We start from the raw sequence: 52,246 nt of genomic DNA on the forward strand, positions 1-52,246 counted from the left end.
ACGAACTCGGTATAGCCCGAATGCGGATCGGCCAGCGCCCGGCGGGCGAAAAGCTCGAACTCGTCCACGTAGAACTGGTAGTTCGTGAACATCACGAAATTCTGGAAATGCTCGGGCAGGGTCGCGGTGTAATGCGCCAGCCGCGCCAGCGAGTAGTCGACGCGCTGCGCGGTAAAGGGCGACAGCGGATGGCTGCCGTCCGGGTTCGGCCCGGCGGTGCCGTTGACGATGTCGTCGTTCATCGTGTTCAGGTCCGGCACGTCGAAGACGTCGCGCAGCGAATAGTCCAGCACGCCTTCCTGCGGCACGTTCAGGTCGCTTTGCGTGGCCACGGCGAAATGCACCGGCATCGGCGTGCCGCTTTCGCCGATCGCCACCGGCACGCCGTGGTTGCGCATCAAAAGCCCGATCTGCTCGGTCAGGTAGCCGCGGAACAGGTCCGGCCTGGTGATCGAGGTCGAATAGGTGCCCGGCAGCGCGACATGGCCGAAGGACAGCCGCGAATCCGTCTTGGAATGGATCGGCACCGTCATGCGCAGTTCCGGGTAGAAGGCGCGATAGCGCGCCGCCGGCCGGCCGCCCTTCAGCGTGGCAAGGAAATGGTCCAGCAGGAAATGCGAGGCGCGCTCGTAAAGCTCGACCAGCCGGGCGACGGCGGCGGCCGGGTCGTCGAAATAGACGCGCTCGGCGGGCTCGGGCGTCTCGATGGGAAGTCTCCGGCTGTCGGTCAACATGCGCGCTCTCCAGTTTCGGCGGAGAGTGCCAGCGCGGCGGCGGGCTGGCAAGCCGGCACCGGACGCCTTATCTGGGGAAGGCAAAGGAGTGATGCGCATGGAATTTTCCATTCTCGATCTGGCGGTGGTGGCCGAGGGCTCGGACGCGCGCCGGGCCATCGCCAATTCCGTGGCATTGGCGCAAGCCGCCGAGGGCTGGGGCTACAGCCGCTTCTGGCTGGCCGAACATCACAACATGCCGGGCATCGCCAGTGCCGCCACCTCGGTGCTGATCGGCCATGTGGCGGACCATACCCGGACGATCCGCGTCGGCGCCGGCGGCGTCATGCTGCCCAACCACGCGCCCCTGGCCATCGCCGAACAGTTCGGCACGCTGGCGACGATCCACGGGCCGCGCATCGACCTGGGCTTGGGCCGCGCGCCGGGCGGCGACGGGGCGGTGATGCATGCGCTGCGCCGGTCCCTGCAGGGCAACCAGGATTTTCCGAACGACGTGGTCGAGCTCATGCACTATCTCGGCCCGCCCCGCCCCGGCGTCCCGGTCGCGGCCCATCCGGGCCAGGGCACGAATGTCCCGGTCTGGATCCTCGGCTCGTCGCTTTACGGCGCGAGCCTCGCCTCGGCGCTTGGCCTGCCCTATGCCTTCGCCAGCCATTTCGCCCCCGGCGACCTCGAGGACGCGCTGCGGCTTTACCGCGAGCGGTTCCAGCCCACCGAGTTTGGCCAGGCGCCGCGCTTCATGCTGGCGGTGAACGTCATCGTCGCCGACAGCGACGCCGAGGCGCAGCGGCTGCGCAGCAGCCAGCAGATCAGCTTCGCCCGGCTGCGGCTGGGCATGCCGGGCCTGCTGCCGCCCCCGGTCGACGACGTGCTTGAGGCGATCCCGGTGCGCATCCTGCCCACGGTCAACGCCGCGCTGGCGGTCAGCGCCGTCGGCAGCCCCGATACCGTCGCCGCCGAACTGGACCGGCTGATCGCCCGCCACCAGCCCGACGAGCTGATCCTGGTCGGCAATATCTACGACCAGGGCGCGCGGCACCGCTCCTTCGCCATGGCGGCCGAGATCCTGCGGGCGCGCGCATGACGAGGATGCTGGTTTTCGGCCACGGCTATTCCGCCGGCTTCCTGACGCCCCTGCTGCTGGCCGAGGGCTGGCATGTCACCGGCACCACCCGCGCCGCCACCGATCGCGTGGCGCAGGCCGGCGCCCAGCCGCTGCGCTGGCCGGGGCAAGAGGATGACGTGCGCCGCGCCATCGCCCAGGCCGACGCGATCCTGGTCTCGGTCGGGCCGGAACAGGGCGCGGACCCGGTCATGGCCGCCTTCGGGGCCGAGATCGCGGCGGCGCGGCCGGGCTGGCTGGGCTATCTTTCCACCACCGGCGTCTATGGCGACCGGGAGGGCGGCTGGGTGGACGAGGACACGCCCTGCACCCCCTCGACCCGGCGCGGGCGCGAGCGGGTCGCGGCCGAGCAGGGCTGGCAGCGGCTCGCCGCCGAACACGGCCTGCCGCTGCACATCTTTCGCCTGGCCGGGATCTATGGGCCGGGGCGCGGCCCCTTTGCCAAGGTCAGGGCGGGCACGGCGCGGCGCATCGTCAAGCCCGGCCAGGTCTTCTCGCGTATCCATGCCGAGGACATCGCCCAGGTGCTGCTGGCCTCGATCCACGCGCCGCGGCCGGGCGCGATCTACAATGTCTGCGACGACGACCCGGCCCCGCCCGAGGCGGTGATCGGCCATGCCGCGGAGCTGTTGGGCCTGCCCCTGCCCCCTGCCGAGGATTACGCGAGCGCCGAGATGACCCCCATGGCGCGCAGCTTCTATGCCGAGAACAAGCGCGTCGCCAACGACCGCATCAAGCGCGAGCTGGGCGTGACCCTGCGCTATCCCGACTATCGCGCCGGGCTGGCCGCACTGGCCCGCGCCGAGGGGATCGAGGCCTAGCAGGCTGCTGAAAAAGTATTTTGAGAGGGCGACGCAGCGGAAATCGTTCTGGATCCAGCTGATATTGGCCCGAAAATAGGGTGTTTTCGGCAAATTTGAGGCGGATTTCCCAGTTCCCCGCCCGCGCTGTCCTGTCGCAAGGACTTTTTCAGCAGCCTGCTAGGGCGCGATCGAGCAGCAGCCCGTCAGCATGCGCGAGGGCTGCTCCTGCCCGTCCAGGATCACCGCGACGGCCAGGGCATAGCTGCGGTCCGACATGCCGTCCGAACATTGCTCGGGCCGCAGGAAGGCGGTCAGCCGGCCCTTGTCGTCGCCGGCGATGATGCCGCGCGTGGGCTCGCCCTCGATGCCGCGATCCATGACCTTGCGCAGCGAAAGCTGGCGCTCGGGCTGGTCGGGCTCGCTGAAGACCAGCCCCTTCTGCACGGTCTTGACCGACCAGAAGGGCTCGGTCCCGCTGCAATGCAGCGCCAGCGGCAGCTCGGCCGGTTTCCACACCGTCGCCTGCGGCTTGAGAAAGCGCAGCGCGACCCAGCCCGTGGTCTCGCCCACGTTCACCCGGCCCCATTTGCCGCTGGCGTCGCGGGAAAGCAGTTCCACGCCCTTGGCGGTCGAGGCGAGCCGGCCGATGACCTTGGCCTTGCCGTCCGGCGCCTCGCGCACGTTCAGCGTGTCCCAGGTCTCGACCACGGTGACGTCGAACAGGTTGGGCAGATGATCCTGCGCCTGCACCGCCAGGGGCGCGGCAAGGGCAAGGCCGGTCAGAAGGATACGCAGAATCTGCTTGCTCATGGTAAGCGTCGCCTCCGGTCAGTCCACATCAAAGAAGTTAGCGTCAATCGAGCGCAGCACATAGGTCTTGTCGATCCTGACGCCGACGCCATGGTCTATCATCAGCCGGGCCAGCCGGGCACCGTCGATCAGGACCACGCGCTGCTGCACGCGGCGCACATACTCCCGCGCCTCGCGCGAAAAGGACGAGGTGGTCACGAACACGCCCTTCGTGGCGCTTTCGCCGGTCATCGAGCCGATGAAGGCCTGTAATGCCGGGCGCCCGACGACATTGTCCAGGCCGTAGCGCTTGGCCTGGATATAGACGGCGTCAAGGCCCAGCTTGTCCTCGTTGACCACGCCGTCGATGCCACCGTCGCCGGATTTTCCGATGGCCTGCCCCATCTCGGTCCGACCGTCGCCATAGCCCATGGCCAGCAGAAGCTCGACGATCAGCCATTCGAAACGGGCAGGGGTCAGCGCCAGAACCTGTTCGAGCAGGTCGTCGGCCAGAGCGGTGTCGAGTTGAGAATAGGCAAACTCGATCAGTTCAGATGGAGTCTGTGCTTCCTCGGCAACCTCGACAGTTTGGGCAGCAGAAGAGGTTGCGGTCCGGCCCTTTCGTTTGGCCCGCCACGCGATATATGGAGGCAGCCCTTGAACATATTTCCTATCGAAGGATCTACCCGACGCAACCAGTTCACGACCGGTTGGGGTAATCACATTATGACCACGCTCGACTTTTTCTGTTAACCCGGCTTGTTGCAACCAGAGCATTGCCCAATCCGCCCGATCAAAGACGCGCGTGCGGCCTCCGCTGGGGATGAGTTCAGCCATCTGCTCATCGTTCAGGGAAAAATGCCGTTGCAGACCCGGCAAGCATTCACGCGCATTCCGCGCGCCATCGGCCAACAAGCGTAAACATACAGGCAGCATATCGCTGCTTGACGGAATTTCGCTCACGCCCGCTTTTCCCCGATCCGGGCCACGCCCAGGACGTCCAGCACCTTGGCCTCGATGTCGGGGGCGGACATGCGGGCGTCGCGATACATGGCCTCGGGGCTGGCGTGGTCGATGAACGTGTCGGGCAGCACCATCTGGCGGAAGCGCAGCCCGCCGTCGAAGACGCCCTCGTCCGCAAGCAACTGCGCGACCAGGCTGCCGAAGCCGCCGACCGCGCCCTCCTCGATGGTGATCAGCGCCTCATGCGTGCGGGCCAGGCGCAGGATCAACGCGCGGTCCAGCGGCTTGGCGAAGCGGGCATCGACCACCGTGGGCGAGATCCCGCGCGCAGAAAGCGCCTCGCGCGCGCGCATGACCTCGGCAAGCCGGGTGCCAAAGGACAGGATGGCGACGCGCTTGCCCTCGGCGACGACCCGGCCCTTGCCGATCTCCAGCACCTCGCCGCGCTCGGGCATCTCGACGCCGGTGCCCTCGCCGCGCGGATAGCGGAAGGCGATGGGGCCTTCGTCATGGGCAGCGGCGGTGGCGACCATATGCACCAGTTCCGCCTCGTCCGCGGCGGCCATCACCACCATGCCGGGCAGGTTCGCCAGGAAGGCGATGTCATAGGCGCCGGCATGGGTGGCGCCATCGGCCCCGACCAGACCGGCGCGGTCGATGGCAAAGCGCACCGGCAGGCGCTGGATCGCCACGTCATGCACCACCTGGTCGTAGCCGCGCTGCAGGAAGGTCGAATAAAGCGCGCAGAAGGGCTTCATCCCCCCCGCCGCCAGCCCGGCCGAGAAGGTCACGGCATGCTGTTCGGCAATGCCCACGTCGAAGCAGCGGCGCGGGAAACGCTCGGCCATCAGGTTCAGCCCGGTGCCGTCCGGCATGGCGGCGGTGACGGCGACGATTCGGGCGTCGCGGCTGGCCTGATCGACCAGCGCGCGGGCGAAGACCGAGGTATAGCTGGGCGCGTTCGACTTGGCCTTGGCCTGCGTCCCGGTCTCGACATCGAATTTCGCCGTGGCATGGCCCTTGTCGGCGGCGCGCTCGGCCGGGGCATAGCCCTTGCCCTTGCGGGTCACGACATGCAGCAGCACCGGCCCCGTCGCCCGCGCCTTGACCGTGCGCAGAAGCGGCAGAAGCTGGTCGAGGTCATGGCCGTCGACCGGGCCGATATAGGAAAAACCCAGTTCCTCGAACAGCGTGCCGCCGACGGCCATGCCCTTGAGCATCTCCTTGGCGCGGCGCGCGCCCTCTTGCAGGCTGGGCGGCAGGAAGCCCACGGCGCCCTTGGCCACGGCCTTCAAGTCCTGGAACGGCCCCTCGGCGTAAAGCCGGGTCAGATAGCGCGACAGCGCCCCGGTCGGGGGCGCGATGGACATCTCGTTGTCGTTCAGCACCACGAAGAGCCGCTTGCCCAGGTCGCCGGCGTTGTTCAGCGCCTCGAAGGCCATGCCCGCGCTCATCGCGCCGTCGCCGATCACCGCGATGGCATCGCCCGGATCGCCGCCCAGCTCGCGCGCCATGGCAAAGCCCAGCGCCGCGCTGATCGAGGTCGAGCTGTGCCCGGCCCCGAAAGGATCATAGGCGCTTTCCGACCGCTTGGTGAAACCGGAAAGCCCGCCCTCCATCCGCAGGGTGCGGATGCGGTCGCGCCGCCCGGTCAGGATCTTGTGCGGATAGCATTGATGCCCCACGTCCCAGATGATCTTGTCGCGCGGCGCGTCGAAGACCGCGTGCAGCGCCACGGTCAGTTCGACCACGCCCAGGCCCGCGCCCAGATGGCCGCCGGTCACGGAAACCGCGCTGACCGTCTCGGCCCGCAGCTCGTCGGCAAGCTGGCGCAGCTCGCGATCGGTCAGATCCTTGAGGTCGGACGGCAGATGCACCCGGTCCAGGATCGGCGTCGCGGGGCGGTCGGAAGTCTCATGGGTCATGGCTTGCCCCTCTCCGGGCGGGCTGTCAGGCGTCGCGTTCGATAACGAAACGCGCGAGCTGCCGCAAGTTTCCTGCGCCCTCGCCATAGGCATCCAGGGCGGTTTCGGCGTCGCGGACCAGCGCGCGCGCCTTGTCCCGCGCGCCCTCCAGCCCCAAGAGCGAGACGAAGGTCGCCTTGTTCGCGGCCCCGTCCTTGCCGGTGCGCTTGCCGGTCTCGGCCTCGCTGCCGGTCACGTCGAGGATGTCGTCCTGGATCTGGAAGGCCAGGCCCAGGTTGCGGGCATAGTCCGCCAGCGGGCCGGGATCCTTGCCGGCCATGACCGCGCCGGCGGTGGCGGCGAACTGGATCAGCGCCCCGGTCTTGGCCTGCTGCAGCCGCGTGATGGCGGCAAGGTCCAGCGGCGCGGCGGCGGTCTCGGCGGCGATGTCCAGCGCCTGGCCCCAGACCATGCCGCGCCCGCCCGCCGCCTCCGAAAGGCCCCGCACCAGCGCCAGCCGGGCCTCGGGCGGCCCGATCTGCGGCTCGGTCAGCAGGCCGAAGGCCAGGCTTTGCAGCGCATCGCCGGCCAGGATCGCGGTCGCCTCGGACCATTGCACATGCACGGTCGGCAGGCCGCGGCGCAGGTCGTCGTCGTCCATCGAGGGCAGGTCGTCATGGACCAGGCTATAGGCATGCAGCGCCTCGACCGCCGCCGCGACCGGCAGCGCAGCCGCGTCGCCCAGGCCGAACAGCCGCGCCGATTCCATGGCCAGGAAGGCGCGGATGCGCTTGCCGCCGGTGCAGGCATAGCGCATGGCATCGGCCAGCTCGCCCGCGGGCAGGCCGGCCATGGCCCCGTCCAGCGCGGCCTGGACCTGCGCCTTCACCTCGCCCAGGCGCTCCTGCATCACAGCCCCTCGGCCGGCGCGGTGCCCTGGGGCTGGCCGTTCGCGGCAAGCGTGATCCTTTCCACCCGCTCCTCGGCCTCGCGCAGGCGCTGGTCGCAATGCGCCCGCAGCAAGGCGCCGCGCTCGTAAAGCTTGATCGATTCCTCCAGCGTGGCCTCGCCATGCTCCAGCCGGCCGACGGTCGCCTCCAGCTCTTTCATCGCATCCTCGAAGGACATGTTCTCGATCTCGGTCACGCCGCAGTCTCCCTCAGCACATCGACATGGGCGCGCGCCGAGCGGCCCAGAGCGGCAAGATCATATCCGCCTTCCAGCGCCGATACCACCGGGGCCGAACAGGCGGCCGCCGTATCGCAGATCATCCGGGTGATGGCGGTGAAATCGGCCTCGTCCCACATCAGCGAGGCCAGCGGGTCCGCGGCATGGGCGTCGAACCCGGCCGAGACCAGCACCAGCTGCGGCCGCCATGCCGCGACCCGGCCGCAGATCGCCGCCCAGGCGGCACGCGCCTCGTCCCCGCCGCTGCCCGGCGCCAGCGCGACATTGACGACCTGGCCATGCGCGCCACGCTCGGCCGGCGCGCCGGTGCCGGGATAAAGCGGCACCTGGTGGGTCGAGGCGAACAGCGCCCGCTTCTCGTCCCACAGCACGTCCTGGGTGCCGTTGCCGTGATGCACGTCGAAATCCAGCACCGCCACCCGGTCCAGCCCATGATGCTCCAGCGCCCGCTTGGCCCCGATCGCGACCGAGGACAGGATGCAGAATCCCATCGCCTTCATGCGCTCGGCATGGTGGCCGGGGGGGCGCATGGCGACGAAGGCATTGGGCGCCTCGCCCGCCAGCACCGCATCCACGGCGGCGCAAACCCCGCCCACGGCATGGCGCGCAGCCTCCAGGCTGCCCGGCGCCAGGTAGGTGTCCGAATCGAGCATGCTCCAGCCCTCGGCCGGCACCTTCCGCCGCAACAGCGCCAGGTATTCGGCCGGATGGGCGCGCAGGATGTCCCGGTCTACCGCCTCGGGCGCCTCGCGCCGCTGCAGGTCGGCCCCCTCCAGCGCCGCCAGCACGGCATCCAGCCGGGCCACCTGCTCGGGATGGCTGGGCGGCGTCACATGCAAAAGCCCCGAGGGATGCGTATAAAGCAAGGTCATCGGCCCAAGGATTATGGACAGCCGCCCCGCCCGGCAAGGAAATGTTCCCGACCTGGCCGAAAATCCCGCCCCCCGGCAGGGCAAATGCCCATCAGGACCGCAATGGCGGCACCCCTCCCCGGCTTCTTCCGTGGACAAATATCCTCGGGGGGAGGCCATCGGCCCCAGGCCGATGGACGGGGGGCAGACAGCCCCCCGGCGACCGCGACGATGGACCGCCCTCAGGCCCTCAGCCGCTGCCCGTCATGGCCGGCGATGCGCACATCCATCAGCGTGCCCTCGGGCATGTCGCGATCAAAGGCAACCTCGGTGAAATGCTCCGTCCGGCCCAGGCGCGGCCCCTCGGTCAGCACCATGCGCGCCGCGCCGACCTCGGCCTCGAGATGCCGGGCCAGCGCCGCATCGCCCGCCGCCCGCAGCCGCGCCGCCCGCTCCCTGATCGCCGGGCCGGGCACGCGCGGCATCCGCGCCGCGGGCGTGCCCTTGCGCGCCGAATAGGGGAACACATGCAGGAATGTCAGCCCGCAATCCTCGACCAGCTTCAGGCTATTGTCGAACATCGCCTCGGTCTCGGTCGGGAAGCCGGCAATGATGTCGGCGCCAAAGACGATGCCGGGCCGCAGCCGCCGCGCCTCCTCGCAAAAGCGGATGGCGTCGTCGCGCAGGTGGCGGCGCTTCATCCGCTTCAGGATCATGTCGTCGCCCGCCTGCAAGGACAGGTGCAGATGCGGCATCAGCCGCGGCTCGGTGGCGATGGCCAGCATCAGGTTCTCGTCCGCCTCGATCGAATCGATCGAGCTGATCCGCAGCCGCGGCAGGTCCGGCACCAGCCGCAGGATGCGCATGACCAGGTCGCCCAGCCGCGGCTGCCCCGGCAGGTCCGCCCCCCAGGAGGTCAGGTCGACCCCGGTCAGCACCACCTCGTTGAAGCCGCGGTCGCGCAGCCGCCGGATCTGGTCCACCACCACCCCGGCCGGCACGGAACGCGAATTGCCGCGGCCATAGGGGATAATGCAGAAGGTGCAGCGATGGTCGCAGCCGTTCTGCACCTGCACATAGGCGCGGTGCCGGCCGAAGCCGTCGATCAGGTGGCCCGCCGTCTCGCGCACGGACATGATGTCGTCGACCTGCACCTTCTCGGTCTCGCCGATCAGATCGGGGGCCTGCATCGCGGCCCAGGTCGCGGGCTGCATCTTTTCATGGTTGCCGATGACCCGGCTGACCTCGGCCATGGCGGCAAAGGTCTCGGGCTCGGTCTGCGCCGCGCAGCCGGTGACGATGACCGGGGCGCCGGGATTTTCCCGCGCCAGCCGGCGGATCTCCTGCCGGGCCTTGCGCACCGCCTCGGCCGTCACCGCGCAGGTGTTCACGATCACCGCGCCCTGCAGCCCGGCGGCCTCGGCCATCTCGCGCATGGCCTCGGTCTCGTAGGCGTTCAGCCGGCAGCCGAGGGTCGCGAAAACCGGGGGCTTCATGTCCTTCATCCGCGCCAGACCCCGTCGAAGACATGCGCGGTCGGGCCGGTCATCCAGACCCCGTCCTCGCGCCAGTCGATCTCCAGCACGCCGCCCGGCACGTTGACCCTGACCCGCCGCCCGGTCAGCCCGCGCCTTGCGGCGGCGACGACGGCCGCGCAGGAACACGACCCCGAGGCCAGCGTGATGCCGGTGCCGCGCTCCCAGATGCGCAGGATGATCTCGCTGTCCGAGACGACCTGAACGATCTCGACATTCGTCCGCTGCGGATAAAGCGGATGATGCTCATGCGCCGGGCCGAAGCGGTCCAGGTCCACCGCCGCCGCATCGGGCACGAAGAAGGTCATGTGCGGGTTGCCCATGCCGGTCGCCACCGGATCGCCCTCGACGGGCAGGTGCAGCGTATCGACATCCCCGGCCAGCGGGATCCCGGCCCAGTCCAGCACCGGCGCACCCATGTTGACGCGGGTCAGGCGGTTCCCGGCATCCTCGGCCGCAAGCACGGCGTGGTCGGTGGCCAGCCGCAGCGCGGGGGCGCCGGTCTCGTCCATCAGGAAGCGCGCGACGCAGCGCGTGGCATTGCCGCAGGCCGCCGAGACCGAGCCATCGGCGTTGAAGAACACCAGCCGCGCATCGGCATTCTCGCCGGGCAGGATGACGGCAAGCTGGTCAAATCCGACGCCGCGATGGCGATCGGCGATGGCGGCCACGGTCGCGGCATCGGGCAGCGCGCCCGAGCGGCGGCTGTCCACGACGACGAAGTCGTTGCCGAGCCCGTGCATCTTCATGAAGGGCAGAGGGGTGCCCTGACCGAGGTTTTGCTGGTGTTCCATGGCGCTGACATACTCCTGCCGAAAAGATTCTGCCAGAGGCGCGATTTTTCCGCTTGACCCTGTCAGCCGCCGACCGTAGTTAGCCCCCCGTGCGATGGGCCCGTAGCTCAGTTGGTAGAGCAACTGACTTTTAATCAGTGGGTCACAGGTTCGAATCCTGTCGGGCTCACCACTGAACTTCCTTACATGACAAGCGGTTACGAGAAACTGTCTACGAGGCGGTTTGGGCGCTAACACCTCCCTGGGGGACACATGGGGGACAATTCGAAGCCGCTCAGGACGCTCCGAATCTAGCGCCAGCGCGCCGCGCACCACTTGGCCGCAATGGCCTCGGCCTCGTTGCAAAACCAGTGCTCGCCCCTGCTCTCATCGATCCGGGTCTTGGTATGGGCCGGCGACCAGGGCGTGTGATAGATCCGCTCGCCCTTGTTCGAGATGTTGCCCTTGATCGGACAGTCTGCTGGCGCCGCTGCGACAGCCCGCGCCCGGAGGTCGGCGCGATAGTCCCAGGCAGGCTGAGATTCGCTCTGTCAGACACCCCGGCCAGCGGAACGGGCCTGCCGGCGCTGTGCGAGCATTGTCGCACCCGAGCATTTCCATCTTTCTCGACCTGCGATTGTCGCTATTCCGCGATTCTGGGCAATCGGGTCGTCAGAAGGGTTGCCGTGGCTGGCTTTCGCGACGATCAGGAATCGCAACCTGCGGCTATTCGGTTGCCACTCTGCCGGGTGGGGGCAACCCTGAAGCCTTGCGTCCCAGCCGGAATACATGGATCAGTCGGAGCATGACGGACCCACAGGCCCCTGAAACGGCACATCCATCGCATGTGGCAAGGCTGTGGCTGGCCCTGCTGCTGGCCCTGCTGGTCGTTATGTTGCCCGGACCACAGGTCACCGAGGCGGCAGGCCAGTCCCAGAAACTGACCGCGCCGGCCCTGACCCTGGCGGCGATCCACGGGCGCGACCTGATCGCCCGCAAGGATGCGGTGCAGATCCGCCCGCTGGCCGCGACGGCGCTGCCGCCACCAGAGCCCCCGTCTCTTCCGCCGCGCATCGCGGCATCTCTCGCCTATGCCTATCAGCCACAAACCGGTGTCTGTGCCGGCAGGCTTGCCCCCTGCGCCCGTGCACCCCCGTCCCTTCCCATGACCGCCTGACAGCATTCTGCCCCCGGTTCCGGGCTGGCAGATCATGACCCTTGCGTTCACGAAGGACGACAGATGACTTCCCACGAAGATGAACCGGCCACGCGCCGGACACCTTTTGCCGAAAAACCAAAGACCGGCGATGCGCCTGAACCTGCCGAAACACCGCCCACACCCGAACAGCTCCAGTCCGGCAAGGCCGTGCTGCTGAACTGGTGCATCATGCTTGCCGGCTTTGGCGGGATTGCCCTGGCCGCCTATTGGCTGCTCGGCTGACCGGCGGCCGCCCCTGCGGAAACGGGTTCGCGGGGGCTGGCCTTGGCCGGCGCAGGGTCAGGCGCCCCTGTCCTGTTCATGCTTGGCCCACAGGTATCCCACGAACGCGCCCTTCACGAGACGGAGGATGACCAGGGTCAGCACGGTTGTCGCCAGCCCTACCGAGACCAGCAGCGTGACCGGATCCGGCCGATAAAGCCCCCAGGCAAGGCCGATCATCGGGATCAACAGCAGGAGCATGATGGTCATGGTGAAGAAGGCCGGGCCATCGGCCGCCCGATAGAGCCCCAGCGGCTCGCCGCAGGATTCGCACTCCTGCACGATGGTCAGGTATCCCCTGAACAGCCGACCCTTGCCGCAATGCGGGCACCTGCCCATCAGCCCTCTCACCGCCGCTGCCCGCTCGTTCCGTTCCTCTGCCATGGCTGTGCGCGCTCCGATTGCTCCTGTCGAAGGATAACACCATGGGGCGAGGATTGGATGTCGCGACATTCGCGACAAAGGGCGTGTGTGTCGCAGGCGTCGGGAGGAGCATGGCCCTTTGGAATCGCAAACCGCTCCTTCCACTACACAAGGGATGCAGCGGAGGGAGCGGCAAACACGAAGCAGGAGCCCCTATGCGCCAGGAAGCCGCTCAAGCTCGGGGAAGGGCTGCCACTGAATGTCCGAGCGGTCACAGAGGGGGTGATCCAGGCTGCCGCCGGCAATCTTGCCGTCCCGGATCGGGATGCCGATGCTGTGCACCCCCAGATAGCGGCCCGAGACATCCTTGCTGTCGGCACGGACGCAGACGCCTTGCAACCCATCCGGCAAGGTCGCCACGTTGGAAATCTCGGCATCGCGGATCGAGGCGGGGTCATAGATGAGTTCCTTGGCACCAGCCACAATCTCGGACTTCAAGGCGGCGCTGGGCGGCGTGGAGCGCGCGATGATTTCGCTGTAATTGTCCGATGCGGTGCAGGCGGCGAGCAGCAACGGCCCGACGATCAGAATGGCTTTTTTCTGCATGATCCACTTTCCCTTCAACGCTTGGGCCTAGGCTAGGAAGTCCTGAGGTCCCGGACAAGCGATAACACTGGCCGCTGTGCTTTGTGCTTGCCAGAATGGGAGGGTCGACCAGCCCATGGAACAGGGATCGGCCGAGGCATGGCAGATCCGCAGCCCCTGACACGGCGAAGCCCCGCACCATGCGGAGGCTGCCAATGCGCTCTTGTTCACCCCCTTCTGGGTTGGGCCGAGAAATCAGCGGTCAGTCATGCCAGGGCGACGGGCCGGCGCTGCGAGTCCCCGAGGTCGCCAGCACCAGCGGCGGCTCCTTGGGGAAGGAACGGATATCGAACCACTTGAAGCAGGTGCCGTCCGTGTTCACCCGGTCGCCCGAGGCGATGGGGTAGCCGTTCGAGGCATGGCGGATCCGCCCGGCCCGGAAGGCCCGCAGGTCCAGCAGCCACCACAGGTCAAAGCCCGTCCCGGCGGCGTTGGCGTGGCCATAGAACAGCCAGTCGCCCTCGCCGTTCACAATCTTGGCCAGTTCGGTCGGGTTGCCCGAAGGCAGGCGCGAGCGAATGGTGAAGTCATAGGGATAGCGGCCGGCATAGCCGTGGCGCCGCACTCTGGCGGCAATCCGCATGTCGCGCCCATCCAGCATCAGCAGATCGGTGGCATGGCGGGTATCGAGGTAATCCGGCGCGACCCGCAGCAGATGCGCGCCGACGATGCGGCGGATCTCGGGGATGAAACGATCCGACCAGTGCCGGTTGATCGAATAGGCCGTGTCCATGCAGATGCGCCCTCGCGCCGGTTGAAGATGGGATGAAAGAATGGAGGCGCCCGACTGGAGCTGGGGACTTCTGTTTCAACCGATCATTCTGCGGGCCTCGGCCCAGAACTGCGCTTTCTGGTCCCGACACTAGCCCCAAGAGCATCTGCCACGAGACCATTGAGCCTCTGCCGCTCATCCTCACCCTCCTGCGTGAGGGAAATCCCATCTCGCTCATTGGCGACGAAGCTGGATTCGCGCATCTTATTGATGATGGTTCGAGCCATCTTCCGGTCTCAATTGATCCGCCTTGCTATCTCGCTCAGGCTCAGCGGTTGGGGCGACTGGCTGAGAACGAGGTAGACGCGGATCTCCGTCATGCTGATCTGCGTCTCGTCCAGCGCGGTCAGCAGGTCGAGGATGAAGCGGTCGATCCTGTCGTCCGGTATCGTGATGTCTTGCACTATCATGCTGCACCTCCGACGAGCGCGCGGGCTTCGGACAAGATTTCTTCAAGCTTGGCTTCTGCGCGCAGGTCGTCAACGCCGATGCCGGCATATACCACCACCTTCGCTATGGCGTCTTGCGCGTTGGCTGCCGGCAGGTCGATTAGGGCCACTTCCATGGCATGGCGACGTGCGCACAGAGCGCTGAACTCAGCGTCGGTTGCTCATTGACTGGAAGGCTTCCGACCTTGCGGATGCTGCTGCCGTATCACATGACACGCTGCGCTCCTTCGAGAGTGGCCGCACAAAAGCCCTGGACCTGGAGAACGAGGAAGCTATCCGCAAGGCCCTTGAGGCCCGAGGCGTTCAGTTCCTCGAAGGCGGGCAGGTCGCGGTGGGGCCTGGGGTGGCGATGAGAGCTGATGGGTCCGATACGGCTTGAAACCGTGCGGCTCTGCATCGCGGCATTCTCTCGAAGATCAATGCGATTGCTTTGCGCTCCGCCTTTCATCCCGCTTGCATTCTGACGAACGCGACCATCCACTGTCCGCAGCATCAACCCAAAGATGAGGGACGGCAATGACTGGCAAGCTTTCGGCGCTACAGCCCTATGCAATCGGAGCCCTGCGCATCGTCGCCGGGCTGCTCTATTTCGAGCATGGAACCCAAAAGCTGTTCGGCATCCCCATCCCCGGCCCCGAAACCCTCGGCACGCTGCCGCTCGTCTCCGGGCTGCTGGAGGTCATCGGCGGCGCCCTGATCATCCTCGGTCTGTTCACTCGGCCGGTGGCGTTCGTCCTGTCCGGGCACATGGCCTTTGCCTATTGGATGGCGCATGCCCCCAAGAGCGTTTTCCCCGTGGCCAACGGCGGCGATGCAGCCATCCTGTTCTGCTTCGTCTTCCTGTTGCTCGTGACCACCGGCCCCGGAGCGCTGTCCATCGACCGGCTCAAGGGCCGCTGAGAGGCTCTGCTGGAACATCCCGCCTCCGGCACGGTTAGACGCGCCGGAGGACGCAACACCATGACCCAAGGCGGACACAGCCAGACCGCAGCAACCCCTGTCCGCGGGCGGCTCAGACTACGCCCGCGGTGATGACCGCCAGCGCGACGGGCGTCAGCGGCGGGAAGGCGAACACGGCGAGCAGGGTCAGCACAAGCACGCTCACGCCGCTGCCAGCGGCTGGATATCGGCCACGTCTGGATCTGGCGTGTTCGTAATCAGGTCGTAGTTCAGTTGAAGGTTCATCCAGAACTCCACCGAGGTTCCCAGGGCCTTGGCGAGCCGCTGCGCCGTGTCCACGGTCATGGCGGTTTCTTTCTTCACAAGGCGCTCGATGCGGGTGCGGGGCACATGGATATGCCGGGCCAGCTTGCCGGCGCTGATCCCCAAGTCGTCCAGGAATTCTTCCTTCAGGATTTCGCCGGGATGGACCGGCACTTGCAGCATGGTCATGGCGGTTCCTTTCAGTGGTAGTCCACGATTTCGACATTGGCAGGGCCGTTCTGGGTCCAGGTGAAACAGATGCGCCACGGGTCGTTGACCCGGATCGAATGCTGGCCCGCCCTATCGCCCTTGAGGGCTTCCAGCCGGTTCGCCTTGGGCGCCCGCAGGTCGTCCAGGAGGTGAGCCGCTTGCAGCATCGCCACCTTGCGGACGGCGATCTTGGACAGGTTGGCGGGAAAGCCCTTGCCCGGCTTGCCAGCCAGGACTTGCGCGGTCAACTCGCCCCTGATGCTCTGTATCATGCAACGATACGTATCGTGTGATGATACAGACATCAAGATATTCCCTGACACCGAAGCTTCGAAATTCCCCCGGATCCTTTGAAAATGTCTCGCCCTTCCGCTGCCTGCACATCACGCCAACCGTGGGGCAGGATCGGGCAGAGTTCGGAGAGGGATGAAACGATGGAAAGCAACGACAAACGTTGTCAACGGCGGAGTAAAACCCGGCCACGCGGCGGCGCAAAAGTCTGCCAGTTAGCGGCACAAGCACGGAACGTCGGGAGGGCGTAGCCCGACCAGAGTTCCGTGCTTGTGCCGTTGGTATTTTTTGAAAGGGGTCAGCCGGCCTTTCGGGCGCGGCTTTGGGCGAGACGATAGCTCTGGCCATTCATTTCGAGAATGCTGACGTGGTGGGTCAGCCTGTCGAGAAGCGCGCCGGTGAGGCGTTCGGAGCCGAATGTCTCGGTCCATTCGTCAAAAGGCAGATTGCTGGTGATCAGGGTCGATCCGCGCTCGTAGCGTTGCGAGATCAGTTCGAACAGCAGCTCGGCGCCGGTCTTCGACAGCGGCACGAAGCCGAGTTCATCGATGATGAGCAGCTTGTATCCTGCCATCTGCTTCTGGAAGCGCAGCAGGCGGCGCTCGTCGCGGGCCTCCATCATCTCGCTGACCAGGGCCGCGGCGGTGGTGAAGCCGACGGACAGGCCCTTCTGGCAGGCGGCCAGACCAAGGCCGAGCGAGATGTGCGTCTTGCCCGTGCCACTGGGGCCGAGAGCAATAATGTTCTCGCGCCGCTCGATCCATTCGCACCGGGCCAGTTCCAGCACCTGCATCTTGTTGAGCTTCGGGATGGCCGTGAAGTCGAAGCTGTCCAGGCTTTTGACGGCCGGGAACCTGGCGGCCTTGATGCGCCGCTCGACCATCCGCCGTTCCCGGTCGATCAGTTCCAGTTCGACGAGCCGGGCGAGATATCGGACATGGTCCACGCCTTCCGCCGCACATTGCCGGGCCAGTTTCTGGTGTTCTCGCAGGAAGGTCGGCAGTTTCAGCGCCTTGAGGTGATGGGCAAGCAGGATTTCCGGGGCGTCGCTCATGCCACGCCCTCCGCATTGACAGACAGCAGCCGCATGTAGGAGCGGGCCTCGGTCTTCTCGACCGTTGCCCTGGGCAGGTAGGGATAGCAGTCCAGATCCAGCCGGGGTGGCCGGCGCTCCACCCGGCACAACAAGAGATGCTTCACCGCATCGAAGCCGATCGCCCCCATCTGCAGCGCCTGCCTCACGGCCGCATGCAGATCGGCCAGATCGAAGGTTTCCAGAAGCCGCAGGACCTGGACATATTCGCGTCGGCCGTGCCGGTTCATCCGTGCCTCCATCAGCCGGCGCAGGGTGGCGAACTCCTCTGGCAGGTCCCAGTCCTGCAATGGTGCCGCCTGATCCAACGCATTGATCTTCTGCTCGATCAGCGGAAGGTAATGGAGCGGGTCGAAGACGATCTCGTCGCGATCCCAGCACCGGGGATGGCGGGCGATCACTTCGCCCCGGCAGCCGATCACCACCTCATGGATATAGCCCCGGATCCAGACATCCTGATGGCCGTAGGCGACGGGCACCGAGTAATCGTTGGTCTTGTAGCGCACCAGCGATTGCGACGACACGCGGCCGGTCGCCTGATCGCAGGCATCAAAGGGCGCCGCCGGGAGCGGGCGCATCGCGGCGAGATCGCGCTGCAGTCGCTCGCCGATCGTTTCGCTCTCGCCGCGAAGGACATCGTGCTGACGCCGCTTGCAGCGCTCCTCCAGCCAGAGGTTGAATTCTTCCCAACTGGCGAACTCAGGCATCGGCACCATGAAGTTGCGGCGGCAATAGCCCACCAGGCCTTCGACATTGCCTTTGTCGTTCCCCTTGCCAGGGCGGCCATAGCGATCCCGGATCAGGTAATGCGACAGAAACCCGCTGAACAGCGCCGCCCGCTTGCGGGTGCCATCCGGCAGGATCTTCGCCACCAGGCAGCGGTCATTGTCGTAGACGATCGACTGCGGAACCGCCCCAAAAAAGGCAAAGGCATGGACATGACCGTCCACCCAGGCCTCGGCAACCGCCGCCGGATAGGCACGGACGTAGCAGGCGTCGCTATGCGGCAAGTCCAGCACGAAGAAATGCGCCTTCTGTTCGACACCTCCGATCCGAACCATTGCCTCGCCGAAGTCGGCCTGCGCGTGTCCTGGGGGATGCGCCAGCGGCACGAACACCTCCTGGCCCCGCCGCTCACGTTCCCGGATATAATCCTTGATGATCGTGTAGCCGCCGGTGAAACCGCATTCTTCGCGCAGACGGTCAAACACACGCTTCGCCGTATGCCGCTGCTTGCGCGGCATGGTCCGGTCCGCCTCCAGCCAACCCTCGATGATCGGGATGAACGGATCGAGCTTCGGGCGCCTGACCTCGGCCGTCCGCCGGTAGCCCGGAGGAACCGAGAACGTCATCATCTTTGCGACCGTGTCGCGCGATATGTTGAATGTCGTCGCCGCCTGACGCTGGCTCATACCAGCAGCACAGGCCTGACGAACCTTGAGATAGAGTTCCACGCTGTAGATCCTCCCATCCTCCCTGCAGCCGCAGAAAGGGAAAAGGTGGACGACTTTTACGCCGCCCGCAGCAGCACCATGCCGCCGCTAACGTGGACTAATTTCGCACCGCCATTCTCACCACGACCTCGATCACGCCGGTCGCAGCCTCATAGGTCAGCGCCGCCTCGAAGACCGGCTTCACGATCCGACGCGACAGGGTGCTGTTGGCGTCGAATCCCAGCGTGTCCTCGGGACGCCCCTCGCGGTAGACCGCGACCTGGACCAGCTCGCATTCCTCGCCCTCGAGGATCACCCGGTGGCGGTCGAAGATGTCGACATGGACGTTGGGCGTTTCGAACCGTGCGCGGATCGCGGCCGTGAACGCCGCGAGCGAGACCGGGTCTTTCTTCACCGTGAGATCGGGATCGACGCCGAACCCGCTCCACGACCGCCCCCGGCGGCGCTCGTCATTGTAGCGCACCTCTTCGGCCAAGCGGAACCGGTCATTCTCGTTGAGGAAAACCCAGAGCGAGCGGTTGTTGGCCCCCTCGAGCGTATCGAAGACCGCGCGGTTCACGACGACGTTCTGCAACGCGTTCTGGCCGGGCTCATCGGCCAGCGCCGCCACGCGTGCCGCATCAAGGACGACGCGCTGCTTTTCGTCATCGGACATGGCATCGACGGCCTTGATCAGCGGCTCCACCACCTCGGGCTCGGGCTTCGTCCAGTCGATGGGCGCAAGCGAGGTGAACCCGCCAGCAGTGAAGTAATCCTGCAGACGGATCACGGGGGTCTTGCGGAGGAACGCGGCGATGGCGGTCATGAGAGCCCTTTCTTTGGCCGGGGAGGAGGACAGAATCGCGAAAATGCGATACGATGTTGTTCGATATATACCGAACAAATCGCCTCGTCTACTTGCGCGGCACAATTTTGTTCGGCATAGCGAACAAACGTCCTGCAACCACGGAAACCAAGGATGATACGATGACCACGTCCCTCGGCGCGAAGATCAAGCGCCACCGGCAGGAAAAGGGATATTCCCTCGACAAGCTCGCCGAGCTGACCGACTCCAGCAAGAGCTACCTCTGGGAACTCGAGAACCGCGATACGCGAAAACCGTCGGGCGAGAAGCTGACCCGCATCGCCCAAGCTCTGGAGGTCACGACCGATTACCTGCTCGATGACAGCGAGGAGCCCAGCGACGAGGTTCTGAAAGAGGCCTTCTTCCGCAAGTTCAGCAGGCTCGACCCCGAAGACCAACAGAAAATCAACCAGATGATCGACATGTGGGGGAAGAAGGATTGAGCCTGCCGACGACGCCGAAGGGGTGGGCTATCCGCCTGACGCAGATCCTGTCCGTGCATCAGGCGGTGCACGGGCTGCCGCGGTTCCCCATCGATGTGGCCGCGCTCGCGCAGGATTTCTCGCGTCAGGTCTTTCCAGACGCGCCGATCACGATGGTGCAAGGGCTGAAGCTCTCCAAAGGCGTCGAAGGCATGCTGATGCCGCATCCCAGCGGCTCCGGCGAGTGGGGCATTGTCTACAACGAGACCATCCGGTCGTCGGGGCGGCGCAACTTCACGCTGGCGCATGAGCTGGGGCACTACCTCCTGCATCGGCAGGCCAACCCGCGCGGCCTCCAGTGCACCAGCCGCAACATGGCCGATTGGGATGAGGCCCGGAACAGGATCGAGGCGGAGGCGAACACATTCGCCTCCTACCTGCTGATGCCCCTCGACGATTTCCGCTCTCAGATCAAAGGCCGGATCGTCGACATCGACGTGATGACCGAGCTCGCGGATCGCTATGCCGTGTCGCTGACCGCCGCGATCCTGAAATGGATGACCATCACCGACAAGCGCGCGATGATCGTGGTCGGCAAGGAAGGATTCATCGATTGGGCCTGGTCCAGCGAACCGCTGTTGAAGTCCGGGGTTTTCTACAGGGCACGGCAAGAGGTAATCGAATTGCCGCCAGCCTCGCTTGCCGCGCAAGAGGTGGACGGAGATGAAGGGCGCTATGGCTGCCACCATCCGGGCGGCATCTGGCTCGGCTCTGAACCGGTCCATGAGATGACCCTGTTCTCGCCCAGTAATGACCAGATGACGATCTCGCTGCTGCTATACCCCGACCGCGCCCCATCCCGATGGGAGATGGCCGATCTGGAGGAAGAGCCAGTCCTCGACAGCTTCGACAAGTTCATGGACGGCCGGACGGGTTGATTCGCCACAGCCACTCGAGTGAGAGAAGAGCGCAGGGACGTTTCCGCTACGCAGATTTTCGCCACGGCGCGCAGCGACCGCATACGACCGTAACAAACTGATTTACTTGATATTTTTCTGATTTCGCGACACATTTCGCCTATCACAACAGTCGCGAAAACCCGCCATGTCCATTCCCTCCGAAGACCCGGTTTCCGGGCCCAATCCTCTATGCCCTGAACGCATGTCCCCTGATGCTCGGCTTGCCGAGCTGGGGCGCATCCTCGCCGCAGGCGTCATTCGCCTGAATGCCGGGAAGTCCAGTTCTTTATCGCCCGCCGACGGAGACAGTTCCGTCGACTACTCGCCCCGAAAGAGCGGTGGTCGTCGCAGGAAACGCATCCGCATCGGAGGAATTGATGAAGCATCACAGTAAGATAACGCCGCCAAAGCCCGGGCAGGACGCGCGCCTGGACCAGAGCGTCCTGTCGCGCATCGCCGCGCTCAAGGCCATGTCGGTGAAAGAGCTGAAGACCGAATGGGAACGGCTCCTCGGCAGCGCCGCACCGAACAACAGCCGCGCATTTCTTGAGGCCCGCATCGCCTATCGCCTGCAGGAACTGACCTATGGCGGCCCCGACCACGAGACCCGCCGCATGCTGGACCTGCTCGCCGACGAGGTCGAGGGCGTCTCCCGCCGCAAGAACCAGATCGCAGATCCCCGCAATCCGGTGGCAGGCACCCGGCTGATCCGGGAATGGAACGGGGTCGAGCACACCATCACCGTGCTGAAGGACGGTTTTGAGTGGCAGGGCCGCAAGTACAAATCGCTCTCCGGCATCGCGCGGGAAATCACCGGCGTGCGCTGGAACGGCTATCGCTTCTTCGGGCTGCAGGTCCGACCGCGGGAGGTTTGACCATGGACATGAACACGCGCCCCGGCCGCCGTCTGCGCTGCGCCATCTACACCCGCAAGTCGAGCGAGGAAGGGCTCGACATGGAGTTCAACAGCCTCGACGCCCAGCGGGAGGCTTGCGAGGCCTATATCGCCAGCCAGAAATCCGAGGGCTGGGTCGCCACGCGCGACCGCTATGACGACGGCGGCTTTTCGGGCGGCAACCTGGACCGGCCTGGGTTGAAACAGCTGCTGGCGGACATCGACGACGGGCTGATTGACGTGGTGGTGGTCTACAAGATTGACCGCCTAAGCCGCGCTCTGATGGATTTCTCGAAGCTCGTCGAGGTTTTCGACCGCAACGGCGTCACCTTCGTCTCGGTCACGCAGTCCTTCAACACAACCACGTCCATGGGACGGCTGACGCTGAATATCCTGCTCAGCTTCGCCCAGTTCGAGCGCGAGGTCATCGGCGAACGCATCCGCGACAAGGTTGCCGCCTCGCGCAAGCGCGGGATCTGGATGGGGGGCTATGTGCCGCTCGGCTACGATGTGCAGGACCGCAAGCTGGTGATCAACGAGACTGAGGCCGCCTCTGTGCGCCGGATCTTCGACCGGTTCGTCGAACTCGGCTCGGCCACGATGCTGGCGAAGGAGCTGCGGCGGGAGGGGTTTCGCAGTAAGCAGGGCACGCTGATCGACAAGGGTTACCTTTATCGGGTGCTCCGCAATCGCGTCTATCGCGGCGACGCCGTCCACAAGGGCAAGGCCTATCCCGGCGAACACGACGCCATCGTCACCGACAAGGTTTGGGATCAGGTCGATGCGATCCTGCAGGGCAACCGCCACGCGCGGTCCAGCAACAGCCGCATGCAGACGCCCGCGCCGCTGAAGGGCCTGATCTTCACCGACACCGGCGCGGCCATGACCCCGACCGCGACCAAGAAACGCGGCAAGCTCTACCGCTATTACGTCTCGATGGACGTGATCAAGAACCGCACGACGGAGGATGACAGCGGCGGCGATCAAGCACCGACCCGCTTGCCTGCGGGCATGGTCGAGGACGCCATCGTCACCGAGGTCCGGCGCATCCTGCAGACACCCGAGGTGGTCACGCAGGTGCTGGCGGCGTTGAAGCGCGATCAGGTATCCGAGGCCGAGGCCATCGCGGCGCTGCATGATTTCAACACCCTCTGGGCGCAGCTGTTTCCGCTCGAGCAGGCGCGGATCATCCAGCTTCTGGTCCGGCGCGTCACTGTCACCGCCGCCGGGCTCGAGGTCGACATCCGGCGCGAAGGCGTCGCAGGCGTCATCCGCGAGATGATCGCCCCACGCGACATGGAGGCCGCCGAATGACCCGAAACAATGACACGATCCGCGTGCTGATCCCCCTGAAGCTGCGTAAGAAGAACGGGCGGCCGAAAATCATGCCGCCCGCCGATTACAGCCCGAGCGAGGATCAGACGCAGGACCCGCACATCCTGCGCGCCATCGGCCGGGCATGGGGCTGGCGGCGGCGCATGGAGGCAGGTGAGTTCGCCACGATCCAGGAACTGGCCGAGGCCGTCGGTCTGGCCGAGCGCCACGTCAGCCGCCAGCTGCGCCTCGCCTATCTGGCACCAGAGGTCCTCAAACGCCTGACCTGCGGACGCGAGGCGTCGGCGGTCAGCCTCTATGACCTGTGTTTTCTGAACGGGGAGACATGGCAGGAGCAGACTGAGCGGGCGTTTTGTCATGGTGCGTAGCACCCAGCCCATTCCTCTCAATGCAGTGAACACCCTCGTTCTGAGCTGGTGACTGCTGCCGGAGGACAAGTCGCAACTGGATTGCCTTGAGGACACAAATGATGAACAATCAAGGGAGCCGCGTGCGCGGCGTTTGCTTCCTGCGAAATCTTGACGTAAACGCGTGACAGGCTTCCAAACGGAAATCCGTCTGAGGGAGCCGTGATCTTCTATACTTTGGGTTGTCTGCTATGGACGATAGAAACATTCGCCTGCATTTTGAAGGCCCAAAGACAATAGGGCACACCGTACCAGCACAGGTTATGGTGCGCGCCTTGGAAAACATTCAGCAAATCGTTTATCTCTTGGCAAAGCAAGAACGTGGAAACGTTATGAAGCAGCGCGCAAGGGTTTCACGGGAGATTGAAAAGACTTTCGCGATAATCTGCCAAGTCCCCGAGAACGGTGGATATGCGCTGCCGCAGGAGATTGGCGATCCTTCCGACGATTTCTTCAACGAAGACGAAATAAAATCAGTCGCGCATAAATTCAGAGTTCTCAGCGAGGCGATTGAGGCAGAGGATTCCGCGAAGGTTAGCCAAATCGTCCCCGACCACATCTATCGATCTGCGATCCTGAAACGATACAAGGCTGCTCAGCCGCCTAAGAGATCGGGTCTTGTGCTTTCCATTGAGGACTACAGGCACAATCGGCTTTTCGGCGGGAAGAACGCGCTTGATAAGATCGAACGAATTGAATCATCGGGTAAGGTTCATGAGTTTGGAGAAACCCCCGGTTACCTGACCGGGACGCTCGTGAAGATGGATTTTGTCCAAAGGTCACTATCTCTCAAACTATTGAGTGGAAATACGGTCCAAGCCGTTTACCAGGATGATTTCGAGCCGACGCTACTGGAGAATGCCAGGGGCCTAATCCAGATTCATGGGAACATTCAGTATAATGAAAAGAATGATCCAACGCTGATTTCTGATGTTGACGACGTCACCGAACTCGACCTCTCTCCGATTGCGATCAAGCAGTTTGAGGTCGCTGGAAGCGTCATATCGGTCGTTCCTCCGCTAAACTTCGAGATCGAGCTCGATGAGGATAGCGGCATGCTTTCATCCTCGAGTGATTTCGAGATTTTGGTTTGTGCAGAAACAAGGCCTGCACTTGAAGACGAAATCGACGAAGCGCTTCGAATGCTTTGGCTTGAGTACGCCCAAGAGAATGACGATGCGCTGTCACCTAAGGCTATTGAGCTTGCAAATAATTTACGAGCGCGATTTTCAATGGACAGTGAGTAGTTGCCATGCAGAGAGATGACGTTGAATCGGCACTTCTGCGCAAGGGCTTCCAGAAGAACAATACCGATCACTCGTACTATCAATTCTTTGATAAGAACGGGAAGAAGACGATTGTAAATACGAAGACATCTTTTGGCTCAAGATATAAGACGTTAGGGTCGCCGCTTGTGGCTCAGATGGCGCGACAGTGCAAACTTACAAAGGCGCAGTTTCAGCAGCTGGTCGAATGCACGTTAAGTCACGAGAACTATGAGAAAATTCTAAACGACGGCGGTCACATTTAGAAGTTTGTGTCGATGCGCGGCTATCGATGCACTGGCCAATCCCTGATGTCCCGATCATCCGCTGTGTGCTTCAATGAAAACTCGCCTGAAAGGACGTCGCGGTCAGCGAGACATGCGCTTCCAGCGGCGGGTGCAGCTCGAACGCCTTCGGCTCGCGGGCGAAGTTCCAGAGCCGGAACAAAGACCATTCCGAGCGTCGCTCCTCGGCCACGGCCAGCTCGTTGCGGCTGATATGAAAAGGCGTGCGCTCCCAGCCATTCGTCGTCTTCACCTCGATCAGGCGCGGACGGCCGTCCGGCGCGAAACTGGCAATGTCGTAGCCGGCGCCATCGCCATCTTCCTCCGACACCCACCTGACCTTGCGCGCAAGATCGTCGCGGCCCGCTGATTTCAGGGCTGCCCGTTCGTGCGCCAGGACGCGTTCCTCACCGGCACGGCCGAGGGCGCGGTTTCGCTCGTCTCGCGCCGCGACATCGAATTTGCGGGCGATGTGCAGCATCTTTTCAAGCTCCTGCGGCGGCGGCTGGTTCGACAACGTGGGCGGCGGCCCGATCCAGATCGGCCGCACCTCCGCAAGGCCTGTCGTCGCTCTGATGCCCGAATAGCGGCCGAGCCATGCCGGGTTCAGCGCCAACCAGCGCGCCACGGCATCCACCAGCGTCATCTGGAAATTGAAGGCGGGCTTGTAGCCCGGGATCCAGTCCTCACCCAGCCCCTTCAGCACGGCGCTGATGTTCTGGTGCTTGAACTCGACCGATCCCTCGGACCGATCATTCAACAACGGCAGAAGCGCCCGTCGATGCTCGGCCTTGTTATAGGGGCGACCAGAGACGTCATCGGCCAGCATCGCGAAGTAATCCGCGACGATCAGGTCGTTCTCTTGATCTGTCCAGGCCCCGTTCGACATCGCGCCAGGCTAGGGGCGGAAACTGCGTTTGTCATCAGAGACTTCGCGCAAAACTCCCAAGACATACCAACGACCACGCCGCCCGTGTCGCGCCTCTGACTTCATCGAAACAAGCCGGATCCAGCGAAACACGGGCGCAACGCGATCCTGTCAGTTCACTGAAATATATGGGGATTTTTAACCCGTCTCGCCGAGAGCGCAGGGCGGGTGGAAAGAGACGGTGGGCGTTCGGAGACCGATATCGCGCGGCAGGCCAGTCTCCGAAGGGCGGATGGTCCCTGCAAACCCCTTTGGCACATAAAGAAAAAGGCCCCGCGAGGGACCTGTTTTCGGGTTTGCAATGTGCAAATGGCGGAGACGAAGGGATTCGAACCCTCGAGGCGGTTTCCCGCCTGCACCCTTAGCAGGGGTGTGCCTTCGACCACTCGGCCACGTCTCCGCCGCCCCGTATATGGGTCAAGCGCCAAGGAAACAAGGGGTTTTTAGATTGATCGTGCAGCACTGGCGGCAAGCTGCGTTTTCCCGGATTTTCGCGGAACTTCCCGAGAACTGCACGTGATTCTCGTGCAAAATCCGTGCAAGGCGTTCTGGGGTTGTTCACTGCGGCGGGCAGCCCGCTCAGCCGCTCGGCCGAGACCGCTGCCACGGGTCCAGCGGCTTGGGATACCGTGTCACATGCGGATGGTGGGCCGCGCAGCCCTTGCACACCGCTCTACCGCAGAACGCCCAGTAATCGATGCCCTCGGGCAAGTCCTGAGGATAGAACGTCTGATCGCGTTTGCACCGCCAGCATGTGACGACGACGTGTGTGGTGCCGGGCTCGAATAGCAGTTCTGTCATGGCGATTCCCTTCCGCCGCCACGAGAACATAAAGTGAACTATGGAGTCCAGATGCCCGGTGATCACGCTGCGGCCGGGATCCGTCCCGCCTCGTTCGAGCCGAGGCGAGACGGTGAACTGTTGTGCCGTATCCGTTAGCTTGCAGGCTTCAACAACCTAAGTCGCAAGGAAGAGCAACGGTTATTTCTTGGAGGGTTGCTTGGCCTCATTCACGGCGGTTACCGCAAGCGCAGTCAGTTTTGCGTTCGCAGCTTTTTCCTCGTCCAGGATGGATGTAAGCAACGTGTGCGCCTCGTCATGACCCAGAACCTTGGCCCATTCGCGCAACGTGCCGTAACGCGCGATCTCGTAGTGTTCGACCGCTTGGGCTGCTCCGATCAGCGCCACATCCAAAGCATGGCCCGAAGCCTCTTCAATCAGGCCATCGGTCTCCTTCAGCAAGCCGTCCATGGCGTCGCATTTTTCGCCTTTGGCTTCCTGCCCGATTGACTTGAAGACCGCCTCCAGGGTCTTAATGTGCCCTTTGGTTTCCTTGAGATGGCCGTCAATTGCCGTCTTTAGCTCAGCGTTGTTTACGGATTTAGAAACCTTCGGCAGGGACTTGGAAAGGGCGTTTTCTGCCCAGTAGATATCCTGCAAAGTATGCTCGAACGCGTCCTGCAGCGTTTTCATCAGACAGTTCCTCCACAAAACTCACCGCTTGGCGCGGTACGGCACGGTAACGTCCTAATGCATGGGCAGTTCCAGAAACGACGCACGGGCAAGGCATGGTGATGATGGACCGCTCCCGGCGCGGTTGGCAGCGCCGCCACCATGCAAAAAGGCCCCGCCCCGGCGAACCGAAGCGGAGCGCAGGTCAGCTGTGGCGCTGATCAGACCGCTCTTCAGCGTCGAGCTTCGCCACCATGGCATCAAATATGCTCTCAGCTTCGTCGTCCGTCAGCTTCTCGAACTTCTGTCCCTCAGTCTTCCGGTATTCCGGGTCATGTAGCTCTGGAACGAATTTTTGCCCCATCTCTTCACCCTCCACCTGACTGATGTGGGGAGGCTAGCATGGGGACAGATGGATGCCGAATCCTGACAGGCACACCGGCAGATTCCCGCCGATCTTCGTCACGACACGCGAACGTCGTGAGCTATCCGCGATTTACAAAGCATAGCGCGGCACCCCCATCGCCTGCGCCGTGATCACCGCCGCCGCCGCGAAGGCGGCGCCGACCGCTAGGCCGGTGACCAGGGACGCGGCCAGCGCGGCCTCATAAGGCCCGTGCACTACCTCACCCCCCATCTGGCGAAGATCGCGCCGGAGAGGCCTGCGGCCGCGACCGCGGCGGCGATCACCGCCTCGACGTTGATGGTCAGCATATGCGAGGCGGCGTCATAGCTGACGCCCCAGCCGCCCAGCAGGCCGGCCAGCATGGTGAGCAGCGGCGACAGGACATAGATCGCCATGCGGACGAATACGGAATTCATGGATCAGTTCTCCTTGAGAAGGGCGGGCCAGGTCTTGGGCCCGATGATGCCGTCCTGCTTGAGGCCGGCGGATTTCTGGAAAGCGATGGTGGAGGTGCGGGTGTTGGCGCCGAAGATCCCGTCCACCCCGCGAGGATCGAAGCCGAGCGTGGTCAGGCGCTGCTGGGCGTGGCGCACGGCATCGCCGCGGCTGCCCAGGCCGATCTTCGGATAGGCCGGCGCGAGCGTGTCGGGGATCCCCTGCCATTTCTTGAACGCTGCGGCGAGCTTGGTGTGATAGCCATGGGTCGCGTATCCTGGGCCGTTGTAGCCGCGGGCGAATGCCGACCAATCATGCCGGCGCAGTTCATCGTCCAGGCCCTCGGAGATGATGAAGCTGATCATCGCCTCTAGTTGGGCGACCTCGCTGTGGCAGAATGCCTCGACCATGTCGCCGGGCGTCGCAAAGCCCGCAGCCTTGTGATTGCCGCCGAGGATCTGGCCCAGGCCCCAGCTGGCCGAGCGCAGCGCCGCATTGGTGTCGACCTTCATGGCCAGCGCCAGGCGCGGGTAGCTGTCCTTGGGATAGGGCGCGCTGCCCCACCGCTGATAGGCCAGGCCCGAAGCCTCGGCCGTGGCGCGCTTCTGCCCCGGCCCCAGCTCGCGCCAGAACACATGCGGCTCGAAGAGCATCTTCGACCGGCCCTGGCCGTCGAAGCCGCCGCCGGAGGTCTCGACCTCGATCACGGCGCGGATTTCATCCTCGCCAGCGCCGATCAGCCGCGCCGTGCGCGCCACGTCGATATCGGTGAGCCGCGTGGCGCGGCCCTTGAACCCTGCTGGGATCATGCGTTTCTCCAATGAAAAAGCCCCGCGCGAGGCAAGGCGATGGGTGGGATGTTCCACGTTCATTCGCGAAATGGTCCCGGTTCTGAACTGACCGGTTCGGGAACGATCTGGGTCTGTTCCCGGATGTTCTCGCTGGCAGCTTTCCGCCAGCGCATGTTTTTGTGATGCAACTGCCGCTGGGGCCAAAGCTATATTGCTCTGTGAATTCTACGGAGCACGAACGATGAAACTGGCACCGATGCTGCTGACCGCCTTGACCGTTGCCACCTTTGGTTCGGCCCCGGCCGTCGCCGATCCTGGACGGGGGCATGGCAAAGGCGGGCCCGCGCGTCATCACGACGACCGCGGCCACAGGGACAGCCACCGCGCGCCGGTCCGCTATGTGACCGATTGCCCGCCCGGCCTCGCCAAGAAGAACCCGCCCTGCATTCCGCCCGGTCAGGTCGGCAAACGTTACGGCACCCGCGTCGGCGATACGCTACGCATCGGCGATTACCTGTTGATCCGCGATCTGGACCGGTACGGCCTGGAGCAGCGCCGAGGGTGGAAGTACTACCGGGACGATGGCCGGATTTACCGCGTCGACAGCAGCACCCGGAAGATCCTCGCAGTGCTGAACCTGATCGACGCCTTCGCGAACTGAGCGGGGTTCCCAAAGGACTCGATCCGGTGATCAGCCTGGAAGCGGCTCCGGTTCGGGCAACGGATCTCCGACCAGCGAGGAACTGTATTCGACCGCCCCGCCCATGCCGGCGCACTCATGGGCAAGAAGCGTGTCCCAAGCCATCTGGTCGACGGTCTCGTCGCCCGCACGCACGAACGGGCAACGCTCCTGGGTCAGGAAGCTGTAGACCAGATAGGACATTCCGCGCGGATAGGGGCTGTCCGGCCGCGCCAGGTGCAGCCCGTCCGAATAGATCGCGTCGCCGTATTCGGCACGCATCGCCGCCACAAACGGGAAGGCGGGGATGATCCATACCCGCTGCCCAGTGTGCAGCTCCAGCCATTGCCGCAAGCCCTGTGAGAAGCCCGTGGCATTGGCATGGAGATCATCGCGACCCTGCGGCGGCCAGATGTCCTGGATGATCAACTCGGCACCACGGGCGGAAGCGTCCAGCGCGTCCCAGTATGCCTGCTGGAGGGTGTTCCTGCCTTCTGTGCTGTCGAAGGCCGGAAAGCCGGGGCCGGTCGGATCGGTGAATTCGGAAACGATCACCGCGTCATAGGCCGAGTTGCGCAGGTGGCCGTTCAGCGCCCGGACATCCTGCAGCGAGCCATAGCTGACGTAGTCGGACAGCGCCGTGCCGGGCCAGTCGGTATCCAGCACACCGCCAAAGGGCCATGCTTCCTCCCCCGCAGGCGCACCATAGGCGGTCTGCACAAAGCTGTGCCCGGCGAACAGGATGGTGGCGCTGGGGCTGGTGGCGCGTCGAGGATGTCGTGGGCCACCCGCCGACGCGGCAACGCCTTGCGAGAACCCTATGCCGATGCCCAATCCGATCCGCATCAAACCCAACCCGTGATGTCGGCGGCCGTTGTCCCGGTGGCCAGAATGCGATCCGCGCCAAGCGCATAGGTTCCAGGCGGCAGCGTGGCGGTCACATAGCTCTCGCCATCAGTGCCGCGCCAAGCCAATGTGCCGGCCGTACCGAGGGTCACGGCGCGGATGGCCTCGGGGAGATCCGCGTCATCGCTGGGGGTCACGACATGGGAGCCGAGCGCTGGCGCATTGGCCCCGTGCAAGAAGGTGCTGAACCTGTTTGCCATTTTTTACCTCATGAGGATGTGCCGATCGACGGCAGAAAGGGAAACGGGACAAAAGTCCTGGAGCTTGGAAGGCCGCGATTGCCGTGCTGGAGAGACGCGCAGCCGAGCTGGGCGTTACGGTGCCTTCCGATTGACCCACCAGCGCTCCAGCGCCGCGCAGATACCTCGGGGGCCGAGGTAGGACAGCACCGCGATCAGCGCCACGGTCTGCGGGTCAGTCAGTTCCAGGTATTCGCCGGCGCCGTCACCGATCAGCGCCATCCCGATGGCCATCGGAAGCTCCCAGATCATGAACAGCCCGAAGGCCGGGCGGCGGCGGGCCCTGACCTCACCGGCATGCCACATCAGACGGCCCACGACGGCAGCAACCATGGCCGTCCCTGCCCCGCCGATCAGTTTCTGCATGGCCTCGATCAGGCCGGGTTCAGGCGGGGTATCCATCGTCTCTCCGCTTGCCAAAGAAGAAGCCCCGCCTGGGCGGGGCTGTTGAGATGCTGGGGGAATGCCTTCGGTTTTCAGGTAATGCCGAACAGCGTTTCCAGCCGCTGGCAATCCTCCGTCAACTCATCAACCCCCATTGCCCTGTCGTAGAACCGGGCTTCGCGCAGCAGGAAGTTACCCGCCCCGCCAGCCGAGAGCCCTCGACCGAGAATGTCGCAGCCGAAGATCGGGTGGCGAATTTCAGTCACCTCGGGGTATGCGGCAGCGCGGGTATGCAGTGTGTCACCCGTCTTGTAGACGTAGCTGGGGCCGACCGAACTGATGGAGGCGCCGATGACTTTCCACGCATCGGGGTTGCCGGTCGGAACGTAAACGCCAGTCGCCCCCGAAGCGAAAACCGCGACACGCGGGTTCGTCACCCCATCGGCATCAGCAACGGGTCGAATGGCGGGCGATCCGCCCGGCGTGTCGCCCGGTTCCAAAATCCGAAGGTTGGATGAGGTCGGGCCATAGGCACGGATGCGGATGGTGAGGATGATCGTGCATTGCCCGGTGTTGATGTTGACTCGGCCTTCCGTTGTCAGCGAACGGTCCCCGCTGAAATCCAGGACGCCCAGGTTATCCGGCCCGCCGTTCCAAACGAATTCGGGGCGCAGGCTGTCGTTGATCACCTGGTCGAAGTTCCTGGCTGCGTAGGGTGCCCTGCCTCGGGCCATGACAGCCGGGCGAACCCCAGGTGACGCGCCAGTCAACCGGCCAGGATCGAGGATGATCAGCGCATCCTTGTCGTAGATGTTGGGCCGCGTCAGCGGGATCGGGCCAGTGATCGCCTTCTGGCCGAAAAATGCGACGGTATCGGGCATCGGCTTAGCTCTCCGTGCGATAGAGGTTGTTGTTGATCAGATGGCGGCGAAATTCCTGCGCCGCGAGATAGCGCCCGAGCGCGTTGAAGTGGCCCGCGTCGCGCGACAGCGACGGGCAACGGTTGCCCGCGGCCTGTTGCGCCAGATCTTCCGTGGTCGGGCCAGCGAAGCCGGGGGCGAGGCCGTTCAGAATATCGGACGGGATTGCCGCGGCATCGGTCCACACCTGCGCCCCGAGGAAATAGGCGTTCATATCCCAGACCAACGGCCCCCATTTGGCGATCATGGCAGCATTGCCACTGGCGAACTTTGCTCGGTTCGGGTTTTCGGGGGCCCAATCCATATCGCACATGTCCGTCCAGATCGAAAAGCGAAGATCCCGAGCATCGAGATAGTTCACGATGGCTTCGCGCCGCTCAAAGATATGCTCCCAGGTCGATCCGCCCGGCGCGTCGTTCCAGCCGGTATGGATGACAAAGAAGCGGTCCCGCAGGGTCGGGCCGAGAATGGGAATGAACGGCGTGTTCGGGCTCATCGCGACAACGCTTCCCGACTCTGTCCGCGTAAATTGCAATGATCCGTCCGCGGCCGACCATGCCAGGGTGCCGCGAACATTCCCCAGCCAGCCGTCATAGGCTTTCAACTGGTTGTTGCCGGTCATGTTGGTCGTCGTGACCAGGACCGAGCCGGAGGCCGGGACGGAACCGCCTGTGACCGTGATGAGCGCCGGGATAGCACCCAGGCGCGCGGCCGTGTGCATCGAACGCTCTCCGCTTTTGCAGTCGTTCGTCACCTCTTCGACCTCGACCCCGCCGTAAGCCGGCACAAGACCGTCGAACGCACCGGCGATTTCCGTCCGCATTTCCCAGGGCGTGGAGGATCCGATGACGGCGATTTTGGTCAGATCGGACCTGGCCCGTGCGAAGGTCACTTCGGCGGATCGGTCGTAGAACGGCGAGTCGAGCTCTTGAGAGGCCGAGCCCGGATCGGAAATGCGATCGCTGAGATTGTCCCAGATTTCGTCATAGACCCAAGCCGGCCAGCCGCCATCGCTCTCTTGTGCCCAGCCCGGCATCACATAGTTGCCGTCCCTGTCGTGCTGGCTGAAAATCAGCCCCGATCCTTGGACTTCGCGGATCACGCCGCTCGGCGGCAGATCAGGCATGCGGCTGCTGGTATCGGCCCAGATCTCGTCATAGATCCAGGCGGGCCAGCCACCGTCGCTTTCCTGCGCCCAGCCCGGCATGATGAAGTTGCCGTTCGCGTCATGCTGGCTGAAAATATACTCGCCGCCGACTTCACGGATCACGCCGCTCGGCGGAAGCTCGGGGAGCATGGGTTCGACCCTGGTCCAGATCTCGTCGTAGATCCAGGAAGGCCAACCGCCATCGCTCTCCTGCGCCCAGCCCGGCATCACGTAGTTGCCGTTTCGGTCCACCGAGGCCAGAATATATCCGCTCATGTCTGCCACAGGGCGGATCATGGAGGAACGGGCGGAAACCTCATTGTCCAGCAATTCTCGGCGCGGCAATCTCAACGCCACGCCCCAACTAGGTTGCGTCTCGAACAGAGGATCGTCGGCGGCGTTACTGAAACTGCGCACCGCAAGATACTCGCCCTCAATCGTCGTGATGAGATTGAGCGAACCGGGCAGGTTGGCCTGGCCGAAGTTTACGGCGGCAGTGCGCGAAGTGAAGGTTTTCCCGGTATTGGAGAGGGCCGCTGGCAGACCGCTGATGTCCCCAAAGCGCACGGATTCCGACAGTCGGACTTCCTTCCTGTCAGGAGCGTTCCAGAAAATATAGCCTAGAAAACGCTGACCTTCGGAGAGATCGTTCGCCGCAAGTGTGCCTCCATTGCGAGCGCGGATCGTAAACTCCATACCGCCGATGCTGATGATCGGATCGGGCCCGGTGTTCGCAAACGGGCAGCGGAACCGCAGCATCTGGCCTGCCGAGAGCGAGATGTGCGTCTGCGCTGCAGGGATGCTCGCCATGATCAACTGGCCGGTGGACGCTTCCGTGTCGGTTTGGAGCGCGAGGACATCGCCCTGATTGTCGGCGTTGCGGCGAGCGATCATTTCAGCGGAAAGGTCAGCGGCCGAAACGCCCGTGGTAGGAACTGTGCCGCCGACGAACAGCAGCAGCCTGGACTTGTCGAGGATGCTCACGGCGTCACCTCCCTGACGATATGAATGGTGCCGGATTGCGTTCTGCTGATGCGGACGCCGCTGGTTACTTTCACGTCAACCCAATGCGCTCCGAGCGGCAGCTGCGCGCTGAGGCCGGCGGACATCGAGATTTCCAGCATGCCCTTGACCGCATCGCTGACATGGACGGTGAGCGGCCGCGTGATGCCATCCGGGCCGCGCATGGCGGCCGAGACCGTCATGCCGGTCAGGTCCACCGGCCGGCCGAATTCATCGATCCACTGGCCGCCGATGTTGATCGTGTCGCCCCGTTTCCAGGTCGCCTCCGATCTGGCATCCCGCGGGATCTCGACCGCGACCAGGTCCATCAGCGTGAACGGTCCCGCCGCGCCGGTCGGAACCACATCGGGCAGCATGGTGGTCACCAGCCGGTTTTCGGCCTCCGACCAATGCTCGACCGTCACGGTGTAGGGCACGCCGCCGGCGCGCCCGACCAGCTCGACATCGATCATGCCGGCGCCGCTGATCGGCGCCACCACCGGGCCGCCGGAAATCGTGGTCGCGCCGACGATCCCGCCGTTCTTCGGCCGAAAGATCACCCGGCCATGCGCCGGGATCGTCCCGTCCGGCAACCGGACGGGGCCAGCGATCTGTGTCGCCATGTCTGCCCTCTTCAGATGATGGTGATCGTGACCGGGCCGCTGCGCGGGCCGGCAATGCCCGAGCCGTTCAGCGGCTCGATCCAGTAGCTGTGATCGCCGACGCCTGGCGCCGGATCGCTCCATTCGTCGGCCAGGTTCGGCGCGCCGTATTCGGTGCCGACATGCACCGCGTCGTCAAACGACGTGCTGTTCGTCGCGCGCCAGATCCGCGCGGCGGCATAGACCGGGTCGTTCGGCGGGATGAAGGCCAGGCCAACGGATGAGCCCGCCGCCGCCCCGGTGAAATGCTGCATCGCCGCCGGCGGCACGCTGTTGGCCACGGCGCGCAGGACCAGCGGCGCCTCGGGCACCCATGCGCTGACCCGGTTGCCGCCCGTGCGGTTGCGGATCTGCGCCTCGTAATCCTGCCCGTCGACCAGGGCGGACAGCACCTGCGTCGATTGCCCGGCGCCGACATCGATCATCTGCCAGTCGGCGATGCCGGCGCCGGGCGAGCGGAACCGCAGCTGCTGACGCAGATCCTCGGGCTGGGCCGGCCAGACATATTCGATCATGGCCACGCCGCCCGTTCCCTCGATCACCGAGCCGGAGAGCGAGCCCGGCGCCGTCACGATCCGATCCTCGGAAATCGTCGCCCGCAGCGTCCTGGGCGGCTCCAGCGCCAACGCGTCGGGATCGAAATCCCCCGGATCGACCGAGGCGGCTTCGATGGAAAAGGTGTGCGATCCGGCGTTGCGGCTCAGCATCGCCACCTCGACCACGCAGTCAATCCCGGCTTCGGCATGCCGGATGCGCAAGAACCGCTCGCCGATGCAGTCGTAGCCGATCACCTTCAGTGTGCCGCTGACCTGCCATTCCGGCTGCGCCGCCTTCGCCCAACGCCAGATGATGCGCCAGGCCTGGTTGTGGCTGTCGACGCCGTTGCATTCCTCTTCCGACCGATCCCCGAGCGGGTTGAGAACGACCGCGCCGCTGACCTCGCCGCTCCAGTCGCGGGCGGGCTCGACATAGCGCAGCGCATAGCTGCCGACCTCGTCCGGGCCCGTGGCCTTGTGCCGGATCGACAGCGAAAGGAAATCCTCGTCCGTCAGGGTCAACGTGGGGGCGGAATAGGCCCCGACCTTGAAGCCGAGCTTCCCGTCCGGCCGCTCGTAGAACCAGGCATCGCAGCACATCATCAGATGCGCCCGCACCTGCTCCCAGGTCATGTCGCTGCGCAGCACCGTATTGATGGTCCAGCGCCGCTGGGTGCCGCCGTCCCGGTTTGTCACCAGCTGGTCGGATATATCCGCCTCGGCCGCCACCTCGTCCCAGTCCACCTCCTTGCCGAACCAGGTCGCGACATCGGCGATGACCAGCGCCGCATTGTTCGACCAGCTGCGGCTGTCCGTGCGCGGATCATAGACCGTGTCGCAGCCGTCCCAGACCGGCGCATAGGCCCATTCGCGACCACCGGGATAAATGTTCTGGAACTCCTCCATCGACGGCCGCGCCGCCGAGAGCGCCGCATAGGACAGGCCGGAGAAATCGTCGGATTCCGATACCTCGGGGAAGGTCGCCCGCCAGACCGGATCGGCCCCCTGGTCGGAATGGCCGGTATAGGTGCGGATCGAGCCGTGATAGTCCGTCGACTTCGCCGGTGGGTTGCGCCACAGCACCGGATCGGTCAGCACCCAGCCGTTGGCATCGGTTTCGACCGGCCATTTGTCCAGATAGTGCTGCACCGGCCCCAGCGTCGAATGCGCGGCGATGATCACGCCGTAATGCCGCTTGCGCCGGTTGTCCGAGCCAAGCGGCGTCGTCATCGAGGCACTGGAATAGGCCGCCAGCGCATAAGGGCCGCCCTTGCGCACCCGGCCATAGACGCGGTCCTGCCAGGACACGTCCTGGGCGTAGTTCGCCATGATCTCGGGCGGCGATGGCATCTGCGGCTTGGGCGCGAGGCTCTGGGCCAGCGCCGACATGCCGATGGACACCACGACGCGCGACAGGAACGACCCGCCGACCAGCCATGCGCCGGCATTCATGCCAACCGCGAAAGCGCCGCTGATCCCGGCCCCGGCCGCGGCGCCCGTGGTCAGGCCGACCCAGACGCCCTGGATGAACGGGATCACCGGACCGGCCTCGGCCGGCGTGCTGAAGCATGTGGTGGAAAGCAGCGCGGCCAGCGCCAGGCTACGGAGCCTCATAGCCAACCTCCCATGCGGCGGCGATCTTGAGCGGCACGACCGCGTTGACGGCGCCGGACTGGTCCTTCAGCGCCCATGTGCGGCCGAGGCAGAGCGCCATATGCGGCCGCGCCACGCCGCGTTCGGTCAGCAGCAGGATCACCCCGACATCGCCGGGGCGGGGCTTGCCGGTGCGCGCGAGGCCGGCGCGGTCGAGACAGGGGCCGACGGCGCCGACCGGATCGGTGAAGAACCGGGTCACGCGCTGGCACTCGGCCGCGCTTTCGTAGGTCAGGCGGACATCGGCGGCCGGATCGACGCCGCGCATGCGCAAGATCCAGTCCGCGCAGAGCGTCACGCAATCGTTCTCGCCCCACTGGTAGGTGACCCTCTGCCAGCGGTTCAGTTTTGCATAAAGCGGTGACATCAGCCGAAAAGCTTCTCTTCCTGGAACGTGTCGGTCGGCATGAATCGCAGCGAGCTGTTCGGCGCCCCGATGAGCCGCGCGTGATCCGCCACGGTGTATTGCAGCCCCGGCGCGGTATTGCGCCCGGTGAACGGCCCCTCGAAGGTCAGTGTGATCCGGCGCTCCAGCCCGCCCGACAGGTCGAACTCGATGTGACCGCCCCGCCGGGTGAGCCAGCGCACCGGCGCATGGGCCGGCGCGTGGAACTCGGCCATCGAGCCGATGGGTTGGAGCCAGAAGACGATCTCTCGGCCCCTGACGTAATCGGTCCCGAGCGCCCGCACCTGCGCCACCAGGTCGCCGTCATCGGGATCGGGGATGAAGGTCAGCGACAGCGATCCCGCCGGCGCCTCGCCCTGGATCGAGAGCCGCAATTCCGAACTGTCGATCAGCTGGCTGCCGATCCATTCTCGGTCGGCCACGTCCACGAACCGGCCATCGGCGCCCAGCAGGAAGCGGAAAACGCCGTCGGCGGTCTCGATGGAGACCATGTCCATCAGCCCCACGGCATCGGCGCGCGGGTTGAAGCCGGCGGGAAAGATGCTCATGACCTGTTGACCCATTCCACGAGGTCGAATGTCGCGGTGCCGCCTTCCCCGAACCGATATTCGGGGAAGCCCATCTCGTCGCTCTTTGCGAGGAAGATGCCGCGCGCAAAAAGATCGATCATGCCAGCGGGTGGAATAGCCTTGCGCAGCATGTCGACCTGCAACGTGGTCTCCGCGCCGCTGCCGGTCCTACCGACCACCGCGAACGGCCAATCGTTGTAGGAGAGCCATGCGCCGACCCGGATAGGTTCTGCCGCCAGAGTCTCATCGACCACGATGCTAGTCGCGCCTGCGGCGGCACCTGATGGACACGCGACGCGGGGGCGCGGCTCTTGGTAAAGACCAGCCTGATATGCCTGCCAATTCTGGAACCAATCACCTTGGGTCTCTGGAGCCGAAACCGGGTCGATCATCCGCATCCGATAGGCTCCAACCCGGCCCCTCGCGCGAACGACCATTGCGCGCCAGGCGCCGATCATGGGGGACGGCAGCGTGATCGTGGGCTTGCCGACGAAGCGCGGCAAGCGGTTGTAGACCACCTGTTCAGAGCCGTTGGTTCCTTCAGATGGTGGCTGGCCGCGCCAGTCGATCCGCCAATTGAACTGTCGCCCCTCCATGAACAGCCGAGGCACATCAATGATGTCGCGGTTCATTTGATCCCTCTGGCCTGCATGTCCCGAATCTGGCCCGGAAGCGCGCGCCGCTGTTGCTGCATCCCCAGGGCCGTGACGCCGGCGGACTCGCGTCGCACATGCGTGGTGAGACGGCCATCATCATCGGGGCCTACCTCGGCGATATACGGCTGCGGGACATAGATAACCTGCGGCTGGCTGATCTCGGCTCGCTCACGCAACAGCGCCTGCATGCCGCCCAGGTCGGGCATTCGGATCGTGACCGGAATCGAGCGACCGTCGGGCAGCGGAACATATGCCTCGGGCATGTCGCCCTCGCCGAAAATCGCCATCTGCGGGCTGTTGGCGATACCGCCAGCGGCATAGGCCCGCATCGGAAGATCGACCGGGCCGGCGCCCGTCATGATCCCGCCAGAGGCGAACAGCGACCCCAGCCAGCCGAAAACCTTGCCCGCCCCCTTATCGAATCCGCCCAGCAGGCCGCCCCAGTTTCCGCCCACCGAGAGAGCGCCCTCGTTGAACAGGAGAAGCTGCACGACAGCCCGCTTCAAGGCATCCTCCAGCCGACCGGCCGCGCTGGCGCTATCCGTGAACATGCTGATCAGGAGTTCCTTGCCTTCGGCGGCATTCTCCTGAAGTTCCAACAGGCGCTTGGTGGACTCCTCCAGCTTCTCTTGGTCCAGAGCGGCTTGGGCGGCGGCCGCGGCCAGATCCTCGATCTGCTCACGATAAGTCTTCGTGCTTCCGGCAACCTTCTCGTCCAGATCGATCCCCATCCGCTTGGCATCGTTCATCAGGTCGAAGCGCGTGATCGCGCGGGCCTGCTCGGCGGCGGATTTCCCGATCAGCGAGATGTCGAGTTGCTGCCGCGCCGCAGAGACCTCCAGCGACTCGTTGAAGTCCTTGCGGGCATCGGTGTGCTTCTTCAGGGCGTCGAGCGCCTCAACCTGCGACTCGGATGCGCCACCGAACGCCTGGGCTTCCTCGATCCGCCGGCCGCGGTTGATGCCGCTATTATCGGCACCGCGCGCCGCGATGGCGTCAGCTACGGCCTGCTGGTTCCCCGATTGCAGCGCCGCCACGACGCCTGCCAGGTCGCCGCCGGCCTTGAACTCGCCCTCCCCATAGTTGTGCAGCAGCGAAGCCAGCGCACCCTTCTGCGGTGCAGACAAGCCCTCGAACGCCGTCTGCCCGATCTGGCCGATGATGGTCGAGAAATAGCTTTGGATGCGCCGGTCCAGATCACGGGCCGCATCTGCGGCAGTGATGCTCATGCCCTTCTGGATCGAATACACCGAGCCGTCGGCGCGGGTTCCCGTGTCGGATCCGTAGCCCGCTCGATAGGCATCCACGACGCGCTGCCCGTTCCGAACGGTGTAATCGGGGTAGGCATCCGTCCGGAATCCTTCCCGTGCGGCGATCATGTCGCGCGCGGCTTGCGTGGCTTCCGAGGTCGCGAGCCAGGCGCCCGTGCGACGCGAAGCGCCATATTCGCGATAGGCCGCTGCCGCACCCGGTGGCAGCCCTTCGTTGGGACCGGCGCTCAGCGCATCCTGAATTTCCTTGATCTGGCCGAGACTCTTCACGGCTTCGTCAAGCTGCTTGAGGAACGGGATCATTCCCGCGGCGAGGCCAGAAAAGGTTTCCCTGTTATCCCTCGCGAGTTGAGCGAGCCTATCGCTCAGATCCCCCGCCGACATTTCGCCTTTGCGAAAACCATCGGCCAGGCTCTCGATACGCTTGATATTTTCCTCAGAGACCCGCCCCGTTAGCGTCTCGTCGCGAACCCACTTGTCCAGCATCGCGGTGATCGTCCTGGAGAGATCATCCACCTTGTCGGCCGCTTCGCCAGCGGTCTCCTTCACATCCTCCCCAGCCTGGAACTTCTCCGACTCGGACATCCGGGCGACCGCGGCCCTGATCCGCTCGGCCGCGCCTTCCACGTCGGCCGCCGCGCCAGAGGCTTCTGCCCCCAAGAGCCCAAACCGCTCCTGCAACCGCTGCACGGCCGCGCTCGAGTCGTCATTGCGCCCGCGCAGATACATGGCCGCCGCGCCCGCGGTGAACAGCGCCGCACCCCATGGCCCGCCGAGGAGCGACATGAGGCCACGGAATACGGCTGTCGCGCGGACACCCGATGCGGCAAGGGCGGTGAGGCGTGCGGTAGCGATACTGGCAGCGGCGGGGATCACCATGATCCCCCGCGTGCCGGCGGCCAGCAGCGCAGTTTGCCCAACGATTTTCAGCGCTTCCCCAAGAACCTCGGCTGCGCCGGCATTCTCGTGCATGAACTGTGCCAACCCTTGCATGGCGCCCGCCAGCGCGTCCGTGGCCCCCAAGCCACTGTCAAACTCGCCCACGGCGGCCAGTAGGCCGGTGCGCAAGGCATCGGACGCTTCCGCAACGGTCATGTTGAACGCGCCGAGCTTATCGCGACTGGTCCGTTCCAGGTCTTCGAGAGCCTGCACCATCACGGCGCGGGTCAGCTTGCCCTGAGCGCCCAGGTCGCGCAGTTGCTCGACCGTGCCGCCTGCGGCCTTGGCGATCGCATCCAGCAGCTCATAGGGCGCGGCCTCGCGCAGAGAACGCAGCTCGTCGCCTTGCAGCACGCCGGATTGCAGCGCCTGCCCGAACTGGAGCGCCACCGATCCACGGGCCGCATTGTCCAGCCCGCCGGTGATCAGCAGGCGGTTCAGCGTTCCCACCTGCCGGATCGTCTGTTCCAACGGCTGGTCCCGAAGGGATTTCTGCATCCGAGTCAGTAGTCCCACCGTGTCCTCGACAGGGGTGCGGGTCTCGATGGCGAGGGCATAGATCGCCTTGCGGGTGTCGTCAGACGCCGCACCGATCCCGCGCATCTGGTTTTCCAGCGATTTCGCCTGATCAGCGAGATCGATGAAGGCGCGTGATGCGAAGAAGCTGATCCCGGCCCCGACCGCCGCACCAAGGCCGGCCGCGATGGATCGCAGGCTGACCAGCGCCTGGCCGGTGCGATTGGCGCGGGCCTCGATATCGGAAAACCCGACCTGCGAAACCATCTGAAACCGCTTCACGCCGTCGGACATGGTGCCGACCTTGGACATGAAGGGGGCAATGGCAGCGTCGAATTTCGCCACCATCGCGCGGTCAGCACTGAAAGGGATCATGCCTGGTTCCTCGCGGCCTTGATGGCCTTGGCTTCTTCCTCGGCGGCCTCGATGGCCGCCCAGAGCTCGCGGGGCGTCGCCGCCCAGAATTCAGAAGGCGTCCAGCCAAGGCCGTGTTTGGCCGTGGCTGTCTTGAACATCAAGCCGAGGGCGTTGCCTTCGCCAGCCTCTCGGCCTCGGCCTCGATCTTTCCCTTTTGCTCGGGGGTCCACCCAAGCGCGGCGAGGTATTCGCCAATGGGAATGATCACGTCGTCAGACCAGGGGCCGGCCTCGAAGATCATCTTCGCAACCTTCTGTTCATCGACCTGCCTGCCGTCGCCCTGATCGGTCTGCCGCATACCGACGGTGACGATGCAGGCTAGGGCAGCCAGCGTGCCCGAGCCGGTCAGGATTTGGGTATAGAGTGGCCGCAACGGCCCCAGCCGGGTTTCAATGTCGCCATATGCGGCAAAGGTGGGGCGCATCAGGCAGTCCGATGCGCCTAAGCGGATCTTGATGATTTCCCGCATCATTAGGTCGCCGTGCCGCGGGTGACAGTGCCGACAGCGCCGACGTTCACGGTGACGGTAGTGGCGCCGCTGACAGGCGCGCTCACGGTCGAGATGCCGACCCGGCCGGCGAAGGTCCATTCGACGCCGCCGGTTCTGGCATTGGTAATCTCGAAATAGCCAACGTCCCCACTATCGTGCAGCGTCCACAGCAGGGCCTCCCCGGTGGCGAGGGGGGCGCTGTTGCCCATCTGGAACGAGATGTTGAAACCGCTGTCGTTTTGGAACGACTCGGTTCCGTTCTTGTAGACCTGCTGCTGGATCGCCTTGCCGGGGTTGATCGTCAGATCGCCCTGAAGCTCGACTTCGGTTTTGTCCCCGGCCGAGGTGGCCGAAACCGCAACGAGGAATTCCTTGCCCTGCGACATGGGGTCATTCTCCTATGGTGGTGATGTAGCGGATGAAGGCGTGAGCATCGCGCACGCTGTCGGTGCGGGATTCGAGTGAAGCGCCAGCGGCAGCCAGCCGCAGCACCGTGCTATGATCGTCAAGCGCCAGAACCTTGAGTGCATTATGGGCCTGCGCAGAAGCCTGGCGGACCCATTCCAGCGATAGGGTGCCATCGGCGGGAGCGTCGATCAGGTGGACTGTCAAGGAGTGGTCGCCCTGCTCACGGTTCTTGTAAGCCTCGTTCGGCGCTATGGTGAAACCATCGATCCTGCAAAACCGCTCCGGCGGCGCCTCGGGCTGATGCGCAAACACCGGGACGCCCGGCAACGCGACGACGAGCGACTGATAGACCGCTGTCTGGAGGTCAAAGCCCTTTGCAATGGTCATGATGCCCCCTGCATCGCCCGGTTCAGCGCCCGGCGCATGCCTTGCTCGAAAAATGGCCTCGTCTGGTCAAAGGCCAGATCGTGATAGGGCCGCGCCGCCATGCGGCTGGTGCCGTCGTTCAGGAAGCGCGGGTAGAAAACCACGTCCGACGGCCAGGCCAGATAGCCTGCATAGGCTGCGACCGATCCTGACGCCCGCGGGTCATAGGCAGCCGGCTCGACGCGCACGCCGTAGAGCGCACGAGACCGGCCAGTAACCAGCCCGATCCTCATACCGCCCATATTGGCCATGGCCTGATCACGCATGTAGTGCGCCGATGCAGCAGCGTGCGCACCCGCCAGCCGACGCAGGTTGCCAGGTGCAGCATTGAGGAACGCAAGAAACTGGTCGACGCCTTCCCACTCCATGGCACTCGCCGCCTAAACCGCTCGTGTGACAATGAAGGTGATGAACCTACGGTCACCATCCTGGTCCATTGTGGACAGGATGGTGTGATCCAGGCCGGCGGCGCGGAGACGCCATTTGGCTGGATCGAAATCCTCCGGCATTGCTTTCGCGCGGATGATGATCCGCGCCCGGTGCATGATCTCGGTGCTTTCGGCATCCAGCACCCGGTTGGCCGAGACGGGTTGGAAATCGCCTGCTACCGTGCCGGAATCTGCAAACCCCGGCTTGATGCCTCCCGCCCCGTCAGGGACGCCACCCGGTCGGCAGAACGTGATTCTGTGCCGCAGGCGCGAGACGCGGGGCTTCAAAGATGCACCCGGCGGTAGCGGCCGACGATGCGGGCGGCGGCAGCGGACAGGCCCGCCGGCGTCGCGGTCTCGTCCCCGCGTCGCTCGTAGAGCCGCAGGGCATGATCCAACACCGCCAGCCGCAGGTCGGCGGGAACCGGCGCCGGATCATCGCCATATCCGGCGGTATAGGCCACATCCAGAGAGCCGGTGGGAACCGCGCCGCGCGGCTGCAATTCGGGATCGTCAACCCCGTAGATACGGAAGCCGTCCAGCGCCAGCAAAGTGCCGTCATCCGCATGCGCGATGGAAACCAGCTCTGTGGCGGGACGAACCGGGAGAAACAGGGGACGCACGCCCATTTCCCGCGCCGTCTCGGGAATGCCCTGCCGCACGCCAGACCACCAGGTGGATGACCGCCGGACATCGAACCGCACGTTCCGCAGCGTGATCGTCTGCCGGATCAGCGCCAGCCCGGCAAAGTCCTCGATTTCGCGCGCAGCAGCGAGGATGTAAGGCGTGACGCCCTCGATGTCCTCGGCGCCCAGCATCGAGAAATGCACCTCGATCTGGTCTATGTCTACCGGAAGGATGTTCAGTCCCTCGCCGCTGCGCTCGATCCTCATGCCAGTGCGCCCTGGTCCTGTTTGGCCGAAGCGTAGATAGAAAAGGCCGAGGCGCCGGCCAGATCAGCCGACCCGGTCAGCGTCAGGCGGATATACCGCTTGATGCCCTGATATGCGGCCTTGCCCTGACCGGCTGCCGTGATCGGGTCCGACACCTGCACAAGCAGCGGATCGGTAACGGCCTCTCCATCCGACAGGTCGGCCGCGTCTCCGGCGATAATGCCGAGGGCGATGCTGCCCGCGCTGATACCGGCGACCCGCACGAGGAACGCCCCGCCGGTTTCGCCCTGGGTGTCGATGATGGCGCCATTCACCGTCGCCCCGACAAGCGCGGCGTTGGTGGTGTTTGCCAGCGCCAGCGAAGGCGTGATGGCGTTGAAAATGTCGTCGCGTGCCATGCTGATGGCTCCTCTGCGAATGGGTTTCGGATGGCCCGCACCGCCCAAAAGGGGGAGGAATCTCGGTGCGGGCCGGTCGCCGCCTGCCGGATCAGGCCGCGATCTTGAGGACTCGGAAGGCGTCGAAGTCCACCACGTCACCGCCGACACGGGCAGTGTGGTCGAACTGGACCATCGGCTTCGCGGTGTAGGGGTCACGCAGCACGCGGATGCCCCGGCGCTGGACGATGGTATAGGCTGCGCGGATGTCGCCCAGCACGACGGGGATCTTGCCCGCGCCAACCTCATCCAGATCGTCGCCTTCCGAAATCGGGAAGCCGAAGATGCTGGCCACGCCCCGGTTCTGGTTCATCGGGTCGAGCAGATACCGGCCCTCGCCGTCCTTCAGCACCCGCAGCGCGCCGACCGTCATGCGGTTCATCATGAAGGTGGCGTTGATGCGGTAGAGCGATTTCAGCGAGGTGATGAGGTGCGCGAAGCCGTCGAGGCCCCCGAGCGCCGCGGCAGCGCCCGATTTGACGAAGCGCATCTTCCGCCAGTCCGCATCGGTCTTGTCGCTGGCCTTGACATATTCGACCTCGGGATACGTCAGCAGGCCACGCGGCTTGCCCACACCGTCGCCCAGGACGAACGCCGAAGCTTCAGCCAAGGCAAAGCCAAGGGCCACTTTATCGGCGAGCCACTGTTCCACGTTCCGCGAAGCATCCTCCAGCAGGTTCGAGGAAGCGCGGGGCTGGGCTTGCAGGTTATGGACCATGATCGCGCGCATCCCGGTCTTGGGCGTGCCGCTGGCCTGGTGGGCGGTGGTATCATCCACCCAGCGGGCGGGAACGATACCGCGGTCGTTCTCGATCTCCCATTTGTCGCCGTTGGTCTCCTCGACCGTGGCAAGCTGTCGCATGGGCGTGGTCTCATGCAGCTTGGTGATGATCCGACGCGAGGTGGTGGTGGGCACCCAATAGCCCCCCGAGGGATCGATGCCAGAGGTCAGCGCCTTGCCTTCGGTGCGCAGCCAGCGCGAGAAATCGGCCTCGTAGTTCTTGGCCTCTTTCATCAGGTCCGGCGTCACCTCGTCCAACGAAACCTTCTGGCCCTTGATGTTCAGCGCGAAGTCGGACGCCAGCAGGCGATCATCGGCCTTGATCTCGTCCGCCGCCTTCTCGGCGCGGATGGTCTTCAGGCCATCGGTGATCGACTTTTCGAGCGTGTCGATGCTTTCCTGCATCTTCACGGTCTTGGCTTCAAGATCGGACACCGACTTGCCGTCGGCCTTGGCCTTCAGCATCTGGTCGTTGGTGTCGCGCAGTTCCTTGAACGCCTTGCCGACTTCGGTGGCGAAGCCTTTCAGTTCGGTCGGAAGCGTATCGGTGCTGCTGAAAGCATCCTTGCGCGCCAGCGGGCCGAGCAGGCCGGCGTTCGCAAACTGCTCGATGGTGTTCATCTTCATGGGATTACCCCTTGATAACGGATTGGAAGACGGCCGAGAGGCCGGCGGAAAGGTCGCCTTCGTCCCCCGCGTCACGCGGGGCGCCCTTGACGCCTTGAGCCACGATTCGCTTCGCGGCGGTGCGGGACAGCCCTGCGTCGCGCAGAGCCTGTTCCACGAATTTCGGGTCGCTTTCGTCGCCTTTCGCCGCCACGCGCGCCGACGGCAGCATGGGGAAGGTAACGAGCGAGATTTCCCAGAGGTCGAGCTTCTTCAGCTGCCGGATCGTGCGCCCACCCTCAGTGACATAGCCGTAATCCTCGGTGCGGTAACCGATGGACAGACCATCCAGCACGCCCGCTTTCAGCATCACCAGCGCCTCGCGGCCGCGCTGCACCTCGGTCAGCAGTCGGCCCTTGACGCGCAAGCCCGTGTCGTCTTCCTGGATCGTCTCCCAGAAGCCGATGGGCTGGGACGGGTCGTGCTGCCACAGCATCTTGACCGCGCCAGGGCGCTTGGCGGCGATGGAGGCCCGATAGGCGCCCGGCATCACCATGTCGTTGCCGCGGTCGATCTCGCTGAACTTCGAAGCGTATCCCTCGATCACGCCGTCGTCGCCCTTGACATCGATTGCGAGAGCGGCGCCGGCGAATTTCAGGTCCAGACCGCTTTTTTGCTCGATACGGTTCATTTTTTCCTCCGAAGCGCCGAGACACAGCGGCAGTTCGCAATTTCGTGGATCGGGCCGTTCGGGTCGCGCGGCCAGCGCAGCCGGTAGCCGCCGACGATGAACGCGCCCGCGACCGGGCAGTGCTGCCCATGGGCGTGGTTGTGCGTGGCGCGTTCCCGGCCATCGAGACGCGACAGCCAGACCCGCTGGTCAATCTCGCCCGAGAACTCGGCGGCGCTGGTCGTGGCCCATTGCGACGCCAGGTGCGCCCGGTCCTCGGCCGCGTTCAGCGCCCGGCGTGGCGCATCCACGCCGCTCTGCCGGAGCAGTTCCCGCACCAGCCGGTCGCCGCGCAGGTCCATGACACGGCGCAGGTGATGCGCGGTCCACCTCGCGAACCGTTCTGCACCCTCGCGCGCGAAGGTCGCGGCGATCAGGCCGACGCCGGCCGTCCGCAACCAGGAGCCGATGCGCGAACCCTGATCGAGGCCCCCGAGCACATCGAGGGCGAACACCTGCGCTGTCCGCTGCGTGCCCTCGTCCATGATCAGGGCAACGCGGCGCTCGTGCTCGGCAACAGCCGCCTGAAAATCGAACGCCTCTCCGTGCAGCAAGCCGCGCTCGGCCAACCGCAGGAACCGCCGCAGCTCGTTCAGCAGGGCCGGGCTGAGTTCGTCGGCCTGCTGGTCGATCATCGCCGTGGCGCGCTGCCACGCCGCCGCCAGGGCGGCCGGCCCGTCACCTGTCAGGATCATCCGGCGGATCCGTATCGCCCTCGGCGCCGGGCATTGGCCTCTGGGTCACGCCCAGGATGACCTTCCCGTCGGCGTTGCCGGTCGGGGCATAGCCCAGAGCCTCGCGGCGCTCGTCCACGGTCAGGATGTCGCTGCCCGAGGACACCTTGTTCCAGACCTCGCGGCGCTCCTCAGCCAAGGCCGGGATCTCGTCCAGATCCGGGCGCAACTCCATCGTCTCGCTGCCCATGCGCGGCGCCAGCCATTGCGACAGCCGGGCATAGACCAGCGTCGCCAGCGGAATGACCGTCTCGCGGAAGAAGGCCGCGTTGGCCTCTCGATAGTTCGCATAGGTGTTGTCGCCCGGAATGCCGAGGACCATCGGCGGCACCCCGAATGACAGCGCGATCTCGCGGGCCACCTCGCGCCTGGTGTTGATGAAATCCATTTCCATTGGAGTCAGGCCCATAGCGGTCCAGTTCAGGCCGCCTTCCAGCAGCAACGGCTTGCCGGCGTTGTTCCCGCCCTGCACCGATGCGGCCAGTTCCTCTTTCAACCGGCGGAACTGCGCTTCGCCCAGAGACTGCGCGCCTTCCTTGTCCTGCGGGGTATGGACGAAAGCCCCGGAAGGGCGAGCCGCGTTCTGCACCAGGCCCTTGGCCCACTGGCTCGTCTCATTGTGGATGTCCACGGCATATGCCGCAGCCTCGATTGACCCTTGGCCATAGTAATCGTCCAACGGGTTGAACTGCTTGAGCTGAAGCACGTCACAATCGAGCGGACCGGAGCGGACCGGGAATTGCCGGCGCTGGCCCGCCACCTCGTATTCAAAGGCAGAGGGCCATCCGCGCGTGCCGGTGATGACCTTCATGCGATCGGCCCGCAGCGGATACAGTTCCCGCACCTGGGTGATGCCGACCCGCTCGACATAGGCATTGCCGCCCAGGACATACGGCACGACCACCGCCTCTATGAAATCCGCCTGCGTCATCTCGGGGTTCGGCCGGCGGATCAGGTCCAGCAACGGGTGCCGTTCGATCTCGGCATCCTGATCGTAAAGGTTCACCGGGATCGAGGCGACACCACGGCTGATGCGCCGCAGGCAGGCGTAGACGATAGGGTTGCGTTGATACCCCTCCTTCGCCAACTGCTCGAACTGCCGTTCCGTCCATACTGGCTGGCCGACGCCGAAATAGGCGAACATATGACCCACGGCGCTGTGCTTGGCCTGAGGCGGTGCCGCGGGCGCGGAGCGACCGAACAGGAGAGAAATGAGGCTCATAGCGTCCTTACCCTTGGCGGGGCGGCCTCGTGGGCCAGCATCAGTTCCGTCATCGCCCAGACCAGCGCGTCTGCCCGGTCGGGAGAACCATCGCCGATGAATCCCGACGCCGTGAAGTTGCACATCTCGTCCTCAAGATCGGGGAAGACACCGACATGGCTGACGCGCCCCTGTTCGTAGAGAGCCGACACCGGCTCGGCCCTGACCGCCTTGCCGCGGCTGGCGACCACCTCCTTGAAGGCAGCCTTCTTGTCCGCGGTCGCGACGGTGAAGCGCACCATGTCGCCACCGAAGTTCCGCTCGGCCACGATGCGATCCGCGCCCCAGCGGTGATACAGTTCGACGGCGCGCCGGCCCCAACCCTCGGGCGACAGTTGGCAGGTCTCGTCGGCGAGCGCATAACCGCGCCCGTCGATACCGAGGCCGGCGACCACAATCCCGATATCATCCCCGCCGCCGTCGCCCCGTGTTCCTGATGGGTCCACGGAGACCACGATGCGTCGCATCTCCGGCATCTGGTTCGGCGTGATCCGCAGGCTGTCGATGCCCGGCATGACTTTGCCATCCGGCGCCGTTCGGTCCTCTAGCGCCCAAAGGGCGCCGTTGACTTCGCTGGCCCATTCCCCGGCTTCGAACCGAAGCCTCTTGGCCGCCGACATGCTGGTCAGCACATCGAAATACTCGGCCGGCAGGTTGTCGGCGTTGTCGGCCGGGTTGACCTTCATCTCGGCATAGTCTGCCGGATTGGGCAGCGCCTCTTTCGTGCCCGGCTTCGCCTTCGCCCGGAACAGGCTGTAGGACCAATGCAGCTTCGACGGCGGGTTACAGTCGAAATATGCCTTGAGCGCCAGAAACTGCCGCCCTGTTGCCTGCGCGATCTCGGGCGCCAGCTCGCATTTCTGCGCCAGGCGCGACATCGCCGTCTCGACCGAGCCCCACGGAATCTGGCTGCTCTCGTTGAAATAGAGCGTCGCGTATTCCTGGCCGAGGATCTTCTCGACGCGCTCCTTGTCATCGAGGCCCGCGATCCAGATCTGCGACCCGTTCGGCAGTTCAACGTAGAAATCCGTCTTGTCGAACCTGACCAACAGCCTCGGGAAGCACAGCTTCAGCACCTTCGGCAGCGTATCGGACCAGACCGATGTCTTGGCGTGGTTGAACCGGAACCTGAATATCGCATGGCGCGATTCCGGCGCATTGATGGCCCTCTGGATGATCGCGCGGACCAGGATAAAGGTCTTCCCCGACCTCGATCCGCCTCGCAGCATGATGTTGCGTGCGGGGCCCGCCAGAAGCCGGTTAGCCTCCCTCTGTTTGGCCGTAAGCCGTGCTACTGCCATGGGTCACAGTTCGGCGTCCTCTGGCAGGACGTTCAGCGTGATGGCGCCAGTCTGATGCACCTGGTCTCGGAACGCCTGGACGTTGACATGCTTCCCGATCAGTTCAATCCGCTTGATCCGATCAGAAAGGCGCAACTTGACGGCCTGTCCAACCCTCACGCCTTCGACCACCATTTCCTGAACATCGATGCCGGCGACGAGCCCTTTTCGCCAGACCGTGGGCCAGTCCTTCACCGGCTTGATCGTGCCTTTGTCGTCCAGGATGTCAGCCAGGTCGGCGTCGGCTTCTTCAGCGAGGCGCTGAAGCACCCAATCGGCGTCAATGCGTGTGCGCTCCGAGCGAGCCGCAAAGGCAGCCGCTATGGCCTCCTCGATATGCGGCATCTGCATCAACTGATGGGCATACTTCCTGGCATTGTTCCGGGCGTAGCCCGCTTTGATGGCTGCACGGGTAGCGTTCAGGTCAATCAGGTAGTTCTCGACAAAGCGGGCTTGCTTCGGCGTCAGGTCTGCCGGCTGCGCCCCGCCGCTTTTCCGGCGAGTCATGGCGATGTCCTTTGCGATCTACACCACACCTTCGTTCGTGTGGCTTGTGTAATTAAAAGTTTGATCGAATCACTTGCGCGTGAGTAACTGGACTTCGTGATACAATGGAGGGCGTTATGGAAAAAAAGACCTTAGAAGACCTGACTGATGACGAACGGTGGGACTTATACAACTCATGCAAAAGCAAAAATAACCAAATGATGAATGATCTAGGAATTAAGTATCTAGCGTCAATACTAAAGCTAGATCCGAAAAATATTGTGAAAAGCCTATACGATTGGATATCGAAGGTCCACGATCAAGGTGACTGCCTTGATTTTCTTACAGATGCCCAGAAGAAAGTAGTTATGGACCGCATAGCGCAGGATAAGCTGGACTCTGAGACAAACCCTATTCTTGACTCAGGGAAACACTAACCTTTGAAGATCGACTACTTCTTCGTATTGTAGCGAAAGGATGTTGCCGCTGAATTTTCCGATGGCCCGTTCCTGATGCCGATGCCATACATCCCGGCTGGCTACCGCCGTGCGGCGCGTCAACATCACGATGGATCGCTGCCTCCTGCGCGCCATTTATGAAACGGCAAAAACTCGCGGCATGAACTGACTGGGGCGTGATCCCCTGGAATGCAGAAGCCCCGCTCGATATCGGGCGGGGCAGAATTCTTCGACAATGCTTTCGTGACACGTTTTTCATTTACCGTCAATCCCCAACGCATCGGCCAGACGATCCAGCGCTTCGCGAAGGTGCGCCAGCCCCTTCCGGTAACCAGCTCCTCGGTATCCACGGATTGCCGCCGGCGTGGCATTGTCGAGCACGCACGCCGAGATAATCTCCCGGTCCTTCATGGCCACATGGCGCATGATGCGCTCGAAAGCGCTGATCCTGTCAACCATGATATCCACGGCGTGATCCGGCTTCGGGCTGGACTGCACTCGGTCGTTTCCGGGGATCGCCGGCTTGCTGCGCATGGTGGCCTCGAACGCGTTCCGCAGCGCCTCGCCCGCGTTGAACCCTGCCGTGCTGATGTTGCCCCGCTTGTGCCAGTATTCCAGCAGATCCACCCGCCGGACACCCGTCACGCCGTTCGGGTTTCGCATCTTCCCGGTCTTCGGATCGACTTCACCGCGCTCCTCGACAACCAGGCCCACGCGGTTTGCCTGGCCGGTGGCGCCATGGTCCCACGGTGCCGGTGCTAGCGTCGCCCCGGCCGAGGTGTGAACCCAACGACCATCGCGCTTGCGCATCTTCCGTTTC

Annotated in this window: 64 protein-coding genes and 2 tRNA genes (2 of these 66 only partly in view); 13 read left to right on the forward strand and 53 right to left on the reverse strand. The window is 64.6% G+C overall.

Annotation, left to right across the window (positions count from 1 at the left end; all coding sequences use genetic code 11):
• A protein-coding gene (locus tag E3U25_RS18630; RefSeq protein ID WP_036749994.1) for an AMP nucleosidase crosses the window boundary here: on the reverse strand, nucleotides 1-734 show its beginning. Its footprint begins 751 nt before the window's first position; only the first 734 of its 1,485 coding nucleotides appear in the window; the start codon lies at nucleotides 732-734; its stop codon lies off the left edge, out of view.
• A gap of 97 nt (nucleotides 735-831) precedes the next feature.
• Between E3U25_RS18630 and E3U25_RS18635 the strand changes: the two genes are divergently transcribed.
• Together E3U25_RS18635 and E3U25_RS18640 are read left to right on the forward strand one after the other, a co-directional pair.
• The gene (locus E3U25_RS18635) at nucleotides 832-1,818 is read left to right on the forward strand and encodes an LLM class flavin-dependent oxidoreductase (RefSeq protein ID WP_116222420.1); all 987 of its coding nucleotides are present in this window, start codon (nucleotides 832-834) and stop codon (nucleotides 1,816-1,818) included.
• Nucleotides 1,815-2,678 (forward strand): SDR family oxidoreductase, encoded by an 864-nt coding sequence (locus E3U25_RS18640; RefSeq protein ID WP_116221917.1) that lies wholly within the window; start codon nucleotides 1,815-1,817, stop codon nucleotides 2,676-2,678. Before E3U25_RS18635 ends, E3U25_RS18640 begins: the two co-directional genes overlap by 4 nt.
• 159 nt (nucleotides 2,679-2,837) lie before the next feature.
• On the opposite strand, the gene E3U25_RS18645 is transcribed toward E3U25_RS18640, so the two are convergent.
• The 8 genes from E3U25_RS18645 to dapF all read right to left on the reverse strand — a co-directional run bounded on the left by E3U25_RS18645 (nucleotide 2,838) and on the right by dapF (nucleotide 10,684).
• A complete protein-coding gene (locus E3U25_RS18645; RefSeq protein WP_240540305.1) occupies nucleotides 2,838-3,470 on the reverse strand; it encodes a COG3650 family protein in 633 nt (210 codons plus the stop codon).
• An 18-nt stretch (nucleotides 3,471-3,488) separates the two neighbouring features.
• Nucleotides 3,489-4,412 carry a restriction endonuclease gene (locus E3U25_RS18650; protein WP_140846807.1) on the reverse strand — a complete coding sequence of 308 codons (924 nt, stop codon included), beginning with the start codon at nucleotides 4,410-4,412 and terminating at the stop codon, nucleotides 3,489-3,491.
• The gene (gene dxs / locus E3U25_RS18655) at nucleotides 4,409-6,337 is read right to left on the reverse strand and encodes a 1-deoxy-D-xylulose-5-phosphate synthase (protein ID WP_072463712.1); all 1,929 of its coding nucleotides are present in this window, start codon (nucleotides 6,335-6,337) and stop codon (nucleotides 4,409-4,411) included. Before dxs ends, E3U25_RS18650 begins: the two co-directional genes overlap by 4 nt.
• A 25-nt stretch (nucleotides 6,338-6,362) precedes the next feature.
• The gene (locus E3U25_RS18660; RefSeq protein WP_036749984.1) at nucleotides 6,363-7,226 is read right to left on the reverse strand and encodes a polyprenyl synthetase family protein; all 864 of its coding nucleotides are present in this window, start codon (nucleotides 7,224-7,226) and stop codon (nucleotides 6,363-6,365) included.
• Nucleotides 7,226-7,462: an exodeoxyribonuclease VII small subunit gene (locus tag E3U25_RS18665; RefSeq protein WP_036749981.1), complete on the reverse strand. Its 237-nt coding sequence runs from the start codon at nucleotides 7,460-7,462 to the stop codon at nucleotides 7,226-7,228. Before E3U25_RS18665 ends, E3U25_RS18660 begins: the two co-directional genes overlap by 1 nt.
• Nucleotides 7,459-8,376: a histone deacetylase family protein gene (locus E3U25_RS18670; RefSeq protein WP_116221915.1), complete on the reverse strand. Its 918-nt coding sequence runs from the start codon at nucleotides 8,374-8,376 to the stop codon at nucleotides 7,459-7,461. The genes E3U25_RS18665 and E3U25_RS18670 overlap by 4 nt, the downstream gene beginning before the upstream one ends.
• Nucleotides 8,377-8,597: 221 nt before the next feature.
• Nucleotides 8,598-9,851 carry a tRNA (N(6)-L-threonylcarbamoyladenosine(37)-C(2))-methylthiotransferase MtaB gene (gene mtaB, locus E3U25_RS18675; RefSeq protein ID WP_116222419.1) on the reverse strand — a complete coding sequence of 418 codons (1,254 nt, stop codon included), beginning with the start codon at nucleotides 9,849-9,851 and terminating at the stop codon, nucleotides 8,598-8,600.
• Between the two features lie 5 nt (nucleotides 9,852-9,856).
• Nucleotides 9,857-10,684 carry a diaminopimelate epimerase gene (gene dapF, locus E3U25_RS18680; protein WP_036749975.1) on the reverse strand — a complete coding sequence of 276 codons (828 nt, stop codon included), beginning with the start codon at nucleotides 10,682-10,684 and terminating at the stop codon, nucleotides 9,857-9,859.
• 96 nt (nucleotides 10,685-10,780) lie between these two features.
• Between dapF and E3U25_RS18685 the strand changes: the two genes are divergently transcribed.
• Nucleotides 10,781-10,856 (forward strand) — tRNA-Lys (locus E3U25_RS18685).
• 118 nt (nucleotides 10,857-10,974) lie between these two features.
• Here E3U25_RS18685 and E3U25_RS25105 read toward each other — a convergent pair.
• The gene (locus E3U25_RS25105; RefSeq protein WP_483428621.1) at nucleotides 10,975-11,133 is read right to left on the reverse strand and encodes a sunset domain-containing protein; all 159 of its coding nucleotides are present in this window, start codon (nucleotides 11,131-11,133) and stop codon (nucleotides 10,975-10,977) included.
• Between the two features lie 335 nt (nucleotides 11,134-11,468).
• On the opposite strand from E3U25_RS25105, the gene E3U25_RS18690 reads away from it, so the two are divergent.
• Entirely contained in the window at nucleotides 11,469-11,840 is a 372-nt protein-coding gene (locus E3U25_RS18690) for a hypothetical protein (RefSeq protein WP_114535201.1), read from the forward strand.
• A gap of 63 nt (nucleotides 11,841-11,903) precedes the next feature.
• Nucleotides 11,904-12,104, forward strand: coding sequence for a hypothetical protein (locus E3U25_RS18695; RefSeq protein WP_116221914.1), 201 nt, complete (start codon nucleotides 11,904-11,906; stop codon nucleotides 12,102-12,104).
• Nucleotides 12,105-12,161: 57 nt separating this feature from the next.
• Here the strand turns inward: E3U25_RS18695 and E3U25_RS18700 are convergent, their stop codons facing one another.
• The 5 genes from E3U25_RS18700 to E3U25_RS18720 form a co-directional block, all read right to left on the reverse strand.
• Entirely contained in the window at nucleotides 12,162-12,482 is a 321-nt protein-coding gene (locus E3U25_RS18700; protein WP_281029286.1) for a DUF983 domain-containing protein, read from the reverse strand.
• 237 nt (nucleotides 12,483-12,719) lie between these two features.
• Nucleotides 12,720-13,112, reverse strand: coding sequence for a hypothetical protein (locus tag E3U25_RS18705; RefSeq protein WP_116221912.1), 393 nt, complete (start codon nucleotides 13,110-13,112; stop codon nucleotides 12,720-12,722).
• Between the two features lie 241 nt (nucleotides 13,113-13,353).
• Complete coding sequence (locus tag E3U25_RS18710; protein ID WP_116221911.1) at nucleotides 13,354-13,884, reverse strand: hypothetical protein; 531 nt, start codon at nucleotides 13,882-13,884, stop codon at nucleotides 13,354-13,356.
• A 275-nt stretch (nucleotides 13,885-14,159) separates the two neighbouring features.
• Nucleotides 14,160-14,333, reverse strand: a complete 174-nt coding sequence (locus E3U25_RS18715) for a hypothetical protein (RefSeq protein ID WP_166435525.1) — start codon at nucleotides 14,331-14,333, stop codon at nucleotides 14,160-14,162.
• Nucleotides 14,330-14,488, reverse strand: coding sequence for a hypothetical protein (locus E3U25_RS18720; protein WP_166435524.1), 159 nt, complete (start codon nucleotides 14,486-14,488; stop codon nucleotides 14,330-14,332). Before E3U25_RS18720 ends, E3U25_RS18715 begins: the two co-directional genes overlap by 4 nt.
• A 400-nt stretch (nucleotides 14,489-14,888) precedes the next feature.
• Between E3U25_RS18720 and E3U25_RS18725 the strand changes: the two genes are divergently transcribed.
• Nucleotides 14,889-15,272, forward strand: coding sequence for a DoxX family protein (locus E3U25_RS18725; RefSeq protein WP_116221910.1), 384 nt, complete (start codon nucleotides 14,889-14,891; stop codon nucleotides 15,270-15,272).
• 201 nt (nucleotides 15,273-15,473) lie between these two features.
• On the opposite strand, the gene E3U25_RS18730 is transcribed toward E3U25_RS18725, so the two are convergent.
• The 5 genes from E3U25_RS18730 to E3U25_RS18750 form a co-directional block, all read right to left on the reverse strand.
• Nucleotides 15,474-15,764, reverse strand: coding sequence for a HigA family addiction module antitoxin (locus tag E3U25_RS18730; RefSeq protein ID WP_116221909.1), 291 nt, complete (start codon nucleotides 15,762-15,764; stop codon nucleotides 15,474-15,476).
• An 11-nt stretch (nucleotides 15,765-15,775) separates the two neighbouring features.
• Nucleotides 15,776-16,057 carry a type II toxin-antitoxin system RelE/ParE family toxin gene (locus E3U25_RS18735; RefSeq protein WP_116221908.1) on the reverse strand — a complete coding sequence of 94 codons (282 nt, stop codon included), beginning with the start codon at nucleotides 16,055-16,057 and terminating at the stop codon, nucleotides 15,776-15,778.
• Nucleotides 16,058-16,374: 317 nt separating this feature from the next.
• On the reverse strand, nucleotides 16,375-17,130 hold the full coding sequence (istB, locus tag E3U25_RS18740; RefSeq protein WP_116220987.1) for an IS21-like element ISPve1 family helper ATPase IstB: 756 nt from the start codon (nucleotides 17,128-17,130) through the stop codon (nucleotides 16,375-16,377).
• Complete coding sequence (istA, locus tag E3U25_RS18745) at nucleotides 17,127-18,623, reverse strand: IS21-like element ISPve1 family transposase (RefSeq protein WP_116220988.1); 1,497 nt, start codon at nucleotides 18,621-18,623, stop codon at nucleotides 17,127-17,129. The genes istB and istA overlap by 4 nt, the downstream gene beginning before the upstream one ends.
• Nucleotides 18,624-18,720: 97 nt before the next feature.
• Nucleotides 18,721-19,428, reverse strand: a complete 708-nt coding sequence (locus E3U25_RS18750) for a hypothetical protein (protein WP_116221907.1) — start codon at nucleotides 19,426-19,428, stop codon at nucleotides 18,721-18,723.
• Nucleotides 19,429-19,589: 161 nt separating this feature from the next.
• On the opposite strand from E3U25_RS18750, the gene E3U25_RS18755 reads away from it, so the two are divergent.
• The 6 genes from E3U25_RS18755 (at nucleotide 19,590) to E3U25_RS18780 (ending at nucleotide 24,732) form a co-directional block, all read left to right on the forward strand.
• Entirely contained in the window at nucleotides 19,590-19,910 is a 321-nt protein-coding gene (locus tag E3U25_RS18755; protein ID WP_116222418.1) for a helix-turn-helix domain-containing protein, read from the forward strand.
• A complete protein-coding gene (locus tag E3U25_RS18760) occupies nucleotides 19,907-20,827 on the forward strand; it encodes an ImmA/IrrE family metallo-endopeptidase (RefSeq protein WP_116221906.1) in 921 nt (306 codons plus the stop codon). The genes E3U25_RS18755 and E3U25_RS18760 overlap by 4 nt, the downstream gene beginning before the upstream one ends.
• Nucleotides 20,828-21,186: 359 nt before the next feature.
• On the forward strand, nucleotides 21,187-21,723 hold the full coding sequence (locus E3U25_RS18765; RefSeq protein ID WP_276330418.1) for a DUF2924 domain-containing protein: 537 nt from the start codon (nucleotides 21,187-21,189) through the stop codon (nucleotides 21,721-21,723).
• Between the two features lie 2 nt (nucleotides 21,724-21,725).
• The gene (locus tag E3U25_RS18770) at nucleotides 21,726-23,057 is read left to right on the forward strand and encodes a recombinase family protein (protein WP_116221903.1); all 1,332 of its coding nucleotides are present in this window, start codon (nucleotides 21,726-21,728) and stop codon (nucleotides 23,055-23,057) included.
• Nucleotides 23,054-23,446 (forward strand): hypothetical protein, encoded by a 393-nt coding sequence (locus E3U25_RS18775; RefSeq protein ID WP_116221902.1) that lies wholly within the window; start codon nucleotides 23,054-23,056, stop codon nucleotides 23,444-23,446. Before E3U25_RS18770 ends, E3U25_RS18775 begins: the two co-directional genes overlap by 4 nt.
• 230 nt (nucleotides 23,447-23,676) lie before the next feature.
• Nucleotides 23,677-24,732 carry a hypothetical protein gene (locus E3U25_RS18780; protein ID WP_147304509.1) on the forward strand — a complete coding sequence of 352 codons (1,056 nt, stop codon included), beginning with the start codon at nucleotides 23,677-23,679 and terminating at the stop codon, nucleotides 24,730-24,732.
• A 354-nt stretch (nucleotides 24,733-25,086) separates the two neighbouring features.
• Here the strand turns inward: E3U25_RS18780 and E3U25_RS18785 are convergent, their stop codons facing one another.
• From E3U25_RS18785 to E3U25_RS18815, 7 genes are all read right to left on the reverse strand, one after another.
• Nucleotides 25,087-25,923: a protein NO VEIN domain-containing protein gene (locus E3U25_RS18785; protein ID WP_116221899.1), complete on the reverse strand. Its 837-nt coding sequence runs from the start codon at nucleotides 25,921-25,923 to the stop codon at nucleotides 25,087-25,089.
• Between the two features lie 349 nt (nucleotides 25,924-26,272).
• Nucleotides 26,273-26,362: transfer RNA gene (locus E3U25_RS18790), tRNA-Ser, on the reverse strand.
• A gap of 581 nt (nucleotides 26,363-26,943) precedes the next feature.
• On the reverse strand, nucleotides 26,944-27,435 hold the full coding sequence (locus tag E3U25_RS18795; protein WP_072463829.1) for a YciE/YciF ferroxidase family protein: 492 nt from the start codon (nucleotides 27,433-27,435) through the stop codon (nucleotides 26,944-26,946).
• 184 nt (nucleotides 27,436-27,619) lie between these two features.
• Nucleotides 27,620-27,778, reverse strand: a complete 159-nt coding sequence (locus E3U25_RS18800; RefSeq protein ID WP_166435523.1) for a hypothetical protein — start codon at nucleotides 27,776-27,778, stop codon at nucleotides 27,620-27,622.
• 132 nt (nucleotides 27,779-27,910) lie between these two features.
• Complete coding sequence (locus E3U25_RS18805; protein ID WP_276330417.1) at nucleotides 27,911-28,036, reverse strand: hypothetical protein; 126 nt, start codon at nucleotides 28,034-28,036, stop codon at nucleotides 27,911-27,913.
• A complete protein-coding gene (locus E3U25_RS18810) occupies nucleotides 28,036-28,236 on the reverse strand; it encodes a hypothetical protein (RefSeq protein WP_116221898.1) in 201 nt (66 codons plus the stop codon). Before E3U25_RS18810 ends, E3U25_RS18805 begins: the two co-directional genes overlap by 1 nt.
• Nucleotides 28,237-28,239: 3 nt before the next feature.
• Complete coding sequence (locus E3U25_RS18815) at nucleotides 28,240-29,064, reverse strand: N-acetylmuramidase domain-containing protein (protein ID WP_116222417.1); 825 nt, start codon at nucleotides 29,062-29,064, stop codon at nucleotides 28,240-28,242.
• A 223-nt stretch (nucleotides 29,065-29,287) separates the two neighbouring features.
• On the opposite strand from E3U25_RS18815, the gene E3U25_RS18820 reads away from it, so the two are divergent.
• Entirely contained in the window at nucleotides 29,288-29,707 is a 420-nt protein-coding gene (locus E3U25_RS18820) for a hypothetical protein (RefSeq protein WP_072463826.1), read from the forward strand.
• A 30-nt stretch (nucleotides 29,708-29,737) separates the two neighbouring features.
• Here the strand turns inward: E3U25_RS18820 and E3U25_RS18825 are convergent, their stop codons facing one another.
• The 26 genes from E3U25_RS18825 to E3U25_RS18950 all read right to left on the reverse strand — a co-directional run.
• A complete protein-coding gene (locus E3U25_RS18825; RefSeq protein WP_147304508.1) occupies nucleotides 29,738-30,571 on the reverse strand; it encodes a hypothetical protein in 834 nt (277 codons plus the stop codon).
• Nucleotides 30,571-30,831, reverse strand: a complete 261-nt coding sequence (locus E3U25_RS18830; RefSeq protein ID WP_116221896.1) for a spike base protein, RCAP_Rcc01079 family — start codon at nucleotides 30,829-30,831, stop codon at nucleotides 30,571-30,573. Before E3U25_RS18830 ends, E3U25_RS18825 begins: the two co-directional genes overlap by 1 nt.
• 114 nt (nucleotides 30,832-30,945) lie before the next feature.
• A complete protein-coding gene (locus tag E3U25_RS18835; protein ID WP_116221895.1) occupies nucleotides 30,946-31,272 on the reverse strand; it encodes a phage holin family protein in 327 nt (108 codons plus the stop codon).
• Nucleotides 31,273-31,346: 74 nt separating this feature from the next.
• Nucleotides 31,347-32,135: a hypothetical protein gene (locus tag E3U25_RS18840; protein WP_116221894.1), complete on the reverse strand. Its 789-nt coding sequence runs from the start codon at nucleotides 32,133-32,135 to the stop codon at nucleotides 31,347-31,349.
• A gap of 4 nt (nucleotides 32,136-32,139) precedes the next feature.
• Nucleotides 32,140-34,305 (reverse strand): hypothetical protein, encoded by a 2,166-nt coding sequence (locus E3U25_RS18845; RefSeq protein ID WP_147304507.1) that lies wholly within the window; start codon nucleotides 34,303-34,305, stop codon nucleotides 32,140-32,142.
• Nucleotides 34,302-34,946, reverse strand: a complete 645-nt coding sequence (locus E3U25_RS18850) for a hypothetical protein (RefSeq protein ID WP_116220823.1) — start codon at nucleotides 34,944-34,946, stop codon at nucleotides 34,302-34,304. Before E3U25_RS18850 ends, E3U25_RS18845 begins: the two co-directional genes overlap by 4 nt.
• Before the next feature lie 11 nt (nucleotides 34,947-34,957).
• A complete protein-coding gene (locus E3U25_RS18855; RefSeq protein WP_208861599.1) occupies nucleotides 34,958-37,135 on the reverse strand; it encodes a phage tail protein in 2,178 nt (725 codons plus the stop codon).
• Nucleotides 37,122-37,541 (reverse strand): DUF6950 family protein, encoded by a 420-nt coding sequence (locus tag E3U25_RS18860; RefSeq protein ID WP_116221892.1) that lies wholly within the window; start codon nucleotides 37,539-37,541, stop codon nucleotides 37,122-37,124. The genes E3U25_RS18855 and E3U25_RS18860 overlap by 14 nt, the downstream gene beginning before the upstream one ends.
• Nucleotides 37,541-38,128, reverse strand: coding sequence for a hypothetical protein (locus E3U25_RS18865; RefSeq protein WP_116221891.1), 588 nt, complete (start codon nucleotides 38,126-38,128; stop codon nucleotides 37,541-37,543). The genes E3U25_RS18860 and E3U25_RS18865 overlap by 1 nt, the downstream gene beginning before the upstream one ends.
• On the reverse strand, nucleotides 38,125-38,781 hold the full coding sequence (locus tag E3U25_RS18870; protein WP_116221890.1) for a hypothetical protein: 657 nt from the start codon (nucleotides 38,779-38,781) through the stop codon (nucleotides 38,125-38,127). Before E3U25_RS18870 ends, E3U25_RS18865 begins: the two co-directional genes overlap by 4 nt.
• A complete protein-coding gene (locus tag E3U25_RS18875; RefSeq protein WP_116221889.1) occupies nucleotides 38,778-41,906 on the reverse strand; it encodes a tape measure protein in 3,129 nt (1,042 codons plus the stop codon). The genes E3U25_RS18870 and E3U25_RS18875 overlap by 4 nt, the downstream gene beginning before the upstream one ends.
• The gene (locus E3U25_RS18880; RefSeq protein ID WP_083539171.1) at nucleotides 41,903-42,046 is read right to left on the reverse strand and encodes a phage tail assembly chaperone; all 144 of its coding nucleotides are present in this window, start codon (nucleotides 42,044-42,046) and stop codon (nucleotides 41,903-41,905) included. The genes E3U25_RS18875 and E3U25_RS18880 overlap by 4 nt, the downstream gene beginning before the upstream one ends.
• A complete protein-coding gene (locus E3U25_RS18885; RefSeq protein ID WP_166435522.1) occupies nucleotides 42,046-42,417 on the reverse strand; it encodes a hypothetical protein in 372 nt (123 codons plus the stop codon). The genes E3U25_RS18880 and E3U25_RS18885 overlap by 1 nt, the downstream gene beginning before the upstream one ends.
• 2 nt (nucleotides 42,418-42,419) lie before the next feature.
• Nucleotides 42,420-42,824: a hypothetical protein gene (locus tag E3U25_RS18890; RefSeq protein ID WP_116221887.1), complete on the reverse strand. Its 405-nt coding sequence runs from the start codon at nucleotides 42,822-42,824 to the stop codon at nucleotides 42,420-42,422.
• A 4-nt stretch (nucleotides 42,825-42,828) separates the two neighbouring features.
• Complete coding sequence (locus E3U25_RS18895) at nucleotides 42,829-43,233, reverse strand: hypothetical protein (RefSeq protein ID WP_116221886.1); 405 nt, start codon at nucleotides 43,231-43,233, stop codon at nucleotides 42,829-42,831.
• Nucleotides 43,230-43,640, reverse strand: coding sequence for a hypothetical protein (locus E3U25_RS18900; protein ID WP_116221885.1), 411 nt, complete (start codon nucleotides 43,638-43,640; stop codon nucleotides 43,230-43,232). Before E3U25_RS18900 ends, E3U25_RS18895 begins: the two co-directional genes overlap by 4 nt.
• A gap of 12 nt (nucleotides 43,641-43,652) precedes the next feature.
• Nucleotides 43,653-43,988, reverse strand: a complete 336-nt coding sequence (locus E3U25_RS18905) for a head-tail adaptor protein (RefSeq protein ID WP_116221884.1) — start codon at nucleotides 43,986-43,988, stop codon at nucleotides 43,653-43,655.
• Nucleotides 43,985-44,593 (reverse strand): head-tail connector protein, encoded by a 609-nt coding sequence (locus tag E3U25_RS18910; protein WP_208861598.1) that lies wholly within the window; start codon nucleotides 44,591-44,593, stop codon nucleotides 43,985-43,987. Before E3U25_RS18910 ends, E3U25_RS18905 begins: the two co-directional genes overlap by 4 nt.
• The gene (locus tag E3U25_RS18915; RefSeq protein WP_072462828.1) at nucleotides 44,590-44,991 is read right to left on the reverse strand and encodes a hypothetical protein; all 402 of its coding nucleotides are present in this window, start codon (nucleotides 44,989-44,991) and stop codon (nucleotides 44,590-44,592) included. Before E3U25_RS18915 ends, E3U25_RS18910 begins: the two co-directional genes overlap by 4 nt.
• 91 nt (nucleotides 44,992-45,082) lie before the next feature.
• Nucleotides 45,083-46,438 carry a phage major capsid protein gene (locus E3U25_RS18920; protein ID WP_072462827.1) on the reverse strand — a complete coding sequence of 452 codons (1,356 nt, stop codon included), beginning with the start codon at nucleotides 46,436-46,438 and terminating at the stop codon, nucleotides 45,083-45,085.
• 4 nt (nucleotides 46,439-46,442) lie between these two features.
• Complete coding sequence (locus tag E3U25_RS18925) at nucleotides 46,443-47,108, reverse strand: HK97 family phage prohead protease (protein WP_072462826.1); 666 nt, start codon at nucleotides 47,106-47,108, stop codon at nucleotides 46,443-46,445.
• Nucleotides 47,105-47,842 (reverse strand): hypothetical protein, encoded by a 738-nt coding sequence (locus E3U25_RS18930; protein WP_116221883.1) that lies wholly within the window; start codon nucleotides 47,840-47,842, stop codon nucleotides 47,105-47,107. Before E3U25_RS18930 ends, E3U25_RS18925 begins: the two co-directional genes overlap by 4 nt.
• Nucleotides 47,826-49,025, reverse strand: a complete 1,200-nt coding sequence (locus tag E3U25_RS18935; protein ID WP_072462824.1) for a phage portal protein — start codon at nucleotides 49,023-49,025, stop codon at nucleotides 47,826-47,828. Before E3U25_RS18935 ends, E3U25_RS18930 begins: the two co-directional genes overlap by 17 nt.
• Before the next feature lie 74 nt (nucleotides 49,026-49,099).
• Nucleotides 49,100-50,443 (reverse strand): phage terminase large subunit, encoded by a 1,344-nt coding sequence (locus E3U25_RS18940; RefSeq protein WP_116221882.1) that lies wholly within the window; start codon nucleotides 50,441-50,443, stop codon nucleotides 49,100-49,102.
• A 3-nt stretch (nucleotides 50,444-50,446) separates the two neighbouring features.
• On the reverse strand, nucleotides 50,447-50,989 hold the full coding sequence (locus E3U25_RS18945; protein WP_116221881.1) for a terminase small subunit: 543 nt from the start codon (nucleotides 50,987-50,989) through the stop codon (nucleotides 50,447-50,449).
• A 692-nt stretch (nucleotides 50,990-51,681) separates the two neighbouring features.
• A protein-coding gene (locus tag E3U25_RS18950; RefSeq protein WP_116221880.1) for a hypothetical protein crosses the window boundary here: on the reverse strand, nucleotides 51,682-52,246 show its 3' portion. 14 nt of this gene lie beyond the right edge of the window; 565 of the gene's 579 nt are visible here — the last part of the coding sequence; its start codon lies off the right edge, out of view; it ends in the stop codon at nucleotides 51,682-51,684.

Origin of the sequence: Paracoccus versutus (assembly GCF_029909795.1) — a bacterium.
Taxonomy (GTDB): domain Bacteria; phylum Pseudomonadota; class Alphaproteobacteria; order Rhodobacterales; family Rhodobacteraceae; genus Paracoccus; species Paracoccus versutus.

What these genes read in the sequence shown, in the direction of transcription:
- E3U25_RS18635 (WP_116222420.1), top strand. Translation starts at nt 832, where the DNA reads ATGGAATTTTCCATTCTCGATCTGGCGGTGGTGGCCGAGGGCTCGGAC.
- E3U25_RS18640 (WP_116221917.1), top strand. Translation starts at nt 1,815, where the DNA reads ATGACGAGGATGCTGGTTTTCGGCCACGGCTATTCCGCCGGCTTCCTG.
- E3U25_RS18645 (WP_240540305.1), bottom strand. Translation starts at nt 3,470, where the DNA reads ATGAGCAAGCAGATTCTGCGTATCCTTCTGACCGGCCTTGCCCTTGCC.
- dxs (WP_072463712.1), bottom strand. Translation starts at nt 6,337, where the DNA reads ATGACCCATGAGACTTCCGACCGCCCCGCGACGCCGATCCTGGACCGG.
- E3U25_RS18660 (WP_036749984.1), bottom strand. Translation starts at nt 7,226, where the DNA reads ATGCAGGAGCGCCTGGGCGAGGTGAAGGCGCAGGTCCAGGCCGCGCTG.
- E3U25_RS18670 (WP_116221915.1), bottom strand. Translation starts at nt 8,376, where the DNA reads ATGACCTTGCTTTATACGCATCCCTCGGGGCTTTTGCATGTGACGCCG.
- mtaB (WP_116222419.1), bottom strand. Translation starts at nt 9,851, where the DNA reads ATGAAGCCCCCGGTTTTCGCGACCCTCGGCTGCCGGCTGAACGCCTAC.
- dapF (WP_036749975.1), bottom strand. Translation starts at nt 10,684, where the DNA reads ATGGAACACCAGCAAAACCTCGGTCAGGGCACCCCTCTGCCCTTCATG.
- E3U25_RS18690 (WP_114535201.1), top strand. Translation starts at nt 11,469, where the DNA reads ATGACGGACCCACAGGCCCCTGAAACGGCACATCCATCGCATGTGGCA.
- E3U25_RS18695 (WP_116221914.1), top strand. Translation starts at nt 11,904, where the DNA reads ATGACTTCCCACGAAGATGAACCGGCCACGCGCCGGACACCTTTTGCC.
- E3U25_RS18700 (WP_281029286.1), bottom strand. Translation starts at nt 12,482, where the DNA reads ATGGGCAGGTGCCCGCATTGCGGCAAGGGTCGGCTGTTCAGGGGATAC.
- E3U25_RS18705 (WP_116221912.1), bottom strand. Translation starts at nt 13,112, where the DNA reads ATGCAGAAAAAAGCCATTCTGATCGTCGGGCCGTTGCTGCTCGCCGCC.
- E3U25_RS18710 (WP_116221911.1), bottom strand. Translation starts at nt 13,884, where the DNA reads ATGGACACGGCCTATTCGATCAACCGGCACTGGTCGGATCGTTTCATC.
- E3U25_RS18715 (WP_166435525.1), bottom strand. Translation starts at nt 14,333, where the DNA reads ATGATAGTGCAAGACATCACGATACCGGACGACAGGATCGACCGCTTC.
- E3U25_RS18720 (WP_166435524.1), bottom strand. Translation starts at nt 14,488, where the DNA reads ATGGAAGTGGCCCTAATCGACCTGCCGGCAGCCAACGCGCAAGACGCC.
- E3U25_RS18725 (WP_116221910.1), top strand. Translation starts at nt 14,889, where the DNA reads ATGACTGGCAAGCTTTCGGCGCTACAGCCCTATGCAATCGGAGCCCTG.
- E3U25_RS18730 (WP_116221909.1), bottom strand. Translation starts at nt 15,764, where the DNA reads ATGACCATGCTGCAAGTGCCGGTCCATCCCGGCGAAATCCTGAAGGAA.
- E3U25_RS18735 (WP_116221908.1), bottom strand. Translation starts at nt 16,057, where the DNA reads ATGATACAGAGCATCAGGGGCGAGTTGACCGCGCAAGTCCTGGCTGGC.
- istB (WP_116220987.1), bottom strand. Translation starts at nt 17,130, where the DNA reads ATGAGCGACGCCCCGGAAATCCTGCTTGCCCATCACCTCAAGGCGCTG.
- E3U25_RS18750 (WP_116221907.1), bottom strand. Translation starts at nt 19,428, where the DNA reads ATGACCGCCATCGCCGCGTTCCTCCGCAAGACCCCCGTGATCCGTCTG.
- E3U25_RS18755 (WP_116222418.1), top strand. Translation starts at nt 19,590, where the DNA reads ATGACCACGTCCCTCGGCGCGAAGATCAAGCGCCACCGGCAGGAAAAG.
- E3U25_RS18770 (WP_116221903.1), top strand. Translation starts at nt 21,726, where the DNA reads ATGGACATGAACACGCGCCCCGGCCGCCGTCTGCGCTGCGCCATCTAC.
- E3U25_RS18775 (WP_116221902.1), top strand. Translation starts at nt 23,054, where the DNA reads ATGACCCGAAACAATGACACGATCCGCGTGCTGATCCCCCTGAAGCTG.
- E3U25_RS18780 (WP_147304509.1), top strand. Translation starts at nt 23,677, where the DNA reads ATGGACGATAGAAACATTCGCCTGCATTTTGAAGGCCCAAAGACAATA.
- E3U25_RS18785 (WP_116221899.1), bottom strand. Translation starts at nt 25,923, where the DNA reads ATGTCGAACGGGGCCTGGACAGATCAAGAGAACGACCTGATCGTCGCG.
- E3U25_RS18795 (WP_072463829.1), bottom strand. Translation starts at nt 27,435, where the DNA reads ATGAAAACGCTGCAGGACGCGTTCGAGCATACTTTGCAGGATATCTAC.
- E3U25_RS18800 (WP_166435523.1), bottom strand. Translation starts at nt 27,778, where the DNA reads ATGGGGCAAAAATTCGTTCCAGAGCTACATGACCCGGAATACCGGAAG.
- E3U25_RS18810 (WP_116221898.1), bottom strand. Translation starts at nt 28,236, where the DNA reads ATGAATTCCGTATTCGTCCGCATGGCGATCTATGTCCTGTCGCCGCTG.
- E3U25_RS18815 (WP_116222417.1), bottom strand. Translation starts at nt 29,064, where the DNA reads ATGATCCCAGCAGGGTTCAAGGGCCGCGCCACGCGGCTCACCGATATC.
- E3U25_RS18820 (WP_072463826.1), top strand. Translation starts at nt 29,288, where the DNA reads ATGAAACTGGCACCGATGCTGCTGACCGCCTTGACCGTTGCCACCTTT.
- E3U25_RS18825 (WP_147304508.1), bottom strand. Translation starts at nt 30,571, where the DNA reads ATGCGGATCGGATTGGGCATCGGCATAGGGTTCTCGCAAGGCGTTGCC.
- E3U25_RS18830 (WP_116221896.1), bottom strand. Translation starts at nt 30,831, where the DNA reads ATGGCAAACAGGTTCAGCACCTTCTTGCACGGGGCCAATGCGCCAGCG.
- E3U25_RS18835 (WP_116221895.1), bottom strand. Translation starts at nt 31,272, where the DNA reads ATGGATACCCCGCCTGAACCCGGCCTGATCGAGGCCATGCAGAAACTG.
- E3U25_RS18840 (WP_116221894.1), bottom strand. Translation starts at nt 32,135, where the DNA reads ATGCCCGATACCGTCGCATTTTTCGGCCAGAAGGCGATCACTGGCCCG.
- E3U25_RS18850 (WP_116220823.1), bottom strand. Translation starts at nt 34,946, where the DNA reads ATGGCGACACAGATCGCTGGCCCCGTCCGGTTGCCGGACGGGACGATC.
- E3U25_RS18855 (WP_208861599.1), bottom strand. Translation starts at nt 37,135, where the DNA reads ATGAGGCTCCGTAGCCTGGCGCTGGCCGCGCTGCTTTCCACCACATGC.
- E3U25_RS18860 (WP_116221892.1), bottom strand. Translation starts at nt 37,541, where the DNA reads ATGTCACCGCTTTATGCAAAACTGAACCGCTGGCAGAGGGTCACCTAC.
- E3U25_RS18865 (WP_116221891.1), bottom strand. Translation starts at nt 38,128, where the DNA reads ATGAGCATCTTTCCCGCCGGCTTCAACCCGCGCGCCGATGCCGTGGGG.
- E3U25_RS18870 (WP_116221890.1), bottom strand. Translation starts at nt 38,781, where the DNA reads ATGAACCGCGACATCATTGATGTGCCTCGGCTGTTCATGGAGGGGCGA.
- E3U25_RS18875 (WP_116221889.1), bottom strand. Translation starts at nt 41,906, where the DNA reads ATGATCCCTTTCAGTGCTGACCGCGCGATGGTGGCGAAATTCGACGCT.
- E3U25_RS18880 (WP_083539171.1), bottom strand. Translation starts at nt 42,046, where the DNA reads ATGTTCAAGACAGCCACGGCCAAACACGGCCTTGGCTGGACGCCTTCT.
- E3U25_RS18885 (WP_166435522.1), bottom strand. Translation starts at nt 42,417, where the DNA reads ATGCGGGAAATCATCAAGATCCGCTTAGGCGCATCGGACTGCCTGATG.
- E3U25_RS18890 (WP_116221887.1), bottom strand. Translation starts at nt 42,824, where the DNA reads ATGTCGCAGGGCAAGGAATTCCTCGTTGCGGTTTCGGCCACCTCGGCC.
- E3U25_RS18895 (WP_116221886.1), bottom strand. Translation starts at nt 43,233, where the DNA reads ATGACCATTGCAAAGGGCTTTGACCTCCAGACAGCGGTCTATCAGTCG.
- E3U25_RS18900 (WP_116221885.1), bottom strand. Translation starts at nt 43,640, where the DNA reads ATGGAGTGGGAAGGCGTCGACCAGTTTCTTGCGTTCCTCAATGCTGCA.
- E3U25_RS18910 (WP_208861598.1), bottom strand. Translation starts at nt 44,593, where the DNA reads ATGAGGATCGAGCGCAGCGGCGAGGGACTGAACATCCTTCCGGTAGAC.
- E3U25_RS18915 (WP_072462828.1), bottom strand. Translation starts at nt 44,991, where the DNA reads ATGGCACGCGACGACATTTTCAACGCCATCACGCCTTCGCTGGCGCTG.
- E3U25_RS18920 (WP_072462827.1), bottom strand. Translation starts at nt 46,438, where the DNA reads ATGAAGATGAACACCATCGAGCAGTTTGCGAACGCCGGCCTGCTCGGC.
- E3U25_RS18925 (WP_072462826.1), bottom strand. Translation starts at nt 47,108, where the DNA reads ATGAACCGTATCGAGCAAAAAAGCGGTCTGGACCTGAAATTCGCCGGC.
- E3U25_RS18930 (WP_116221883.1), bottom strand. Translation starts at nt 47,842, where the DNA reads ATGATCCTGACAGGTGACGGGCCGGCCGCCCTGGCGGCGGCGTGGCAG.
- E3U25_RS18935 (WP_072462824.1), bottom strand. Translation starts at nt 49,025, where the DNA reads ATGTTCGCCTATTTCGGCGTCGGCCAGCCAGTATGGACGGAACGGCAG.
- E3U25_RS18940 (WP_116221882.1), bottom strand. Translation starts at nt 50,443, where the DNA reads ATGGCAGTAGCACGGCTTACGGCCAAACAGAGGGAGGCTAACCGGCTT.
- E3U25_RS18945 (WP_116221881.1), bottom strand. Translation starts at nt 50,989, where the DNA reads ATGACTCGCCGGAAAAGCGGCGGGGCGCAGCCGGCAGACCTGACGCCG.